General features: G+C 62.9%; 49 protein-coding genes and 1 pseudogene (1 of these 50 running past the window's edge). 18 read left to right on the top strand and 32 right to left on the bottom strand.

Features of this window, described 5'->3' with window-relative positions:
- The 3 genes in view from prpB to GXH28_RS05305 are tightly spaced (each overlapping or abutting the next) and all read right to left on the bottom strand, a layout consistent with a single transcriptional unit that may run on beyond the window.
- Positions 1-727 carry the 5' portion of a methylisocitrate lyase gene (gene prpB, locus GXH28_RS05315; protein WP_169237982.1) on the bottom strand. Its footprint begins 164 nt before the window's first position, so 727 of the gene's 891 nt are visible here — the first part of the coding sequence; it begins with the start codon at positions 725-727; the stop codon falls past the left edge of the window.
- The gene (locus GXH28_RS05310; RefSeq protein WP_169237981.1) at positions 724-1,920 is read right to left on the bottom strand and encodes an FAD-dependent oxidoreductase; all 1,197 of its coding nucleotides are present in this window, start codon (positions 1,918-1,920) and stop codon (positions 724-726) included. Before GXH28_RS05310 ends, prpB begins: the two co-directional genes overlap by 4 nt.
- The gene (locus GXH28_RS05305) at positions 1,907-3,004 is read right to left on the bottom strand and encodes an aromatic ring-hydroxylating oxygenase subunit alpha (RefSeq protein WP_169237980.1); all 1,098 of its coding nucleotides are present in this window, start codon (positions 3,002-3,004) and stop codon (positions 1,907-1,909) included. Before GXH28_RS05305 ends, GXH28_RS05310 begins: the two co-directional genes overlap by 14 nt.
- A gap of 81 nt (positions 3,005-3,085) precedes the next feature.
- On the opposite strand from GXH28_RS05305, the gene GXH28_RS05300 reads away from it, so the two are divergent.
- Positions 3,086-4,828, top strand: a complete 1,743-nt coding sequence (locus GXH28_RS05300) for a carbon-nitrogen hydrolase family protein (protein ID WP_169237979.1) — start codon at positions 3,086-3,088, stop codon at positions 4,826-4,828.
- On the opposite strand, the gene GXH28_RS05295 is transcribed toward GXH28_RS05300, so the two are convergent.
- Positions 4,796-5,089 carry an arginase family protein gene (locus GXH28_RS05295; protein ID WP_240550204.1) on the bottom strand — a complete coding sequence of 98 codons (294 nt, stop codon included), beginning with the start codon at positions 5,087-5,089 and terminating at the stop codon, positions 4,796-4,798. The genes GXH28_RS05300 and GXH28_RS05295 overlap by 33 nt on opposite strands.
- A 133-nt stretch (positions 5,090-5,222) precedes the next feature.
- Here GXH28_RS05295 and queA point away from each other — a divergent pair, with 133 nt between their 5' ends.
- On the top strand, positions 5,223-6,257 hold the full coding sequence (gene queA, locus GXH28_RS05290) for a tRNA preQ1(34) S-adenosylmethionine ribosyltransferase-isomerase QueA (protein ID WP_169237977.1): 1,035 nt from the start codon (positions 5,223-5,225) through the stop codon (positions 6,255-6,257).
- Positions 6,258-6,374: 117 nt separating this feature from the next.
- Here queA and GXH28_RS05285 read toward each other — a convergent pair whose 3' ends face one another.
- The gene (locus GXH28_RS05285; RefSeq protein ID WP_169237976.1) at positions 6,375-6,881 is read right to left on the bottom strand and encodes a hypothetical protein; all 507 of its coding nucleotides are present in this window, start codon (positions 6,879-6,881) and stop codon (positions 6,375-6,377) included.
- Positions 6,882-6,922: 41 nt separating this feature from the next.
- Here GXH28_RS05285 and GXH28_RS05280 point away from each other — a divergent pair, with 41 nt between their 5' ends.
- The gene (locus tag GXH28_RS05280; RefSeq protein ID WP_169237975.1) at positions 6,923-8,149 is read left to right on the top strand and encodes an SGNH/GDSL hydrolase family protein; all 1,227 of its coding nucleotides are present in this window, start codon (positions 6,923-6,925) and stop codon (positions 8,147-8,149) included.
- A gap of 4 nt (positions 8,150-8,153) precedes the next feature.
- Positions 8,154-9,245, top strand: a complete 1,092-nt coding sequence (locus GXH28_RS05275; RefSeq protein WP_169237974.1) for an SGNH/GDSL hydrolase family protein — start codon at positions 8,154-8,156, stop codon at positions 9,243-9,245.
- Between the two features lie 38 nt (positions 9,246-9,283).
- Here GXH28_RS05275 and GXH28_RS05270 read toward each other — a convergent pair whose 3' ends face one another.
- The 11 genes from GXH28_RS05270 to GXH28_RS05220 form a co-directional block, all read right to left on the bottom strand.
- On the bottom strand, positions 9,284-10,177 hold the full coding sequence (locus tag GXH28_RS05270; protein ID WP_169237973.1) for an ABC transporter permease: 894 nt from the start codon (positions 10,175-10,177) through the stop codon (positions 9,284-9,286).
- A 1-nt stretch (position 10,178) separates the two neighbouring features.
- Positions 10,179-11,198 carry an ABC transporter permease gene (locus GXH28_RS05265; protein ID WP_169237972.1) on the bottom strand — a complete coding sequence of 340 codons (1,020 nt, stop codon included), beginning with the start codon at positions 11,196-11,198 and terminating at the stop codon, positions 10,179-10,181.
- A 125-nt stretch (positions 11,199-11,323) separates the two neighbouring features.
- Positions 11,324-12,979 (bottom strand): ABC transporter substrate-binding protein, encoded by a 1,656-nt coding sequence (locus GXH28_RS05260; protein ID WP_169237971.1) that lies wholly within the window; start codon positions 12,977-12,979, stop codon positions 11,324-11,326.
- A gap of 350 nt (positions 12,980-13,329) precedes the next feature.
- Positions 13,330-14,274, bottom strand: coding sequence for a sugar ABC transporter substrate-binding protein (locus GXH28_RS05255; protein WP_169237970.1), 945 nt, complete (start codon positions 14,272-14,274; stop codon positions 13,330-13,332).
- A gap of 69 nt (positions 14,275-14,343) precedes the next feature.
- Complete coding sequence (locus GXH28_RS05250) at positions 14,344-15,858, bottom strand: xylulokinase (RefSeq protein ID WP_169237969.1); 1,515 nt, start codon at positions 15,856-15,858, stop codon at positions 14,344-14,346.
- Between the two features lie 36 nt (positions 15,859-15,894).
- Positions 15,895-16,833: an ABC transporter permease gene (locus tag GXH28_RS05245; RefSeq protein ID WP_320447919.1), complete on the bottom strand. Its 939-nt coding sequence runs from the start codon at positions 16,831-16,833 to the stop codon at positions 15,895-15,897.
- Between the two features lie 49 nt (positions 16,834-16,882).
- Positions 16,883-18,391, bottom strand: coding sequence for a sugar ABC transporter ATP-binding protein (locus GXH28_RS05240; protein ID WP_169237968.1), 1,509 nt, complete (start codon positions 18,389-18,391; stop codon positions 16,883-16,885).
- A gap of 223 nt (positions 18,392-18,614) precedes the next feature.
- Entirely contained in the window at positions 18,615-19,427 is an 813-nt protein-coding gene (locus GXH28_RS05235) for an SDR family NAD(P)-dependent oxidoreductase (RefSeq protein WP_169237967.1), read from the bottom strand.
- A gap of 111 nt (positions 19,428-19,538) precedes the next feature.
- The gene (gene dinB, locus GXH28_RS05230; protein ID WP_169237966.1) at positions 19,539-20,789 is read right to left on the bottom strand and encodes a DNA polymerase IV; all 1,251 of its coding nucleotides are present in this window, start codon (positions 20,787-20,789) and stop codon (positions 19,539-19,541) included.
- Complete coding sequence (locus GXH28_RS05225) at positions 20,720-21,232, bottom strand: hypothetical protein (protein ID WP_206156711.1); 513 nt, start codon at positions 21,230-21,232, stop codon at positions 20,720-20,722. The genes dinB and GXH28_RS05225 overlap by 70 nt, the downstream gene beginning before the upstream one ends.
- Positions 21,233-21,323: 91 nt before the next feature.
- A complete protein-coding gene (locus tag GXH28_RS05220) occupies positions 21,324-21,938 on the bottom strand; it encodes a class I SAM-dependent methyltransferase (protein WP_169237964.1) in 615 nt (204 codons plus the stop codon).
- 68 nt (positions 21,939-22,006) lie between these two features.
- On the opposite strand from GXH28_RS05220, the gene GXH28_RS05215 reads away from it, so the two are divergent.
- Both GXH28_RS05215 and GXH28_RS05210 read left to right on the top strand, forming a co-directional pair.
- Complete coding sequence (locus GXH28_RS05215) at positions 22,007-22,402, top strand: hypothetical protein (protein ID WP_169237963.1); 396 nt, start codon at positions 22,007-22,009, stop codon at positions 22,400-22,402.
- Entirely contained in the window at positions 22,399-23,010 is a 612-nt protein-coding gene (locus GXH28_RS05210) for an acyl carrier protein phosphodiesterase (protein WP_169237962.1), read from the top strand. The genes GXH28_RS05215 and GXH28_RS05210 overlap by 4 nt, the downstream gene beginning before the upstream one ends.
- Positions 23,011-23,217: 207 nt before the next feature.
- Here the strand turns inward: GXH28_RS05210 and GXH28_RS05205 are convergent, their stop codons facing one another.
- Genes GXH28_RS05205 through GXH28_RS05195 form a run of 3 tightly spaced genes read right to left on the bottom strand, consistent with a single transcriptional unit; the run spans position 23,218 to position 25,393 of the window.
- A complete protein-coding gene (locus GXH28_RS05205) occupies positions 23,218-23,853 on the bottom strand; it encodes a response regulator transcription factor (protein ID WP_169237961.1) in 636 nt (211 codons plus the stop codon).
- Positions 23,854-23,885: 32 nt separating this feature from the next.
- Entirely contained in the window at positions 23,886-24,503 is a 618-nt protein-coding gene (locus GXH28_RS05200) for a S1C family serine protease (protein ID WP_169237960.1), read from the bottom strand.
- An 8-nt stretch (positions 24,504-24,511) separates the two neighbouring features.
- Complete coding sequence (locus GXH28_RS05195) at positions 24,512-25,393, bottom strand: S1C family serine protease (protein ID WP_240550203.1); 882 nt, start codon at positions 25,391-25,393, stop codon at positions 24,512-24,514.
- Between the two features lie 190 nt (positions 25,394-25,583).
- Here GXH28_RS05195 and GXH28_RS05190 point away from each other — a divergent pair, with 190 nt between their 5' ends.
- From GXH28_RS05190 to GXH28_RS05180, 3 genes are all read left to right on the top strand, one after another.
- The gene (locus GXH28_RS05190; protein WP_169237958.1) at positions 25,584-25,763 is read left to right on the top strand and encodes a hypothetical protein; all 180 of its coding nucleotides are present in this window, start codon (positions 25,584-25,586) and stop codon (positions 25,761-25,763) included.
- A 65-nt stretch (positions 25,764-25,828) separates the two neighbouring features.
- On the top strand, positions 25,829-28,819 hold the full coding sequence (locus GXH28_RS16800; protein WP_169237957.1) for a fibronectin type III domain-containing protein: 2,991 nt from the start codon (positions 25,829-25,831) through the stop codon (positions 28,817-28,819).
- A 367-nt stretch (positions 28,820-29,186) separates the two neighbouring features.
- On the top strand, positions 29,187-30,740 hold the full coding sequence (locus GXH28_RS05180) for a nicotinate phosphoribosyltransferase (protein WP_169237956.1): 1,554 nt from the start codon (positions 29,187-29,189) through the stop codon (positions 30,738-30,740).
- On the opposite strand, the gene GXH28_RS05175 is transcribed toward GXH28_RS05180, so the two are convergent.
- Positions 30,737-31,429 carry a phosphoribosyltransferase gene (locus GXH28_RS05175; protein ID WP_169237955.1) on the bottom strand — a complete coding sequence of 231 codons (693 nt, stop codon included), beginning with the start codon at positions 31,427-31,429 and terminating at the stop codon, positions 30,737-30,739. The two genes, GXH28_RS05180 and GXH28_RS05175, sit on opposite strands and share 4 nt — an antisense overlap.
- A gap of 209 nt (positions 31,430-31,638) precedes the next feature.
- Here GXH28_RS05175 and phnD point away from each other — a divergent pair, with 209 nt between their 5' ends.
- From phnD to phnE (GXH28_RS05155), 4 genes are all read left to right on the top strand, one after another.
- The gene (phnD, locus tag GXH28_RS05170; protein ID WP_240550202.1) at positions 31,639-32,724 is read left to right on the top strand and encodes a phosphate/phosphite/phosphonate ABC transporter substrate-binding protein; all 1,086 of its coding nucleotides are present in this window, start codon (positions 31,639-31,641) and stop codon (positions 32,722-32,724) included.
- A gap of 84 nt (positions 32,725-32,808) precedes the next feature.
- Positions 32,809-33,642, top strand: coding sequence for a phosphonate ABC transporter ATP-binding protein (gene phnC / locus GXH28_RS05165; protein WP_169237954.1), 834 nt, complete (start codon positions 32,809-32,811; stop codon positions 33,640-33,642).
- Positions 33,642-34,463 carry a phosphonate ABC transporter, permease protein PhnE gene (phnE, locus tag GXH28_RS05160; protein WP_169237953.1) on the top strand — a complete coding sequence of 274 codons (822 nt, stop codon included), beginning with the start codon at positions 33,642-33,644 and terminating at the stop codon, positions 34,461-34,463. Before phnC ends, phnE (GXH28_RS05160) begins: the two co-directional genes overlap by 1 nt.
- A 19-nt stretch (positions 34,464-34,482) precedes the next feature.
- Positions 34,483-35,295 carry a phosphonate ABC transporter, permease protein PhnE gene (gene phnE / locus GXH28_RS05155; RefSeq protein ID WP_169237952.1) on the top strand — a complete coding sequence of 271 codons (813 nt, stop codon included), beginning with the start codon at positions 34,483-34,485 and terminating at the stop codon, positions 35,293-35,295.
- A gap of 32 nt (positions 35,296-35,327) precedes the next feature.
- Here the strand turns inward: phnE (GXH28_RS05155) and GXH28_RS05150 are convergent.
- From GXH28_RS05150 to GXH28_RS05120, 7 genes and pseudogenes are all read right to left on the bottom strand, one after another.
- A pseudogene (locus tag GXH28_RS05150) lies at positions 35,328-35,504 on the bottom strand (uridine phosphorylase); the annotation flags it as partial.
- Positions 35,505-35,674: 170 nt separating this feature from the next.
- Positions 35,675-36,865 carry a hypothetical protein gene (locus GXH28_RS05145; protein WP_169237951.1) on the bottom strand — a complete coding sequence of 397 codons (1,191 nt, stop codon included), beginning with the start codon at positions 36,863-36,865 and terminating at the stop codon, positions 35,675-35,677.
- A 190-nt stretch (positions 36,866-37,055) separates the two neighbouring features.
- Entirely contained in the window at positions 37,056-37,832 is a 777-nt protein-coding gene (locus GXH28_RS05140) for a nucleoside phosphorylase (RefSeq protein WP_169237950.1), read from the bottom strand.
- A 413-nt stretch (positions 37,833-38,245) separates the two neighbouring features.
- Entirely contained in the window at positions 38,246-41,398 is a 3,153-nt protein-coding gene (locus GXH28_RS05135; protein ID WP_169237949.1) for a molybdopterin-dependent oxidoreductase, read from the bottom strand.
- A 170-nt stretch (positions 41,399-41,568) separates the two neighbouring features.
- The gene (phoU, locus tag GXH28_RS05130; RefSeq protein ID WP_169237948.1) at positions 41,569-42,255 is read right to left on the bottom strand and encodes a phosphate signaling complex protein PhoU; all 687 of its coding nucleotides are present in this window, start codon (positions 42,253-42,255) and stop codon (positions 41,569-41,571) included.
- 85 nt (positions 42,256-42,340) lie between these two features.
- On the bottom strand, positions 42,341-42,691 hold the full coding sequence (locus GXH28_RS05125; protein WP_169237947.1) for an indolepyruvate ferredoxin oxidoreductase subunit alpha: 351 nt from the start codon (positions 42,689-42,691) through the stop codon (positions 42,341-42,343).
- Between the two features lie 168 nt (positions 42,692-42,859).
- Entirely contained in the window at positions 42,860-43,474 is a 615-nt protein-coding gene (locus tag GXH28_RS05120) for a superoxide dismutase (protein WP_169237946.1), read from the bottom strand.
- Between the two features lie 97 nt (positions 43,475-43,571).
- On the opposite strand from GXH28_RS05120, the gene GXH28_RS05115 reads away from it, so the two are divergent.
- The 4 genes from GXH28_RS05115 to GXH28_RS05100 all read left to right on the top strand — a co-directional run bounded on the left by GXH28_RS05115 (position 43,572) and on the right by GXH28_RS05100 (position 48,434).
- Positions 43,572-44,489 carry an EamA family transporter gene (locus tag GXH28_RS05115; RefSeq protein WP_169237945.1) on the top strand — a complete coding sequence of 306 codons (918 nt, stop codon included), beginning with the start codon at positions 43,572-43,574 and terminating at the stop codon, positions 44,487-44,489.
- 29 nt (positions 44,490-44,518) lie between these two features.
- Positions 44,519-46,468, top strand: a complete 1,950-nt coding sequence (locus GXH28_RS05110) for a glycosyltransferase family 39 protein (protein ID WP_169237944.1) — start codon at positions 44,519-44,521, stop codon at positions 46,466-46,468.
- A gap of 109 nt (positions 46,469-46,577) precedes the next feature.
- Positions 46,578-47,759, top strand: a complete 1,182-nt coding sequence (locus tag GXH28_RS05105; RefSeq protein ID WP_169237943.1) for a hypothetical protein — start codon at positions 46,578-46,580, stop codon at positions 47,757-47,759.
- Between the two features lie 3 nt (positions 47,760-47,762).
- Positions 47,763-48,434, top strand: coding sequence for an SOS response-associated peptidase (locus tag GXH28_RS05100; RefSeq protein ID WP_169237942.1), 672 nt, complete (start codon positions 47,763-47,765; stop codon positions 48,432-48,434).
- Positions 48,435-48,441: 7 nt separating this feature from the next.
- Here GXH28_RS05100 and GXH28_RS05095 read toward each other — a convergent pair whose 3' ends face one another.
- The 5 genes from GXH28_RS05095 to coxB form a co-directional block, all read right to left on the bottom strand.
- Positions 48,442-48,930, bottom strand: coding sequence for a hypothetical protein (locus GXH28_RS05095; RefSeq protein ID WP_169237941.1), 489 nt, complete (start codon positions 48,928-48,930; stop codon positions 48,442-48,444).
- 6 nt (positions 48,931-48,936) lie between these two features.
- Positions 48,937-49,551, bottom strand: a complete 615-nt coding sequence (locus GXH28_RS05090) for a cytochrome c oxidase subunit 3 (RefSeq protein ID WP_169237940.1) — start codon at positions 49,549-49,551, stop codon at positions 48,937-48,939.
- 18 nt (positions 49,552-49,569) lie between these two features.
- Positions 49,570-49,851: a hypothetical protein gene (locus GXH28_RS05085; protein WP_169237939.1), complete on the bottom strand. Its 282-nt coding sequence runs from the start codon at positions 49,849-49,851 to the stop codon at positions 49,570-49,572.
- 305 nt (positions 49,852-50,156) lie between these two features.
- The gene (gene ctaD, locus GXH28_RS05080; RefSeq protein WP_169237938.1) at positions 50,157-51,776 is read right to left on the bottom strand and encodes a cytochrome c oxidase subunit I; all 1,620 of its coding nucleotides are present in this window, start codon (positions 51,774-51,776) and stop codon (positions 50,157-50,159) included.
- Between the two features lie 58 nt (positions 51,777-51,834).
- Positions 51,835-52,833 (bottom strand): cytochrome c oxidase subunit II, encoded by a 999-nt coding sequence (gene coxB / locus GXH28_RS05075; protein ID WP_169237937.1) that lies wholly within the window; start codon positions 52,831-52,833, stop codon positions 51,835-51,837.
- Positions 52,834-53,136: 303 nt separating this feature from the next.
- Here coxB and rpoC point away from each other — a divergent pair, with 303 nt between their 5' ends.
- Entirely contained in the window at positions 53,137-57,492 is a 4,356-nt protein-coding gene (gene rpoC / locus GXH28_RS05070; protein ID WP_169237936.1) for a DNA-directed RNA polymerase subunit beta', read from the top strand.
- Positions 57,493-57,671: the final 179 nt, after the last annotated feature.

The following is a 57,671-nucleotide window of genomic DNA, read 5'->3' as shown; positions in this document are numbered from 1 at the left end:
CGCGAAAGGCGCTGATCGGATACAGCACCATGTCCACGCCATGCGCCGCAAACTGCTGCGCGGTGAACAATGGCGTCAGGCCGAATTCGTTCGCGTTGGCCAGCACCGGCACGGCAGCGGCTTCCTTGAAGCGCCGATACATGACCGGCTCGGTCATCGCTTCGGGGAAGATCATATCGGCGCCGGCTTCGATGTAAGTCACGGCGCGCTCGATGGCCGCCTCCAGCCCCTCGATGGCCAGCGCATCGGTGCGCGCCATGATGACGAAGCCGGCGTCCGTCCGCGCATCCACGGCGGCCTTGATGCGGTCCACCATCTCGGCCTTGGACACAATCGCTTTGCCGGGCCGATGGCCGCAGCGCTTGGCTTGCACCTGATCTTCGATGTGCAAGCCGGCGGCGCCGGCCTTGATCAGCGCTTTGACCGTGCGCGCGATGTTGAAGGCGCTGCCAAAGCCGGTGTCCACATCCACCAGCAACGGCAAGTCGCAGGCGTCGGTGATGCGACGCGCATCAATCAGCACATCTTCCAGGGCGATGATGCCCAGGTCGGGCGCGCCGAGCGAACTCATGCTCACACCGGCGCCGGAGAGGTGCAAGGCGCGAAAGCCGGCGCGCCGGGCCAGCAACGCATGGTAGGCGGTGCTTGCGCCGACGATTTGCAGCGGCTGCTCGGCCGCCAGCGCCGCCCACAGCGGGCCTTTCGGCCTGAGTGGTTCATGGGTCATTGGTTGGCTCCTATCCGCTCGTCCATCATCGAGGCGCGCAGCAAAAAGGCGCGCGCCTGGGCCGGGTCGGCGGCTGCGGCGCGCAAGCGCCGGTTGCGCTCGGCGCGATAGGCCGGATCGCGCGCGTTCATGTCGCGCGAGTTCTGGTCGGAGCGCATCTGCACCAACGCCAGCGCTGCCGCGCGCCGCTCCTCGGCATACTGTGTCAGCAGCGATTCTGATGCGCCGCGCATCACCTGCGTCAGCTTATCGGCCAGCTTGTGCGCATCGTGGATGCCGCTGTTCATGCCCATGCCGCCGGTCGGATTGTTGATGTGCGCCGCATCGCCCAACAACAGCACCCGACCCACGCGGAAGGACTCGGCGATGCGACGATGCACGCTGTAGAGCGAAGCGCCCCACACCGGCACGTCATCGGCCGGCCATGGATCGAGCAAACGCGCCAGCCGCTCGCGAATCGCCCCGGGGTGTAGCGCATCCTCCTCGCGCTCATCTTCAGACACGCGGAAGATCACCCGCACCCCCTCGCGCTGCTGCATGAGGATCACCCACTCCACTGGGTCGAAGAGGTAAGCCACCGGCCCGATGCCGGGGAAGACGCGCCCGAAATCGTAATCGGCGGTGATGAGCAGGAAGCGGTCGGCATAGGTCATGCCGTCGAAGCGCAGGGCAAGCTGCCGGCGCACAGTGCTATGCGCGCCATCCGCAGCGCACAGATAGGCGCCGCAAAAGGTGCGCGCGCCGGCCGGGGATTCAACGATGACCCTCACATGGTCGCCGCAATCGGCGAAGGCCGTCACGCGATGGCTGAAGTGCACCGCGGCGCAGCCGGTGGCCAGCAGCGCCGGCAGCAACGTCCGCGTCAAGAGCGATTGCGGACACTGCAGGCGAAATGGGAAAGGGGTATCGCCGGCGATGTGCGCATAGTCGAACTGCGCCACCCGCTCGCGCGAGGCGCGCTCCCAGTATTGCAAGACAACTACACGCAGGCCGCGTTCGATGAAGGCGCGCGCCACCCCCCACTCGTCGAGCATCTCCAGCGTCGGGGGGTGGAAGGTGCTGGCGCGCGCCTCGCTGCTCAGCTCAGGCTGCGCTTCGAAGACGCGCACCGACACGCCTCGCCGCGCCAGGGCAAGCGCCAGCGAAAGCCCTACCGGGCCCGCGCCGACAATCAAGACTTCATCCGCCATCATTCAAAAACTCATACAGCAAGCCGTGGAAGTGATGCACGCCGTTTTCGCGCTTCACGCAATAGCGGCCGGCGTCATACACCCCAACCAGCAAGTTGCGCCACACATACTCGCAGATCTCAATGTCTTCGCGCTGGATTTCATCGCTGAAGGCCATCGAATCTTGAAGGGTATTCCACGTCTCCGGCGTGCCGGGGTCGGAGAAATACCACTCGAAGATGGTCAATGTGCGGTCGTAGCTCAGCGGCACGATGATGTTGATCTGCAACATGCCGAGATAGATGTTCAGCATGAAGTTGGGGAAGATCCAGTAGTAGAAGGCTTTGTCGTCCCCTTGCAGCGCGGTATAGACGCGGCCGGCGGCGTCCTCGGCGCGCACTGGGCGGATGGGCGCATATTGCGAAGAGTAATAACGGAAGGTGTCTACGCGATACTGTGCGTAGTCCAGCTCCCGATATAGGCCGGGATGCGCCACCGGAACGTGATAGCCCTCAAGATAGTTGTCAATATAAACTTTCCAATTGGCGTTCACGTAGTAGTCGCGGCGTTCCACGCGGCGCATGCCCTCGAAGTTGAATCGCGCCGTTTCGGCGGGGATGTTGCCCAGCGTCTCCAGCAGGCTCGGGCCGTCATTGCTCATGTTGACAAAGGCGAACGGCCCCCACGTCTCGATGCGGATAGGGATCAGGCCATAGTCGCACTTGTCGAAGTCCCGCACGCCCTCGAATTCAGGGGCCGCGCGCAACGAGCCATCCAGGTCATACAGCCAGCCGTGGTAGCGGCATTGCAACGTTTTGCGGTTGCCGGCGCCTTGCGCCACCACGCCGGCGCGATGCCGGCACACGTTGTAATACGCGCGCAAATCGCCTTGCAGATCACGCACGACGACCACCGGAACGCCAACCACGTCCACAGCGACGTAGTTGCCGGGGAAGCGCAACTGGTCGAGCGATGCGGCAAACTGCCATGTCCGCCGGAAAATGCGTCGGTGTTCGAGTTCTAGCCGGGCGGGATCGGTGTACCAGTGCGCCGGAATAGTTTGCGCACGCGACAGATCGGGGTTGAATGTGAAAGATTGAGCTGCCATAGCGTGATTCATTCTCTCTCAGCGCAGCGCAGCCGGCGAACGGCCAGTTCTCAATTCATCGTAATGTTATAACATTATCACATGGCTGCCACCTGCCGCATCGCTGCGCTCCAGTTCGCCACGGGCGAAGATGTCGCGCGCAACCTGGCCACCTGCCTACGCATGATTGACACCGCCGCCGCGCACAAGCCCCACCTGATGGTGCTGCCGGAATTCTGCAACCACATGGCGTGGTATGCCGACCAGGAACACGCCTGGCGCGTCGCCGTGGCGCTCGACAGCGACTTCCTGGCCGCTATCGGCGAGCGCGCCCGACGCCATCATTGCTTCGTCAAAATCAACTGCACCGTCCGGCGCGCCGGCGACGGCGTCACCGGCACCAACATCCTCTTCGCGCCCAATGGCGAACCGATCGCCATCGGCGACAAACAGGTGCTGATGGGCAACGAAAACAACTTCCTGACGCCGGCCCGCGCGTGCACGCCGGTCGTTCAGACGCCGATTGGCCGGCTGGGGATGTATTGCTGCATGGACGGTGTGATTCCGGAGGTCGCGCGCGGGCTGGTATTGCGCGGCGCGCAAATCCTGCTCAACAGCCTGAACTCATTCGCGCTTGACGAGGCGTCGTTGCACGTTCCGGTGCGCGCCGCCGAAAACAAATGCTTCGTCGTCGCCGCCAACAAAGTCGGCTGGCTGGTGCCCGAAGCGCTCGCGCCGGCGATTGCGCAGCGCATCAAGCTACCGGCGGAGATGCTGCAAGGCGCGGGCGAATCGCAGATCGTCGCTCCGGACGGCAGCGTGTTGGCTAAGGGGCCGCGTCGTGGCGAGGCCGTCGTGATCGCTGAGGTGGATCCCGTTCGGGCCGACGACAAGCTGCGGCCCGATGGCACACACATCTTCGCCGCGCGCCGGCCGGCGCTTTATGCGCCCATCGCCGAGCCACCCCGTCCCCGCGCGCGCCTCACGCCGGTGCATGAGGCGCGCGTCGCCGCGTATGAACCGGCCGACGAATCGCTTGAGGCTGCTGCGCGCGCAGTCGGCCAGGCCATCGCCGCCAGCGCGAAGTTGATTGTTTTGCCTGAGTTGTTCGGCCTCGCCGATGGACGAGTGGTCGATCCGACGCAAGCGCAGGCGACCGGACAACGGGTCGTCGCGGCGATGCAATCGGCCATCGGCAGGAGCGACGCCCTGGTTGCCACAAGCGTCGCGCAAGGGGCGCGCCACCTCGGCGTACTCATCGGACGAGATGGGATCGTCATGACGCAGCCGCAGTTGCATCCATGCCGGCGACATGGCTGGTGCACTGAACTGGGCGACAACCTGCACACCTTCGACGCGCCGTTCGGTCGAATCGCGCTTGTGCTCGGTCCAGACGCAATCTACCCGGAGACCTTCCGGTTGGCGGCGCTGCAAGACGCCGAGATCGTCGCCGTGCCGACGCATCCCCTTGAAGCGTGGGAGATGACGCTGGGCCTGCCGGAGCGCGCCGCGGAGAATCGGCTGAACCTGGTGGTCGCCTCGCGCCGCACCCACGCCGGCGGCAGCGCAATCTTCGCCGCCAGCCCGGACTTCACCTTGTGGACGGAATGGAAGGCCCGTCCGTTTGACGGCAACATCAACACGCCGCTCGTTACCCGCGCCGAGCGCCCCGGCCTGACGCTGGCGACAGCCTACCCGGCGGCCTGCGCCAACCGGATGATTTCCCAGAAGACAAACCTGGTCGAAGGCCGGCCGTGGCGGCTGGCCGAAGTCATCGCCAATGCCACCGGCCAACACCATGGGCCGTCAGCTTCATCGCCCTCTGCGGGCGTCGTCCACATGTAGCCGGGGTGATCCTGGAACGTCCGGCGCGCATCCGCGAGCAGGCGAGTTTGCGCTGAACCCGCCCTGATCGCCGAACGCGCCCAGCAGGATGGGCACGGCAATGTTGCCGCTGTCGGTAATGGTATGGCCGAGCGCGCGCAACTGTTGATGCAAGCCGGCGTAACGAATGACGCTCGGCCCGATGTCCACACCGCGCCGGCGTTGGCCGAGGTCCATCGGCACGCCGATGAGGTGAACGTGATGCGCCATAATCTCGCCCAACGCAGGAACTATACACCGGTGGGGTACGACAAGACGCCCCGGCGTGAACGCCAGAGCTAAAGCACGGGCGACGCAGCTCATCGCTGCGCAGCCCGTAGTCAATGCACCTTTACACTTGCGCTACAAAGCGACCATGCACATCTCAGAACTCGACTACGAACTGCCGCCGGAGCTGATCGCACAACACCCAGTCGAGCCGCGGGATGCATCGCGCCTGTTGGTGTGCGACCGCGCAACGCAGACGCACCAGCACCGGCATTTCTATGACCTGCCGGAATTTCTGCGCCCCGGCGACCTGCTCGTCGCCAACGACACGAGTGTGATCAATGCCCGGTTGCACGGCCGCAAGCCAACCGGCGGCCAAGTAGAAGTGTTGCTCCTGCGCAAACTGGACGATGTGACGTGGGAGGCGCTGGTCGGCGGGCGCAACGTGCGACAGATCACCTTTCCAGCAGGCGAAGATGGGCAACAACTCAGCGCCGAGGTCGTCGCGCGATCCGGCGAGGCCGCTTTCGTCGTGCGCTTCAGCGCGCCGATCGAGCCACACCTCGACGCTTTGGGCGAGACGCCGCTGCCGCCCTACATCCGCGAGCAACTCCGCGACCCGGCACGCTACCAAACCGTCTACGCGCGCGTGGCCGGCTCGGCGGCTGCGCCGACGGCCGGCTTGCATTTCACGCCGCAATTGCTCGAACGCATACAGGCGATGGGTGTGCAGATTGCCTTCGTTACCCTACACGTCGGCCTGGACACGTTCAAGCCGATCGAAGAAGAGACGGTGGAAGCGCACAAGATTCACACCGAGTGGTGCGAGTTGCCGCCGGCCACGGCTGAGGCCATCAACGACACACGCGCGCGGGGCAGGCGGATCATCGCTGTGGGAACAACGAGCGCGCGTGTGTTGGAGAGCGGCAGCCAGACGCTCGCGCAAGCGAGCCATTCCCGCCTCGTTCAACCGTTCAGCGGGTTTACCTCGCTCTACATCACCCCCGGCTACAAATGGAAAGTCGTAGACGCGCTGATCACGAACTTCCACCTCCCCCGCAGCACCCTGCTGGCCATGATCGGCGCATTCATGGGGATGGACTTCATGCGCCGCACCTATGCGCGGGCGATTCGCGAGCGCTATCGGTTCTATTCGTTCGGCGACGCCATGCTAATCCTGTAGGCATCGCGCCGGCCTTTACGCCTGTGCGCGCACAGCGGCGGAAACCGTAGCACGCCGCTACGCGCGATTAGGTGGTCGGAAACTCGCCCCAGGCGAGCCAAACAAAGCATTGTCCCGTCAACGGAACCACTTGAACTCGCCGGTATATTCGTGGCGATAAGTGCAGCCCGGCGCCGCATTGGGTGTGAACTCGCGCACCATAGACAGCGAGTTCTCCCCCCAAAAAGTCACGGTCATCGTCACCACACCATCGTTGATGGCGCTCGGTCCGGCAAAACGATAAACTCCGGGAGCGACCCGCTTCATACGATACGGTTGCGGCTCTTGGTTGCGCCATTCAAGCCCATCCTCAAACGGGGTGATCTGCACGAGCCCATATACCGGCAATGGCGCGCTGCCAGCGCATTGGCCAAGCGCCTCGCCCGGGCTAACCTGGGTGTCCCACACCGAGCGCCGGCTGGGCGACGCGTCTCGCGTTTCCGCAGCGGTAGCCGAGGGGGTTGGCGTTGGGGCGGGGGTTGCGGTGGGCTCAGGCGTATCTGTTGCGGCCGGCATCGCAGCCGGCGCGGGGGAACATGACGCGAGGATGAGCGCAAGAACGCTTACAATCAACAGGCGCAGCATAGGCGCGATTCTACTTGTTGCACAGGAGTGGAACACCTGAGATGAGACCTGGCATTACAAACCGTGTCGTCGCAGTCATCGCGCTGATTGCGCTCAGCGTCGCTGGGAGCGTCGGCCCGGCACATGCGATTGATTTCGTGTGTGGCGACGCACAAACACCCCAGGTGATGATTGACATAGACGGCGCGTTTGCGCGTCGTGAAAACAGTTGGCAATCGCCTGCCGTGGGACGCATGTTGAAGTTCCAGTGCTTCGCGGCGATCGCCCGCGACGAGGCAAACGCCTGGGTGCTGGTGAACTATGGCTACACCCGTGCATGGGTCAGCCGCAGCGCGGTGCGCTTTGCCGATGGCATGGACATTACCCAGCTACCGCTGAGCCAAGAGATCCCTCCGCCGCCGCCGCCGCCGCGTCTACGCTTGCCCGGCGTGCCGACGATCAGCAGCGCGGCACAGCGCCGTTACCGTGACGCGGTCCAAGCCGGCCGCACGCCCGGTATGGTCGCTGTGCTCGGCGACTGCAACGCCGAGCATCCGGTGTTCTTCGGTCGCCTCGCTTCCGGCGCATTTGACCTGACCCCCTATCCGGAGCTCAAAACCACCGCGCGCGCCTTTGCTGCAGCATTTAATCGCGTGAGCGTTGCGACCAGCGGCAGTTTTAACGCGACGATGGCCTTTGACCCGATGTGGGCCGATCCTAAGCAGTGCCAGAGCGATGAAGGGCCACTGGCCTGTGAGTTGCGACTCTCCAACGCCAGCCTCCTGCTGATCGCGCTCGGCACAGGAGATACATTCACCTGGCGCGACTTTGAGCGGCACTATCGCGCCATCATTGAGTATGCGTTGGGCTTGAAGGTGCTGCCGCTGCTCATGACCAAAGCTGACGCGCTTGAGTCGCAACAGGGCGGCGCGCCGGCCGACTACATCAACGGGGTGGTGCGCAAGCTCGGCGCAGAGTATGGCTTGCCCGTCATTGACTTTGCGCTGGCTGCCCGACAGCTTCCCAATGGCGGCCTGGCCGCCGAGCGAAACGCCAGTCTGCAACTTATTGAGCCTTTTCATGTCAACGAAGTAGGCATGGACGCTCGCATTCTCCTGACCTTACAGGCGCTGGCCCAGTTCCCTCGTTTAAGCCCAACGCCGCAGGCAACCCCGCAACCGAGGAAGCCGCTAAGCCCAGCCTCCACCAAGCGGCCTCAGGCGACAGCGCGGGCACCCGCCACGCCACCGCCGACCCCGCCCGCGCCAAAACAACACCTAAAGGAGTGATGACATGAGTAATACACCACGTTATCATCGCCGCATCTTAGCGGCGTTGCTTGCGTGCAAACTGGCGGCACTGGTCAATTTACATCCTGCCCAATCACAAGCGCCACTGCCGCCCAAGATCACCATCACGGCAGAGCAGGCTTGGCTGCGTCGCACTCCCAGCTTAGTCGCCGGCAACACCTTGCCGGTGTTTAAGGGGCAGTTCTACGATGTGATCGGACGCACAGCGGACAGCACCTGGTGGCAACTGGCCGTGCCGGACGCCGGCAAATCCACAGGCACCTGGCTGTTGGCCGACCTCGGCGCACTTTATTCGGGCGATTTGAAAGCTGCCCCGGTGGTCAGCGCGCCCCTCAAGCCGTCCCCAACCGCGACGACGGCTCGGCGCAGCGCGCCCTTCCCAGCCTGGATCCCGCGCATCACGCCGAAGCAGCGCGCAATTTGGCAAAATAGCGTGCGCGCCGGTAAGGGCTTGAACCTGTTCACCGTAGCAGGCGACTGCAACTCACAGCCATCGGTGTATCTGCGGCGCCTGGCCAGCGGCCAATTCGACGCCAGCACACTCGAGCCACGACTGCAGGCAATCACGCAACGCTTCGCGCCATCGTTCGGTCGGGTCAGCCTGGCGGCGCAAGGCGGATTTGGCTCACACGCGATGATGGATCCGACCTGGGCCGACGGCGCGCTGTGCGGCACAACGATGGGCCCGTTCGAGTGCGAGCTGTGGGTGTCGCGCGCCAGCATCGTATTTATCTCGCTCGGCACGCAAGAGCAATATACCTGGCGGGACTTTGAGAAGCACTACCGGCCGATCATCGAGCATGCCCTGAGCGAAGGGGTCTTGCCGGTGCTGATGACCAAGGCCGACGACATCGAGACCCTCGCCGGCGCGCCATCCGGCTACATCAACAACGTCATCCGCCGGCTGGCGGGTGAGTACGACGTGCCACTGCTCGATTTTTGGGCTGCCACGCGCGATCTACCGAACAACGGCTTGATTGACGAAGGCGACAAGGACTTCCACTTAAGCTACGCCGGCCTAGACCGCAAGATCCTGGTCACGTTGCAGACACTGGCTGCCATTGCCGGCAAGTGACCGCCTGTTCGCTGCCCTCGGCAAGCCTGCGCCGCGCCCTACCCACGCCGGCTCATGCGCGGGTCGAGCAGGTCGCGCAGGCCGTCGCCTAGGAAGTTGAACCCGACGACCGCGGAGAAGATAGCCAGGCCAGGGAAGGCAGCCAACCACCATTCGAAGAACTTGTGCCGGCCAGCAGCGACCATCGCCCCCCATTCAGGTGTCGGCGGCACGGCGCCCAGCCCCACAAAGGAGAGCGAAGCGGTCAGCAAAATCGCGTTCCCCATGTCGAGGCTCGCCTTAACCAGCATGAGCGGAAGGGCGTTCGGCAGAATGTGTTTGAAGAGTGCGCGGCGACGCGTCGCCCCGAGCGCCGTCGCCGCGCTGACGAATTCCATCTCGCGGAGGGCGATCACCTGGCTGCGGATCAGCCGCGCGTACTCCGGCCACAACACCAGCGCAATGGCCAGCGCCGCATTCTGCAACCCTGGCCCGAGCGCAGCGGTGATCGCAATGGCCAGGATCAGCGATGGGAAGGCCAACACGGCGTCGGCGATACGCATGACGATCTCATCGAGCAATCCGCCGGTGTAGCCGGCGATAGCGCCCAGCAGCACCCCCAGCGCGCCGCTCATGGCCACGACAGCCAGTGCTACCGGCAGCGAGACGCGCGCGCCATACAGCACACGGCTGAAAATGTCGCGTCCCAGCTCGTCGGTGCCGAACACGTGCTGCGCGTTGGGCGGCTTCAGACGGTTGGCCACGCGCTGCGCCGTGGGCGAGTATGGCGCAAGGAATGGCGCCATCAGCGCCATGCAGAGCCAGAACAGCACAATTGCGCCGCCGATCGTCGCAGCGCGGTTGTGCAGCACACGACGCCAGTTGCGCCTGAGCACAGCCATGCGGTCGGTGATCATCGCCGGCGCGGCGGGATACGCGGAAGCACCGGTCATGTCACGACAATCGCACGCGCGGGTTGAGCAGCGCGTACGAGACGTCCACCACGAAGTTGATCCCGATGTAGATCACCGCGACCAGCAGCGTCACCCCCATGATCGGTGCGAAGTCGAGTTTGGCGGCCGATTCGACGGCGTAGCGCCCGATGCCGGGCCAGGCGAACACCGTCTCGGTCATCACTGCGCCGGCCATCAGGTTGCCGAAGGCCAGGCCAATGGCCGTCACCGCCGGCAGCGCCGCGTTGCGCAGTGCGTGGCGCATCACAACGACGCGCTCGACCAGCCCTTTGGCCCGCGCCGTGCGGATATAGTCCTGTTGCAGCACTTCGATCATGGCCGAGCGCACGATGCGCGTGATCAGGCTCATGCTGTATGCGCCGAGCACCAGCGCGGGTAGCATCAAGTGATGGAGCGCGCTGGCAAGCACATCGCCCCGCCCGGCCAGGATGCTGTCCACCGTTAGCAAACCGGTGACGACCGGTGGAAGATCCAAGCGTGCATTGACGCGCCCTGGACCCGGCATCCACTGCAAACGATAGTAGAACAGCGACAAGGCCAACAACCCCAGCCAGAACACCGGCACGCATACGCCGATCAACGAGGCGACCCGTGCCAAATGATCAATTAGCGTCTCGCGCTTCACGGCGGCGATCACGCCCAGCGGCACACCTAGCGCCACGGCGATGAGCGTCGCGGCGACCGCCAGCTCCACTGTGGCGGGGAAGTAGCGCGCAATGTCCGCCGAAACCGATTGCTGCGTGACGATGGATTCGCCCAGGTCGCCACGGATGAGGTTGCCGACGTAGGTCAGGTAGCGCTCGTGCGGCGGCTTATCCAGCCCCCAGCGCTCACGGTAGGCTTGTACGATCTGCGGATTGGCCATGGCGCGCTCGGAAAGCACCATCGCCAGCGGGTCGGCAGGGATCAAGTAGGTGATGACAAAGCCGAGTAACGTCACCAGGAGCAGAAGGGGAAAAGTGATCAGGAATCGGCGGATGAGATAAGCGAGCAGTGACATGCGGGGGTTGAGGCGATATCCATTTAGCGCGCATCGGCGCACGCCAGGCTGCAGCGAGCCGGATGCGGCTTCGAGAGAGGAGCCACTCACTGCCGAGGGCTCCCCTCTCTCTTCCCCAATCAGACTTACTGCGATATGAAGTAATAGTCCAGGAAGTACACCGGGTTGTAGATCACGTCCTTCAGCTTCGCCGAGGCGACGATCTGCACTTTGGGCTGGATCAGGCCGATGAATGCCGCATCGTCGAGCATGATTTCCTGCAGCTTGCGGTACATTTCGGCGCGCTTGGTCGAGTCGGTGATCTTGGCGGCATCCAAGGCAAGCGCTTCGGCCTCTTTGTTCACGTAGTACACGCGCTTAGCAGCCGACGCGCCTTCCACGGCAAAGGCCGGCGCCCAGCCGTGCGGGTCGAGAAAGTCCGGCGTCCAGTCGGCGATGGTGGCGGCCAGTTTGCCGGCGCGGTAGTCGGCGCGCCAAGTGCTGGCGTCGCGCGGCTCGACGTTGAGCTTGATGCCCACCTCGGCAAAGTCCTCTTGCAGTTTCGCCACCAGGGTGTCGGCCAGGATGATGTTGCTCATCTTGCGCTCGCCGGGATAGACCATCGTCAGCTCAAAGCCGTTCTCGTAACCGGCTTCTTTGAGCAGCGCCTTGGCTTGCGCCACATCCCGCTTCGGCGCCAAGGCCGGGTCGGTGCCCAACAACCCCAACGGAATGATGGTAGGCAGATGCAAGGCCGCGCCGCCAAGCAGGCCGTTGATGATGCCGTCATAGTCAATCGCCAGCTTGATCGCCTGGCGCACGCGCTTATCAGCCAACGGCTGGGATAGCTCCGCATTCATCGTCAGCGCCAGATAAGTCATGTCCAGCGTGTTGCCGACGATGAGTTGTAGATCAGGGTTGCCCTCCAGGCGCTTGATGGCATCCACGTCGAGGCCGACGGCGATGTCAATATCGCCGCGCTCCAGCGCTTGCTGGCGCGCCGCATCGTCGGGGATTTCGCGGAAGATGATGCGGTCGAATGGAACCGGCCCGCGCCAGTAGTTCGGGTTGCGCTCGATCACCACCTGCTCGCCGCGCTTCCACTCTTTAATCGTGTAAGGGCCGGTGCCAGCGGAGTTGTTGTCCAGCCAGTCGGTCGCTTTGTCGGTGTCTTTGGCGTCATCGGCATCCGTGCCGCCTTGCTCCTTGACCACCTTGGAATCCACCACAGCGAAGTTGGGCGACACTAACATGGACAGAAACGCCGCATTTGGCTCTTTCAGCGTGATCTTCACCGTTGAGGCGTCGGGGGCTTCAATGCTCGCAACATGGTCGTTATACAGCCAGGCCGGGTTGTCCTGCAGCGCGCCCATGCGCTTGAACGAGAACACGACATCCTCAGCAGTCATGGGGTTGCCGCTGGCGAACTTCACGTCGCTGCGCAGCTTGAAGGTATACACCAGCGCATCGTCAGAGATCGTATAAGACTCGGCCAGCAGCGGCTCAACACGGTCAATCGTTGCCCCCTTGTCGGGCAACGTGACGAGCGTCTCGTAGGCGGCGCGCATGATCTGCGGCGGCGTAATCTCGTACTGCCGGTGTGGGTCGAGCGTGCGTGTATCGGCTTTGGGCAAACCGACCACAAGCACTTTTGCTTCGGCAGGCGCCGACGGCGCCTCGGTGGGCGTCACCGGCGCAGTTGGCTGAGCTGGCGCCACTGGCTGCGCGCACGCTGCCAACGTCAGTCCCAAGGCAACGGTCAAACCGATCAGTAGCGTATTGTGTTTGGTCGTTTTCATCATGATCCCTCGTTAACTCACTGCTCGGAGAGTGTCTTAAAGGGCCAACATAAGTAAGCAGGTAGGGCTTTACGTCTAACCCATTGGCCCAATCGTCCGAATTATATTTTGTGCGCGATTACATCGCTGTTCGGAGGACGGTCTACGCCTACTGTTCCCACATCTGGCTAAACGACCGGAGAAAATCGTCCTCGACTTAGGACGCGTGCGCGGTAGGCCGAGATGTGGCTCAACGGCCAATACGTCGCGCGAAGTTCTGCATACCGTCACACTTTGACCTATCGCCAACGGCCCGGGCCGGCGAAAATGCGCTACCGGTGCGGGCCGCGGGTCGCGCCGCCTCGAACAGCCAATCACTTGGCGTTCTCGGCCGTCACCAGCTTGCCGGGGATTAGGATCGCCTCGCTCTCGGGCTTCTTGCCGTTGAAATAGGCCTCGATCAACTCAGCCGTCTTCGCGGCCATGGCGTCGAAGTCCTGGGCGACGCTGGCGATGAACGGGCCTTTCTTGGCGATCTCGGCTTTAGCGAAGTCGGTGCCGTCAACCCCGACCACCCTGATCTCAGCTCGGCCGGCTGCCAGGGCTGCCTGCACGGCGCCCAGCGCCGGCTCGTCCCAGCCGGCCCAAATGCCGGCGATCGCGCCATTATCTGGATAGGCGGTCAACAGGTCTTCGGTAATCTTGCGGGCGTTGTCCACCGGGCCCGGCACTTCGATGTGCTTCTTCTCGATGACCTTGATGTTCGGGTAAGCGGCGAAGGTCTCGGCTGCTGCAACAGCGCGGGCGCGCACGCCGGGATGTGGGTCGTGCGTGAACATAATCACGCTACCCCGCTCGCCGATCGCCTTGGCCAAAGTTTCGGCAGAGAGCTTGCCCAAGCTGGCGTTGTCCGAAGTGACATTGACCAGGACGCCCGGCGCGTTGCCGGCGTCAATGCCGAATACGGGGATATTGGCTTGACGGGCCGCCTCGAGGCCCTGCGTCATCTGCGCCGGATCGCCCATGCCGAGCACAATCGCGTCCACCTTCTGGGTCACGGCATCCTTGATGCGGCTGACCAGCAGGTTAAAGTCGCCGGCCGTATCGGTGACGGTTACTTGCCAGCCTTTGGCTTCAGCTTCTTTCTTGAACCGGTCAATCACGTATTTGGTGGTTTCATTCGCCATATAAGGCGTGACCACCGCGATGGTTTTCTTCGGCGCGCCGGGGGCGGCAGCCGGGGGCGGAGCAGCGCAAGCCGCCAGAAGCGCGGCCGCAGCCGCAAGCGTCGAAAAGGGCAATCGAAGTCCGATACGCATTACATCCTCCTCTATGGAAATTCAAAATTGAGCAATGGTCATCTCCGGCGGGCAAAGCCCTGCGCCGGTTCAATCACACTTTGTTGAAGCAAGCAGGCTAAAGCTATCCTTCAATGCAGGATACAAGCCACAGAAAACACGGTAGAGATTATCGTAACACCGCTGATTCTGCACCATCGGCCGGTAGATCCTTTCGACGGGGAAGTACTCCGGAGGATTAAGGTTGCTGTGCCAGCCAAGGGCTTTGGCAGCCAGCAGCACTGCGCCCCGGCCCCCTACGTCATCTGGCTGGGCTAACACGTGCACCGGCCGGCCGAAGACATCGGCGAAGATCTGCGGCCAGAGCACAGAACGCGCGCCTCCTCCCACCAAGCTGATGTGCCTGATCTGATCGGCCGACGGCATCGCATCACGGATCGTGCGCATGGCGAACGCCACCCCCTCCAGCACCGCGCGATACAGATCAACCCGGCCGGTCGCAGGTGACAAGCCAAAGAACACGCCGCGTGCCCGCCCATCGCGGAACGGCGCGCGCTCCCCGCTCAGATAGGGCAAGTAGAGCACGCCGCCACAGCCGGGCGAAGCCAATTCCGCCGCCCGGTTCAGCAGCGTGTGCGCGTCCTCGTCGGCGGATCGTCTCCGCTCCAGCGGCCCGAACTGGCGGACGAGCCACTCGAAATTACCTGCTGCCGTGAGCATTGGGCCGATCAGGATGAGGCGCCGCGCATCGGGATGGCGCAGATTGAAGATGCCGGTGCGCGGATCCACCGGCGGGGCGTCCACCGTGGCGGCCAGCCAGCCGCTCGTGCCCAGATAGACATACCAGCGGCCTTCTTCGCCGGCGCCCGCGCCCAGCGTCGTCGCCGCGGCATCCCCTACCCCATGGAAGACGGGAAGCCCTTCCGGCAGATCGGTGAGCTTGGCAGCGGTTCGGCTGACCCGGCCAATCGGCTTGTTCGCCAAGTCGAGCCGGGGCAACCAATCCGTGCGCAGGTTTAGCGCCTCCAGCAACTCGGTCGCCCAACGATTCTCCTGCAGGTGGAACAGGCCGGTCGTCGAAGCGGTGGTAACGTCGGTGACGCGCTCGCCGCACAGCCTTGCGGCGATGTAGTCGTGCGCGCCGATCAGCAGCGTCCGAGTATTTTGATACCATTCCGCCTTGTGGCGTTTGACCCACAACAGCTTGGCCAACAGGCCGGAAGCATCTTGCAGATTGCCGGTCGCCGCGATCAGCCGATCTTCGCCGATGGCGCGCAGCACTTCGTCGGCTTCAGCTTGGGCACGCGCATCCGAGTACAAAATGACCGGCGCAAGCGCCTCCTGCTCGTCCATGAGGATCATATCTTGCATCTGACCGCTCAGCGCCAGCGCCGCCGCCCAAACGCCGTCAGGCATTTGATGCATGATGGACTTCAGGCACAACCGAGCAGCCTCCCACCAGTCGGTTGCGTTTTGCTCGACTTCGGGGCCGCGCAAAACCGACCCATAGCCGGCCTGTGCGCGGGCTAAGACGCCCCCGTTGCGATCTACGCAGACCGCCTTGGCCGCCGTCGTGCCGATGTCCAATGCGATGATGGCTTCCATACGCCTATCTCTTTTCGCGATGCCTTCAATGAAGGACTAACGCCTCCGCGAGAGGCTGGAAATTAGCACCGCCAGCACGATGATCACGCCCGTCAGGATGGACTGGATATATGAGTTGATGCCCAGAATGTTTAGGCCGTTGCCCAGAACGCCCATAATCAGCACGCCTAGAACCGTCCCGAGGACGTGGGGCTCGCCCTCGCGAAAGGCAGTTGCGCCCAGAAATACCGCCGCCGCTGCGCCGAGCATGAACGGGTTGCCGGCCTGAGGGTGCGCGGAGAAGAGCCGGCTGGCGAGAATCACCCCCGAGAGCGCCGCGCCTAACCCGGAAAGCACGAAGGCGGCCAAGCGCAGGCGCTGAACGGCGATGCCTGCCAGATAAGAGGCTTCGGCGTTACCGCCGATCGCATACAGGCGCCGCCCGAACACCGTGTGTTCCATCAGCAGCCAGGCCAGGAAGACCACCACCAGCATCACGATCACCGGTGTGGGAATGCCGGCGACGTCCCCCTGCCCTAGCCACCGAAAGCCTTCCGGTATGCCGGAGAAGAGGGTGGCGCCATCGGTGTACAGCAGCGCCGCCCCACCATAGGCGGTCATCGTGGCCAGCGTGGCCACGAACGCCGACAAGCCACCGTAAGCCACCAATAACCCGTTCATCGCCCCGCCGACGACACCCACCAACAAGGCAATCAAGATCGCCGGCACGACCGGCACACCGTGGTTAGCCATCAGATCAACGGCGACCACGCCGGCCAGGCTGGCCAGCGCGCCAACCGAAAGGTCAAAGTCGCCGGTGACCATCACCGCGGTCACCATCACCGAGACGATGGCCAGCGTGGCCACCTGCTCGATGATGTTGCTCCAGTTCTGAACGGTGGGAAAGACGCTGGGTCTCAGCAGAGAGAAGAAGATCACCAGCGCCGCAAAGCCGACCAGCGTCCCCCATTTGCGTGCCCAGAGCAGGCTTTGCACCCGGGTCAGCCTTGTCCAAGGCGCAGCGATCGCTCGAAGCAGTCTTCCTTCACGCACGCGGCACCTCTCCGTAGCAATAATGCAAGAGCGTTTCCTGACTCATGCCTGCGGTGGGCAATTCTGCCAACTGCCGTCCCTCGCGCAGCACGATTAACCGGTCGGCCAGGCTAAGGAGCTCTGGCAGGTCGGATGACACCAGCACGATGCCGACGCCCGTCGCCGCCAGCTCACGGATGATGCGATAAATCTCAAAGCGCGCGGCCACGTCCACGCCGCGGGTCGGTTCGTCCAGCAACAACATGCGCGGGGGAGCGTGCAGCCAACGCGCGAACACCACTTTTTGTTGGTTGCCGCCGGACAGTTGATTGACCCGCTGATCGAGCGAGGCAGCTTTCAACTGCACGCGTTGGGCGAGCTTTTGTCCGGCGACGTGCTCGGCAGCGCGGTTGACGAAGCAGGTACGGCGCGTGAAGCGGTCGAGCGCCGGCAGGGTGATGTTGTGTAGCACCGAGCGATTCAAGACCAGGCCCTGCCGGTGGCGTTCCTCCGGAACCATTGCCAGGCCGGCGCGAATCGCCTCGGCCGGGCTGCGCGGCGCAAACAGCTTATCGTCCATCCACATCCGCCCGCCCTTCGGCCGGATCGAGCCGTATAGAAGATGAAGCACCTCGCTGCGGCCCGCGCCGACCAAGCCGGCCAAGCCGAGAATTTCGCCCTCCCGTAGGTCGAAACTCACGCCTTGAACCGGGCCGCCGGCCAGCGCCTCGGCGCGGAAGAACACGCGGCCACTCCGGTTCCGAGCCGACGGCATACCCTCGCCGAGGCTGCGACCGATCATCAGGCGGATCATCTCGCTCTGGCTCAACCCGCCGATCGGATAGCTGCCCACCACGCTGCCATCTCGCATCACGGTCACCCGGTCGCAGATCTCGAAGATCTCGCCCAGGCGATGAGAGACATACAACACCGTGCGGCCACGCGCCTTCAACGCGCGAATGACGCGGAACAGGCTGCGAATCTCTTCATCGGTGAGGGCGGCGGTAGGCTCATCCATGACGATGATGCGCGCATCGCCGACGAACGCCCGCCCCAGCGAGATCATCGCCTGTTCGCCGCGGGAGAGACGACCGACGGGCACGTCCACCCGGATGCGCATGCCCAGACCGCGCATGATCTCGTCGGCGCGCCGGTTGAGCACCTGCCAGTCAATCGTGCCGAAGCGCGTTTTAGGGTATGGCCTCCCGAGGAAGATGTTCTCCGCCCCACTGAGATATGGCACCAGATTTAGCTCCTGGTGGATGAAGGAGAGGCCATGGCGATAGGCGCCGCTGCCGTCGCGCAGATCGAGCCGCGCCCCGTCCAGCAGGATTTGCCCATGATCCGGGCGCACCACGCCGGCCATGATCTTGATCAGGGTGGACTTGCCGGCGCCGTTCCCCCCAACCAAGCCGTGGACTTCGCCGGGCAGCAGCGAGAGGCTAGCGTGGTTGACCGCCAGCACGCCGGAGTATTGCTTAACGATGTCCTGCATCACAAGCAGGGGCTTCTCGTCAACCATCGCGATAGCGTATATGCCGGGTTGCCTGATCTTGCAACGCAGCCAACACGCATGGAGGGGATTAGCGCAGATTTTCGGGGTGACTTTTCAGGGCGCATATGCCAACGAGGATTCGATGGATATCCAAAAATCCGCGCTGAACCCGGTCCAGAGCAGACGCCGGCGTCGTTCACTCCGTTCGCTTGGCGTAGCACAGTAAAAAAGAGATGCGGTCGAGGACGCGCTAATACGGATGCAGGGTCATGCCGCCGTCCACGGCCAACACCTGACCGGTGACGAAGCGCGCCAGGTTGCTGGCCAGGAACAACGTCGCGTCGGCGACCTCGGCCGGGTTGGCGTAGCGGTCGAGCGAGGGCTGCGTCTCGTCCATCTTGGCCGGATCCACGACGCGCGTAGCCAGGAAGCGCGCCGTTTTGGTCGGGCCAGGCGCAATCACATTGGCGCGCACCCCTGCGCGCCGGCACTCGATGGCCAAGCAGCGCGTGTAGTGGGTGATTCCGGCCTTGGCCACGGCATACGCGACCTCGCGCTCCACCCCGAACAACGCCGCCACCGACGCAATGTTGATGATCGCGCCGCGCTTGCGGGTAAGCATGCCCGGCACAACCAGCTTGCATACCTGGATCGTGCCGATCAGGTTGCGGTTGAAGATGGCCTGCAAATCCTCAGGGGAGATGCCGAGCGCATCATTCGGATCCGGCTTCCCCTTGCCACTTGCGCCGATGTCGCCGCCGGCGCAGTTGACCAGAATCGTGATCGGCCCGAGCGCTTCTTCGCCGGCCTGCACTGCGCGCTTCATCGCCTCGTAGTCGGCCACATCAGCCGTCACACCGACGACCTTTGCGCCGCGCTCGCGAAACTGGGCAACCACAGCGTCGAGGTTGGGCGCTTCGCCAAAGACCGCCGGCGACTCCGGCCGATGATCGTGAAGGATGATGGCAGCGCCGGCGTCGGCCAGCTTTTCGGCGATGGCTCGGCCAAGGCCGCGGCCTGAGCCGGTGACCAGTGCAACGCTGTTGGAAGGCAGGAGTGGCATGGGTTTATTCGCTCCGTAGCGAGAGTGGATCGGTGAGTTTGTATTTGCTGGATTTCCAAATCGTCATATACGGGCTGTATTTTGGCCAAGGCGCTGGATTTAGCAAATGGCTCATCGGCCAAGCCGCAGTAAGCCTGCGCGGCGCACGATGTGCTTGCCGTATTGCGCCCGCAGCTCGTCCAGCGCATGCGCCAGCGCCAGCCGGGCCTCGCGTTGCGGATCGCCGAACAAAGTGATCGGCAATCCTTCGCTCAGGCCGCTCACGCCAACGCCAATCAGACGAATCGGGTCGCCGCGCTGTCGGTTGCGGCTTTCGCCCCGACCCAGCCACGCTTGCCACCACAACGACTCGGCTGCGGCGAAGATCTCCTCGCCGAGCTGCGTCGGCACCAGGAGCGTCGTCTGACGGGTGACCGTGTAGAAATCGTACCAACGCAGCTTGAGATGGACGGTGTGGGCGAAGCGGTGGTGTGCGCGCAACCGCGCAGCCACTTCATCGCTGAGCGCCAGCAGCATCTGGCGCAGAGCCTCCGGATCGCGCACATCGCGGGCAAAGGTGCGCTCCTCGCTGATGGACTTGACCTCGCGTTCGGCATGCACCGGCGAACTGTCCAGGCCACGCGCACGTGCGACCATAGACGCGGCATGATCCCGAAAGATGGAGCGAAGCGACTGCGGCGCGGCGCGTTGCAGGTCGCCGATCGTCGCAATACCGATCCGTTCCAAACGCGCTGCAGTCGCCGGGCCGATGCCCCACAACTCGCCAACGGGCATTGGCGCGAGGAACTCGGCCTCTTGGCCGGGAGCGACGACCAGCACGCCGCTCGGCTTGGCACGCCCGCTGGCCATCTTCGCGACCAGCTTGCTCGTCGCGACGCCGATCGAGGCCGGCAAGCCCGCTTCATCGCGGATGCGGGATTGAATCTCCAACGCCAGCGCCCGCGGGTCTTGTGTCAGTCCGGTCGCGTCGAGGAAGGCTTCGTCAATCGAGATTTGCTGCAACGCGCCGCCATACTCCCGCAGCAGGCCCATCACGCGCCTCGAGTATTCGGCGTAATGTGCGCGCGAGCCGGATACGACGATCAAGCCAGGGCACAGGCGCATCGCCTGTGAGGTGGGCATCGCGCTGCGCACGCCGAAACGGCGCGCAGGATACGACGCCGATGACACCACACCGCGTTGGTCGGGGCGGCCGCCAACGACGAACGGCTTGCCGCGCAGCGAGGGATTGCGCAGCTCCTCGACGGCGCAGAAGAAGGCGTCGAGGTCGAGGTGAAGAATGATGCGCTCAGCTATGAGTAGTTGGGGGGTTGTGCAGCGCGGACTTCGCGGTAACTTTCGGCCAGGTTGTTCAGCCGGCAATTGGTCTCGCCCAACTCGGCAATGATGCGGTCGAGGTTGCGCTCGCCGCGAGCGACATCCACCTTCATCAGCGTCACCGGCACGGCCAGCAGCGTCTCGTGGGTGCGGCGCAATTCGCCGACGATGCCGCGCTCCATCACCTCGATCTCGCTAAGCACGTGAGCCGCCTCCTCTGAGCGCTTGGCGATCTTTTTGATGCGACGCAGGCGATTGAGCTTGCACACTGCGCGATTCACATTGCCGGGCACGTCGCGCACCTGGCGCAGCAGCGCGGTCTTCTGCTCGTAGGAAATCGGACAGGACTTGAGCGCGTCCTGGATTTCGTCTACCAGTCGGACGGCGTCGGCGGCATATTGCCCCTCCGGCGTCTTGGCCGGCAGGCGCTCGGATCGGCAGCGGCGGGCAAGCACAACGAAGGGGGCGGCCAGCCCGAGCAAAATCACGATCGCAATCAGCGACAAAAGTAGAAACAGAAGCAGCGGGATGAACACCTGGACCTCCGATAAGCGCCCACCCGGCGCTCGAACATTCACCCTAAGCGCGCGACTTTGCTATTGTAGCAACGCTGGATGCGCAGCGATACGCCAACCAGGCCGATGGCCGACCGCGCGCTGCATCCACGCCATCCGTACGGGCAACCAGCGCCAGTTCTGGCGCGAAGCGCGCCAGGTCCGTTGCCGGGATGCCGCCGCGCGGCGACTGCGCATCGGCTTTGAACATGACGTAGAGCAGGAACGTCCCATCTGGCGCGAGCAGGCGCTTGACATGGCGCGCATAGGCCGATCGGCCATCGGCCGGCAAGCCATGAAAGCAGCCGATGTCCAGGATCAAATCGAATGGTCCGGCCAGCGCGCTGAGCCGTGTCACATCGCCCAGGCGCAGGTCGGCCTGCACGCTGGCTTCGCGCGCTTTGCGCCCGGCTTCCATGATGTCCTTGACGGCAAAATCAACGCCGGTCACTTGCCAGCCATGCTGCGCCAGGGTGATGACATTCGTGCCCGTGCCGCAGCCTAGATCGAGCGCGCGTCCTGGCGGATGCGCCTCGATGAACGCAAGCAGCTCCGGCGGCGAGACGCCTGTATCCCAGGGCGGCGGTTCGCGGCGCAGATACCAGCGGTTGAATTCGAACCAGCGCTTGAGGCGATCCATCGCTCATCAGCCTCTCAGACGATTCATCTAAACTCACGGCCTGAATATACCCAAGGCAACCCATTCGCATGAGCCAAGCCAGCAACCCCTTCGCCTCGAGCGAAGCCTGCTTCAATATCGGCCCCAAGGAGCGGCAAAAGCGACTCATCATCGGGATCGCCGGGATTACTGTCGGTGTGATTGCATTCGCGCTGATGCGCGCGGCTATCGCGCCATGGTGGGCCAACCTAGCCCTGCTGCCGATTTTCTTCGCCGGCGCCACCGGCGTGATCCAGTGGCGCAAGAAGACGTGCGTGGCGTTTGCGCGTCGCGGCGTGCGCAACCTGGACAGCGGCATCGAGGCCATCGAGGACGAAGTTGAGAGACAGGCGCTGAACGAACGCGCTGCGAGGATCACCCTGGAGTCGTTTGTATTCAGCGCGCTGGCAACCGTCTTGGCCATCTTGCTATCTCTCATCGGATGAACTGGCTGGCTCACCTCTTTCTGTCCGATGACGACATCGAACATCGCATCGGCAACATCATCGCAGATTGGGTGAAGGGTGAAGCGCGCGCACAGTTCAGCCCGGGCATCCAGCGCGGATTCGCCAGCCACCGCCTGATTGACCTTTATACCGACGCCCATCCGGTCGTCGCGCGCAGCAAAGCGCGCATCGAATCGCCGTTCAGACGCTATGCGGCCATTTTGGTGGATGTGTTCTACGACCACTTCCTCGCCGTGGACTGGGAACATTACTGTAAGACGCCGCTGCGCGAATGGACGGCTTCGGTATATGCGCAGTTCGCCACACATGGGCACCGGCTTCCCGAACAAGCACGCGCTGGCTTGCAGCGCATGGCGGACGATGACTGGCTCGGATCATACGCCACGCTCGACGGCATCGAAGCAACGCTGCGCCGCATGTCGCGCCGGCTGAGCCGGCCCAACCACCTGGGTGAAACCGCGCCCCAACTGACCGCGCACTACGCCGAGTTGCGCGCCGACTTCCACGACTTCTTCCCCGAGTTGCAGGCTTACGCGCGAGCAGTTCGGACGGCCCGAAGCGAATTCATCATGGCCGTCATCCCCTGACCCGGGTGGGGACTACGCGCACTGCCGGCACACGCCGGACAAATGTCCCTAGACTCGGCGACCATGTGCGCAGCGACTCGGCGGGGTTGATGGACAACGCCCAACCTCTTCCAGATAACGCGCGGCTCGGCGGACGACGGAGTCAGACACGGGTAAGCTCGGGCAGCGCTTGCCCCTACCCTGCCCTTTACCGCGATGCCCTCTGATTCAGAGGGTGATCAGCCCGAGCTTCGCAGCCCGACTTATCGCTTCGGTGCGGCTGGCGACGCCGAGCTTGGCGTAAATCGAGGAGAGATGAAATTTGACCGTGGATTCGCTCACCCCCAGCTCGTGCGCGATCAACTTGCTCGGCAAGCCGCGGCTAACCTGCTCTAGGACCTCGATCTCGCGCGGGGTGAGCGTTGGCTTGGGTTCGGTCGCCTCTGCTGGGCCGATCTGCCGAGCGGCTGCCGGCGTCGTCGCCAATTGACCGGCCATATCTGTCGGCAACGCCACCATCCCTTGTAGCGCAGCCGCCGCTGCAGCGCGCAGCTCCTCTGCGGACGCGTCAGCGGGGGTAATACTCCACCCGCGCAGCGGTAGCGCGCGCAACACATTCACAGCCGCGTCGTCGTTGGTCAACACAACCGCACTCTGCTCGCGTTCGTCGGATAACACGCCGGCAAGCGGCAGGAGCTGATCGGGATCGGTCAGCAAGAAAAGGTCGGCGTTCGCCGGCGTTAGCGCTCGTCCAAGCGCAGGCGCCTCGCCAACGATCTCCCAAGTCGGCTCGGCCTGCGCGAGCAAGGCACGCAAGCCAGCCCGCAACGTGGGCGTCGGGGCAACGATGAAGACGCGCGGCATGCCAGTCGGCGAATGGTCTTTCGCAGTCTACCTCACCGCCAGTCGCCGTCCGCAATCCATTCGGCGACGACGTGGCTGGGAATGGCCACGCTCAGATCGCCGCCGAAGATCATGGCATTGACACCGATAACTGCGCCGGCGGCATTCAGCAACGGGCCGCCGCTGTTGCCCGGCGCCAGCAGCACGTCCGAACGGATATAGGGCGCGGTCCCTCCCTTCCTGCGAACCGCCATGCAGCCAAGGCCGCTGATGACGCCAGCGGTGACGACGCCGGCCTGTCCCCACGGGTTGCCAACGGCAAAAACAAGCTCGCCTACCCGCAGAGAAGCCGAATCGCCGATCCGCGCGGTTGGCAACCCGCCCACAGCCAGACCGAGCAGCGCCAGGTCAAGTTGCGAATCGCTGGCAAGGCGTTGGGCGGCAAAGCGGCGATTGTCCGCCGTGACTATGCACAGGCCGGTGCCGTTGTGGTGCGTTATTCCGGCTACCACGTGCGCATTGGTGACGACCTGGCTATGCGCAGCATCGCTGCGCCAGATGATGCCTGTGCCTACGCCCCGGCCGCCCCCATCAATCCGAACGATGCTCGCCTGGGCAGCCTCGACCATATCGGCAAACGCTTGATCCACCGCCAACGGAGATCGCTTCATCGCTCTGTTCAGCTCTTTTGACCGACAACGACGGTGAGCGTCTGAGCAATGCCGCCGCGACTGACGCGGACAGCCACCGGCTTGCCAACCCGATCACCATGCAGCACCGCCATCAGATCGTCGGCATCATTGATGGGCTGGCCTTCGACGGCAAGCAAGATGTCGCCGATCAGCAGCCCCCCCCTCTCCGCCGGGCTGTTCTCTTCTACGCGCACGATGAGCAGGCCATACTCCTGCGCATCGCTGCGCTGGGCCGGCGGCAGCCTCACCTGCTGGCTCACGATGCCAAGATAGCCGCGCTTAACGTAGCCTTGCTTAGTCAACGCGCTGGCCACTTTCAGCGCAATGTCCATCGGAATGACCATCGCGGCGCCACGCACCAAACCCGTGGTCAGCAACCCGAACACCGCTCCGGTCACATCCACTAAAGCGCCGCCGCTGAAGCCGGGATAGGGGATCGCGTCGGTCTGAATATAGCGCTCCAGGATCGCGCTGCTGCGACCGATGCGCAGTGAGCTGCCGACCTTGCTCACAACTCCCAAGCTGGCCATCACCCCATCGGGCGATGGGCGACCGACGGCCAGCGCAAGCTGTCCCGCTCGCGCCCCGGCGGCCGCAGTTGCCAGCGGCACACCCAGTCCCTGCACACGCAACACAGCAAGATCGGTCGAGGCATCGCGCCCGATAATCTGCGCGCCGAGCACGCGATCGTCATGTGTCTGCACGGTTAGATTGTTTTCACGTTCCAGCACATGATCGGCGGTCAGCACAATATCATCGGCGTAGGCGATGCCAGTTGCGGGCTGGCGCGCCCGCCCGTTCACCATAACAAGCGACTTGGCGACGCGCTCGACGGCGTCGGCCATCTGGTTAGAAAACGCGCTAAGCATACTGATATCCATTGATACTCCTCTCATCTGTTAAGCATCGGTTGGATTCAAGAGATCGCGCGACGTCAAGCATAGATCCGCAGCATTCACCGGAGCTACTCCACGTAGGTATAGTTCGGGCTAGCCGTTCGTTTAGGGAGAGGGGGCGATCATTATTCTTGCGTGTACATCCATCATTACTGAATCCAAGATGAAGGGCTGCTCGATCCATTTCTTCAGAGGTTGTCCCGCTTACGGCAAGCACCAAGCCGGCTACTGTGTGAACGCCGGCCTGGGCACGCTGATCGAATGGATGCAGCGCGCGCGATCCCGCGACGAAGACCCGGCTTACCTGAAGGCGCAGCAGACGTGCGCGGGCAAGCCCCGATAGTGATAGCCAAGCCATACAATCCAGGTCAACACACGGACGCACCGGGTCCATCTTGAGGGAACGAAGTGAAGACCAACTTTAAGGTATACGTCACGCTGGGATTGCATGTCAACTTTTATCACTCGTGGCGTGGGGATACGCCGGACGAGGCCGGCTTCGGCACGGACATGCGCGTGATCCGCGGAATACTGGACATTCTTGACCGCGCTCAAGCCACCGGCATGACGGCGCGCGTCTATTGGGATGTAGACGCCTACTGGACCCTCCAAACGATCATCCCCGAACACTGCCCGGACATTCTGGAGCGGATTCGCGCGCGGGTATCGGCCGGCATGGACGAGGTCATCCTAGGGCCGTTCAACAACGGCGCTAACCACGCCGCCACGCCCGACGAGTTCAGGGCGGCGGTGACGTGGGCCATTGAAAATCCCTGGGGGAGCGGGCTGAAACAGCAGTTTGGCCGCGTCGCACCGTTCTATCGCCCGCAAGAGTGCATGTTCACCACCGGCCACGAGGCGCTCCTCAAAGCCTGCGGGATCGAAGGGGTGCTGCTCTACTACAGCCTGACGCCGTTCAACACGCTGGGCGCCTTCCTTCCACCGCTACCTCTGGAGGATCGCTTTAATCCCTTGTGGTTCCGCACACGAGAGGACCAGCCGCCGCTCGTGCTCTTTCCCTGCTTGGGGTTGACCGATTTGTTCGAGTTCGTCTCCCTGGAAGACCTGATGCTCGATCTGCACGCGCGGCAGCAGCGCGGCGAGATTCGTTCCGATGTGCTGGTGCATCTCAACGCCGATGCCGACCTAGAGACCTGGCTTCCGGTTCGCCTGCCCAGATTCTTGCGCTGGTTCCCCAACACCGGCGGGATCGAGGAATACCTGCGCGTCGTCCACAAATACCCGTGGGCGGAACTGACAGTCCCCTCAGCCTACCTGGCCGATCACCCGCCGCGGCGCGAAGTGCTCGTTCGTCAAGATTTAGCCGATGGCGGCTTTGACGGGAATTACTCGTGGGCGGAGAAATTCTCCAGCCTGCTCGCCTGGACCGCCCTAGAACGCTCACGCCTTGCCTCATTGCGCGCCGAAGTGTTGGCCCAACGCAGCGGCCTCGACTTGAGCGACATGTTGTGGGAAGGCAGCGATTCTGTTTTCTTCCAGCGGCTCATCGGCCTCTCAACCACCCATTTCGGCATGTCCACACCCATCATCAACGAGGAACGCCAAGCGCGCGCCTTGGCGTTACTCAATAACGCTGCGGCGCGCGCCGAAGCTGCTGAGCGTCGCGCGGCCCACGCCCGAAAAGCCACATCCCCCCTCCCTAAGACGACCGCGCTCTATGCCTTCGAGTTGGTGCCTGCGCCACCGCGACGCCATCAGCCGATCCCAGAGGGGCATGTCGCCGTGTCCTTGCCCATCGTGTTGCCCAGCGACATCGCGACGGTTCGGCTGGAGCGCGCAAGCGGCGCGCCTGTCCCAGCATCGCTGACGGATGTGCGCGTGTTGCCTGACGGAAGAAAGCAATGCCATGTGCGCTTTGTGGCTGCGATAGGTGGTCAGGCCGATTACGACTACCGCCTGTTGCCATCGGCTGCTCCCCTTACGCCACCCCCCACGCTCACACAACTGCGCAATCGGTGGCTCGAAATCCTCTTCTCAACCCAAAGCGGCATTGCGTCCTTCCGCTATCTTGAGCGTGAAATTGGCGGCCCAGACTTTCTCAAGCCATTTATCACTTACAAGGACGGTTCACGCGGGGTGACTTATCTGACAGCAGGGTTTAGCTTTCGCCCGCTGAGCGATGAAACCTGGGACGGCCTACAGCGCGTATGTCTGCGCGCCACGATCCCGATGCGGACACACAGGGGAAACTACGAGAGCGAACTGCTCTTCGTCTTCACCCTGTTTGACGCCTTGCCCTATCTCTACGTGGATGCGACGGTACGCTACGCTTACACGCCGCCGACCGATGTCATTCACAACATGCTCCAAAAGCTGCGCCGATTGATGGACCTCAACTGGATCGAGACAGCGCCCTTTCAGATCACGCCATGCCTCGACCCGCCACAGGGACGGCCGCTGCGCATATGGAAGCATAACCACCTGGGAATCACCGCTTACTACGATTTGAACTACGGGGCGATCAACCCTCGCAACCGCCAGCTCGACGCCTTCAACCATCAAGTCACCAATGGATGGGTCGCCGTCTCCGATGGCCAGATGGGGTTATTAGTTGGACAAGATGCCAGCACGCTTGCTTCCATGGCCTTTTGCCCGATGCGCCTGCGCCAAGTGCAACATCAGCAGGTGCTCTCGCTCAACCCGTTCGGCTCTTACTATGGCCGAATGTTGGATTACCAACACTTAGGCGGTAACGGCATCGGCGCACGCTTGCTGACTGCCTTTAGCGGTGCGCTCAGGCCTAACGGTCCGTCCTACAATGGACAGACGTTACGCTTCTCGCTCATGCTCGCCCCTTATGCGGGCGACGCGCCACCCGATAGGATCCAGACAGACGCCGGCTTGCATTTCTACCCCCCCGGAGCAGTGATCCATCACGCACCTGCAGGGATCGAAGCAGACCTCGCTGAATCCCTCCGTGCTTCGTGTGAGGCTGAGGCGCGTCGGCAACGGCTGATTGATCCGCTTCCCCTCTCACCTCCAACCGCGTTTTTGTGCAACCCTGTGTCAGGTGGCGTGGTGTTGGTGTGGGACGCACCCCCAGGTAATTTGGCGACCGGTTATGAAGTCGCCTTTCGGCGAGAAGACGAAACCGCCTGGCAAACGCGACAGGTGGAGGCAACAACGCGTCTTTTCATCCCAGGGTTGAAGGACGGCGTCATCTATCACTTCAAGGTGCGCGCTTTGTGTGAAGCGCCTGAGCAAGGGCGAGTGCGCTGCTCGGCCTGGACGGCCGAACAGATCGGCATCCCCGGCGCCACCCAACCGACAACGCGGTGGAAGGGCATGGGAAGGCTGCCCGTCGGGGCTCTCGCGCATCTGGTGCTGCTCAGCCTGTGGACGGTGATTCGCCGTCGGATCAAGCGAGAAATATCGTAACACGCGCCCAGATCGCATAGTAACGCAGGAACGCCTCACACATCGAGGCGCATGGCCTAGGAGGCCTGGCGCTTAGGATAAGCAGCCCTAGCCTTGCCACGCGACTCACTGCTTCGGTGCGGCTGGTGGCGCCCAGCCTGGCATAGATGAAGAAAGGCGGCGACCAGCGCCTCCTCGCTGCCGATGCCGTCCTGCGATCTCCGCAAGCCAGGACGCGATGGTCATGCGTGTGCACAGTCAGGTTATCTTCTCGCTCTAACGCGGGATCGGCGGTCAACGCCAGATCGGCGGCATACGCGACATTCGTAGAGGATGAGACCATGCGTCATTAAAAACGCGGTGAAAGATGGCTATGATTAAACGCGCCATGAAATCTAATTCCGTTGCCGACGGCATTCTGTTCACCGATCAATATCAGCTCACCATGGCGCAACTGTATTTCCGCGCCGGCATCCACGAACGCCCCGCGCAGTTCGATCACTTCTTCCGCAGCTACCCCGACTACGGCAAACACCAAGCCGGCTACTGTGTGAACGCCGGCCTAGGCACGCTGATCGAATGGATGCAGCGCGCGCGATTCCGCGACGACGACCTGGCTTATCTCAAAGCGCAAAAGACACGCGCCGGTCAGCCCTTATTCGGCACAGACTTTCTGGATTGGTTGAAGCGCTATGGCAATTTCGACGCGATCACGTTGCGTGCCATCCCCGAGGGCCACGTGGTGCATCCCCTAGCGCCGCTTACGGTGGTCGAGGGTCCGCTGGCAATCGCTCAACTCCTTGAGAGTGCGCTCCTCAACCAGCTCAACTTTCAAACGCTGATCGCGACCAAAGCCGCGCGCATCCGCGAGAGCAGCCAGGGGCGAACGGTGCTGGAGTTCGGCCTGCGGCGCGCGCAAGATCGCGGCGCAAACGCCGGAACGCGCGCTGCGCTGATCGGCGGCGCCGACTTCTCGTCGAACGTTGGCATGTCGCACGTGTTGGGCTTCCCGCCCAAAGGCACTCACGCCCACAGCATGGTGCAAGCCTTCATCGCCATGGGCGGCAGCGAGCTGGATGCCTTTCGTGCTTATGCCGAGGTCTATCCAGACGATTGCCTGCTGCTGGTGGACACGATCAACACGCTGGAGAGCGGCCTGCCGAACGCTATCAAGGTGTTCGAGGAGCTGCGGCGCAAAGGGCACACGCCAATCGGCGTCCGCCTCGACTCCGGCGACCTGGCCTACTTGAGCATTCAGGCGGCCAAGATGTTGGACCAAGCCGGCTTTCCCAATACGTCCATCGTGCTGTCCAACCAGCTCGATGAGTTGGTGATCTGGCAAATCACGGCGCAGATCCGCGACGAGGCGCCGCGCTATGGCATGGATCCCGAAAGCGTGATCGCGCGTTTGGTCTACGGCGTCGGCACGAACTTGATCACGTCGCACGGTCACCCTGCCCTGGACGGCGTTTATAAGCTGGTCTCGGTCGAGCATGATGGCAGGTGGGTTCCGGCGATCAAAATTTCAGAAACGCCGGCGAAGACGCTGAATCCGGGCAATAAGGCTGTTTGGCGGCTGTATGACCATCGCGGTTTAGCGATTGCCGATCTCTTGTGCCTATACGAAGAAAATCCGCGCCAGCTCGAATGGCTTACCCTGCGCCACCCGACCGACCATACCAAATTCCGCAGCTTGCGCAGCAATGAAATTTCGAGCTTCGAGCCGCTCCTGGTCGAAGTGCTGCGAGAGGGCCGATTGGTCTGCGAGTTGCCGACAATCGAGGAGATGCGCGCGATCCGGCAACGCGACATCGAACGGCTGGACGCCGGCGTGCGCCGCTTGATCAATCCTCACACCTATCACGTCTCGCTCAGCCAAAAGTTGTGGGATCTCAAGCAGGCGTTGATCGAAGAAGCGCGGACGCAACACGCCATCCACTAACGCAAAGCAGTCGGCTGCGCCCATCCGTCCGCGCTCATCGCATGCGCGCCGGTGTGGGACCGCCGCAGGTAAGCCATAACTTCGGCGTCGGACAGTTGGCTAAAGTCCTGATACCATGCGCCGATGCCCATCAGCACTTCGGGAGAAAGCAGGCAGATCAGCTCATCGGCCTCATCCCGGAGCGATTTCAAAGCCTGCGGCGCACCGACCGGCACGGCAACAGTCACCCGCGCTGGCCGATGCGCCCGCACAGCGCGGATGGCGGCGCGCATCGTTGCGCCGGTAGCAATGCCGTCATCCACCAGGATTACGGTCTTCCCTTCTAAGCTGGGGAAGGGATGATCACCGCGAAAGACGCGCTCACGCCGCTGCAGCTCGGCCAACTCGCGTTCGGTAACACGCTCGACGTCCTCGTCGGTCACCCCCAACTCTTGGATCAGCTCTCGCGAGAGCACACGCACACCACCCGAAGCGATGGCTCCCATCGCCAGCTCCTCTTCACCTGGCACGCCCAGCTTGCGCACCACGAAGACATCAAGCGGCACGTTCAACGCGCTAGCGATCGCGTAGGCCACGGGCACACCACCACGCGGCAGCGCCAACACGATAACATCGTCGCGCCCGGCGTAGCGCTGCAACCGCCGCGCCAGCAACTGGCCGGCCTGGGAACGATCTCGAAAGCGATGCATGTTCACTCAACGAGTCAAGCTTAAGCCAGAGAGGTTAAATCGCTATAAGACCTGAAAGGATGATCATCCGCGCAAACCCACTCGCTGGTATTGCCCGGAGCATTGCTTATCTTAACCTTAAGATAACATACCCTTTGCTTGGAGATAATCTTAATGGCTATCCTAATCCCTCGGCAAGTGACTAAACCATAAGGAGGCTACACTTCAATATGATTCAACATAAGACCCGTCTTGGGTTGTTAAGCATGCTCGTTGCAGCGCTCATCGCGGCCTGTGCGGTGCCAGCACAACCTGTGCAACCGGCGCAGCCTGCTCAGCCTGCTCAGCCGGCCGAGCAAAGCGCCAAGCCCACCGAAGCGCCAGCGCCGACTAGCGCCGCCAGCGCGCCGGCCACCACCGACTGCCCGCGCCCCGAAGAGATGGACAAGCGCTTCTGCGACGAAGATGGCGACCTCGTCCCTGACGCGCCCAAGGACTCCGCGCAGTGGGTGAACCCTGACACACTGATCTTCGCCTACACCCCTGTCGAAGACCCGTCGGTGTATCGCGTGGCCTGGGCCGACTTCCTGGCGCACATGGAGAAGGTGACCGGCAAGAAGGTGGAGTTCTTCGCCGTGGACTCCAACGCGGCTCAACTTGAGGCAATGCGCGCAGGCCGGCTGCACATCTCCGGCTTCAACAGCGGTAGCGTGCCGGTGGCCGTCAACTTTGCCGGGTTTGTCCCCTTCGCGATGATGGCCAAGGCCGATGGCTCGTTCGGCTACGAGATGGAGATCATCGTGCCGGCCGACAGCGACATCCAGAAGGTTGAGGACCTGCGCGGTCGCACCATCGCCTTCACCGAGCCAACCTCTAACTCCGGCTACAAGGCGCCCTCGGCGCTGCTGGCCTCGCAGTTCAACATGGTGGCCGACAGAGACTACAAGACGACCTTCTCCGGCGGCCACGACAACTCGATTATGGGTGTGGCCAACAAGGACTACGAGGCTGCTTCCATTGCCAACTCGGTGATGAAGCGCATGATCGCGCGCGACGTGATCAAGGCCGACCAAGTGCGCACGATCTACCGCTCGCAGACCTTCCCCACCACCGGCTACGGCTACGTCTACAACCTGGACCCTAAGCTGGCCGAGAAAGTGCGCGAGGCCTTCTTCAGCTTCAACTGGGAAGGCAGCTCGCTGCAGAAGGAGTTCAGCCGCTCCGGCGAAGCGCAGTTCATCCCGATCACCTACAAGGAGTACTGGGCGGTCGTCCGCGAAATTGACAAGCAGATGGGCGTGAAATACGTCCCGTAAACCGACGCGACAAGCACTTCACGCACGAGGCGAGGTGTGTCACAGCCCTCGCCTTGTACTTTCCACCGCAAACTCAATTAGCTTATGCTTCGCATCGAAAAGCTCGTTAAGCAGTATCCCACCGGCGACCGCGCGCTCCGGGGGGTAGATCTCATGGTCCCAGAAGGCGAAGTCGTCGCTTTGATCGGCCCATCCGGCGCCGGCAAGAGCACACTGATTCGCTGCGTCAATCGGCTGGTGGAGCCGACCTCCGGCAAAATCTGGCTGCGCGATACCGAAATCACCGCCCTGAGCGCTCGACGACTCCGCCAGGTGCGGCGCCGCATCGGGATGATCTTCCAGGAGTATGCGCTGGTCGAGCGGCTGACGGTGATGGAGAACGTCCTCTCCGGCCGGCTCGGCTACGTCAACTTCTGGCAGAGCTGGTTCCGGCGCTTTCCACAGCACGACGTTGACCAGGCGTTTGCCTTGCTGGAGCGCGTCGGGTTGAGCGATTTCGTAGATAAGCGCGCGGATGAGTTGTCCGGCGGCCAGCGCCAGCGCGTGGGGATCGCCCGCGCGTTGATCCAATCGCCGGATATGCTGCTGGTAGATGAACCGACGGCCAGCCTGGACCCCAAGACCTCGCGCCAGATCATGCGGCTGATCACCGAACTGGCGCGTGAGCGCGGCCTGGCTGTCATCATCAACATTCACGACGTGCCTCTTGCCCAGCTATTCGTCAAGCGCATCGTCGGCTTGCGCGCCGGTGAAATCGTCTACGACGGCCCACCGGAGGGCCTGACGCCGGAACGGCTGACCGACATCTACGGCGAAGAGGACTGGGGTGCCGGCCAAGCTGTCGCCGGAGCGGATTCCGCCCAGGAGATGGACCCTGAGCCTTCGCCGATCTTCGCTGCTTCCACCTCAAACGCGTGATGCCTATGGCTGAGCTTACTGCTTCGCCCGTCACTTCCCGCCGTTGGCGTAAGCCGCCGCTGATCCGCAACCCCTGGCTGCGTTGGGGGTTGCTCATCGGGGCGCTGATCTACCTGGCAGTGGCCATCAGCTCGGTGCCGGTGGACGACGCGCGTATTGCGCGCGGCCTAGAGCGCGGCGGACGGATGATCTCCAGCTTCCTGCGACCCGATTTCGCCTCCCGCTGGTACGACATTCAAATCGGCGTGCTGGAGAGTCTGACTATGACCGTCGTTTCGACCGTGGCCGGCGTATTGCTGTCGGTGCCGGTCGGCCTCGGCGCGGCGCGCAACCTCGTGTCGGCGCCGATCTATTTGGCCTGCCGCAGCATCATCACCATCTCGCGCACCTTTCAAGAGGTCGTGATTGCCATCGTCTTCGTGGTGATGTTTGGCTTTGGGCCGCTGGCGGGCGTGTGCACGCTGGCCTTCGCCACGATCGGCTTCATGGCCAAGCTGTTGGCCGAAGACATCGAAGAAATTGACCCGGCGCCGCTGGAGGCAATCCGCGCAACCGGCGCCGGCTGGCTGAAAACAGTCACTTACGCCGTCATGCCCCAGGTGAGCGCGCGCTTGGTGGGACTGAGCGTTTATCGTTTCGACATCAACCTGCGCGAATCGGCGATTGTCGGCATCGTCGGCGCGGGCGGCATCGGCTCGACTCTGCAGACCACGTTCAACCGCTACGATTACGACGTTGCCGCCGCGATCTTGCTCATCATCATTGTGCTGGTAATGACCACCGAGCTGGTCTCCGGCCACATCCGCCGCAGGCTGCAATAGCCCCCTTTGAGGAACATCCATGCCGGTTACCGTTGTAAACAACACCAAAGTTTGGCAACGCTACGACACGGCCACCCGCATGAAGATATGGCTGGGGTGGATCATAGGCACGGCGATTACGCTTCTGTGCTGGCAGTTGATCTCCAATAACACCCGCTGGGAGTTCGTCGCCGATGCTTCGCAGCAACTCAGCGCGTTTCTCCAGCGCATGTTCCCGCCCGATTGGGCATACGCCGAACAGCTTTGGAAACCGCTGTGGGACACGATCACCATCGCGACGCTGGGCACGCTGCTCGCGATGAGCATCGCCCTACCGCTGAGCTTTGTGGCGGCGCGCAACACCACGCCCCACCCCATCCTGCGCTATGTCGCCTTGCTGATCATCGTCATCTCGCGTTCGGTCAATTCGCTGATTTGGGCCTTAATCCTGGTAGCAATCACCGGCCCGGGCGTGCTGGCGGGCATCCTGGCCATCGCGCTGCGCTCGATCGGCTTCATCGGCAAGCTGGCCTACGAGTCCATCGAGGAGACGAGCTACGAGCCCATTGAGGCGATCACCGCCACCGGCGCGAACCGCTTGCAAGTTCTGGACTACGCCTACCTGCCGCAGGTGCTGCCGAGCTTCGCCGGCATCAGCATCTTCCGCTGGGACATCAACATCCGCGAAGCCACGGTGCTCGGGCTGGTGGGTGCCGGCGGCATCGGCCTCAACTTGAACGCTTCGGTGGACCTGCTGCGCTGGGACCGCGTGGGGATGATCTTCATCTTGATCTTCGCGCTAGTGCTGATCAGCGAGACGCTCTCGGCGCGCGTGCGCAAGGCAATTATCTGAGAGCGGACAGCGCGAGCCAGACCGTGCAACACCTAGGCGAACCGCATCGCCGCCTCCACTGCAACCCGGATCGCGTTCTCGACGGCGATCGCTTTGGCCTCCAGCACAACGCGCTCGTCCTCGGTGCGCTGGGCGATCACGCCGCACACGCAACCCGCGGCGAAGCCATACACGCCGCCCATCTTGAACAGCGTGCCGCTCTCCATCTGCTACAGGACACCACCCGCTCTGCCGGAAAGAAGTCCTCCAGTGCGAAGTGGTCGGCGTGCGGCAAGTGTTGAATAATCAGGCTGGGCATGGCTTGCGCTCCGACTTAAGTCTATAGGCGCAGCCATGCCTTTTTGCCATGTCCAGCCTGTTACTCCAGTCACAAACGCAGCTATTCGCCTCTTTTCTCGGTAATGAGCACGCTAACACCATCTTTGCCGGGCGTGATCATGATGTCGAGCGTGCGATCCTCTTTGGTAAAGCGAAGCATGCGCATGTCGCCCAACTCGGCAACTTCGCCCTCCATCCACCCGAGTTTGGGCAACTCGGCGCGGTAGAACTCGACGACCTGATCAGGAGTGTCAGCAGTATTGAAGGTGATCAATCCGCCAAACCGATTCTTGCCAGTTGCAGTGCCCGGCACAGGGATGTCATCCGCCGGCTTCTGCGCCAGACACTCCTGCGGCAGCTCAATGGCGGTAAGCGTGTTGATCGCTTCGAGTTGATACTCCCAAGTTGCCGTGCCTTCGCTGTTGTCACTGAACAGCGGTATCTTTCCGGTAGCCGTGCCGGTGTACTTCACCACGAAATTGCCGTCCTGAGCAACCCAGATGTCGCCACTGGCTTTGCTAAACATGCCAAATCCAATGCCCGATTCATCAACGACATAGCGGTTGGCCTTGACACCGTTCACAGTGACGCCGCGCTCCACCAGGCGGGCCTTGTTCAGACCACCCAGCATATCGCCTGGCTTGAGTATGGCCGTCGGGTCAGGCGCCGGGTCACTACCAGAGAAGCTGACGCACTTTGCCCCCCCGTCGTCCATAGCGTAGGTGTAGCTCACACCACCGACGTTGAAGAACTCTAACACGCTGGTGCTTGGAGCAGTGTTGCTAATGCCAACGCCGGCGACGCGGACATACTGATCTTTGCTCTCGGTGATGGCCTCCTGTATGAACTCCAGCGAGACTTTTCTTTCCTTGCCCTCATCATCCTTGCCTTCAAACGAGAAGGTGTAGCGGACGCGATAGCTGGCAAGCGACTCCAGACCGGTTTCGATGCTTGGAATGCTGCCAGTCTCGTCAGCGACCGCCGTCGGAGCCGACCGCGGAGATTCCACCGTGGCAGCCGGCCGGGTCGGCGTACTGCTAGTCTCGCTGACAACCGTCGCCGGAGCCGACCGCGGAGATTCCACTGTGGCAGCCGGCTGGGTTGGTTTGCTGCGGGATACCCCAGTCGCCGACTGAGGCTGGGCAGTCGGGACACTCTGCCCTGCGCCCTCGCTCCCACCCCCGCCACAGGCTGCCAGGATAGCGGCCGCGACACCGGAGACGAATATCCATGTATATTGCTTTTTGTGCATGACTATCCTCCTCACCTGAATGGTAATCCAAAAGCGCGAATTGGTATAGTATGGGTGAGGAGTGTCCTTTACTTTTACTGGACGTTGATCTCGACGCACATCACGTCGTTTGGGCAAGGATCCGCCGTGTCTAACTACTTCCCGGTTGTCTTTGCACCGACATCACTGCATGGGCGATCGAGAAAGAGGACTACTCCAACCGCATCGCCGCCTCCACTGCCACCCAGATCGCGTTCTCGACGGCGATCGCTTTGGCCTCCAGCACGACGCGCTCGGCCTCGGTGCGCTGGGCGATCACGCCGCACACGCAACCCGCGGCGAAGCCATACACGCCGCCCATCTTGAACAGCGTGCCGCTCTCCATCTCGTAGTTCAGCACATTCAGGCGACGATACTCCTCGGTGACGCCGCGTAAGGCGCGCAGCAGATGCGGATTGGCCGAGCCGGTGCGCTCCTGGCCCTCGTAGAAGGTGTCCACGCTGGCCGTGATGCCCACGTGGTGCTCTACCCCCAGCGCACGCGCCGCTTCGGCCAGCGCCACCGTCAGAAAGGGGTCGGCTGCCGCCGGGTATTCAACGGGCGCGATGTCGTTGGCCGCACCCTGTCGGCATAACGCGGCGCTTGTAATTACAATGCTGCCGGGCTTGACATAGGGTTGAATTGACCCGCAAGTGCCTATGCGTATTATCACGCGCACACCGACCTGAACCAGTTCGTTCACCACGATGCTCAACGACGGCGCGCCCATCCCGCTGGTCGCCGAAAGCACCGGCCGACCGTTCCGCAACCGACCCAGGTAGCTGTTCAGCCCTCGATTCTCCGACAGCTTCTTGACGCCCGTGAGGTAGCGCTCGGCTATGTAGCGCGCGCGATCCGGGTCGCCGCTCAAGAACGCCAACACAGGCGGCTGCGGGCCTAAATCGCCCCGCCCAAATCCAACGTGATAGAGCGCGTCACTCGATGCCATGACCCTCCCGCTTCGCTGCGCTTTTCGGCAAACTACACGATCATCTCGCGTATGGCCACCATCCTCGCGCTTTCAACGTGAGCAAGCGCTTCGGCAAAACCCTCGCGCCGTCGCTGCGCGAACAGCAGCGGCAGGCGCGCATGACCGGACGACAAGCCGCCCGAGGACGGCGCACTTGCAGCGGAGATTGACAAGTGCGTGCGCCAAACATCGCAGATCATGGGGCCGGGCTTCGAGGCGTTGCTAGGACACATGCCGAGCACGCTCCAACACTTTCGCGGTCGGCTTCCTCGGCGCCCCACCGATGAACCCGTTCGACGGCGTATGCTGCACGCCACGGTGGACGACGCACCCTGGATCACACACCGGCATACGCATGCGAGCATCCGCACGATCGCCTGGGGCCGCGCCCTTCATGTGTCCGCAATCAGCCAACGCTTGTCCTCAATGCCCTTCAACCTGCGCCACACGCGCTCCGGCGTAAGCGGAATTTGGTAAAAGCGCACACCCGTAGCATGATATACCGCGTTGGCCACTGCCGGGGCTACGCCATCCATGGGTATCTCGGCCACCGCCTTGGCGCCGTACGGGCCAGACGGCTCATAGGTCTGAACGAGGATAGATTGTAACTCCGGCGCCTCATCGGCGCTGTAGATGCGATAGAGGCCAAAGCGCGGGTTATGCAGCCGGCCCTGCGCGTCATACACCATCTCCTCGCAGTGCGCGTAGCCACACGCCTGAAGGTTGCCGCCCTCGATCTGGCCGCTGGCAGTGGCCGGGTTGATCGCCACGCCGCAATCCACCGCCATCACCAGCTTGGTCACGGTCACCTCGCCGGTCTCGGTGTCCACCTCCACCTCGGCCATCTGGCAGCCGAACGGTGGCGGCGATTCATAGCTCATGTGCGAGGCGACGGCGATGATCTGGTGCTGCTCCTCGGTATGCGTGGCGAACAGGGCGACTTGCTGCAAGGTGATCGCACGACCATCCGGCGCCCAAGCGCAGCGATTGCGCAACCGCACGTCCTCCGGCTTCACCTCACCGCGCGCCGCCGACGGTTCCGGCATGGCTGGGCGGTGCTTGAGATACTCCACGGTGTCTATCTGCTCCGGCGGCACAACGACGCCGTAGCCCTTATTGAACATCTTGGCAGCGACTTCCTGAATTTGCGCGCGCACTTTCTCAGCGGCCTTCTTGGCCGCGCCGCCGGTAATAAACGTGGTCGAGGACGCATACGCGCCGGTATCGAAGGGTGTCATGTCGGTGTCGCTGGAATACATGATCACATCCTCCAGCGGCACGCCCAGCGTCTCGGCCACAATCTGGCCGACGACGGTATCGCTGCCGGTGCCGATGTCGGTGCCGCCCACCAGACAGTTGAATGAGCCGTCGTCGTTCATCTTCACCGAGGCCGCGCCCATGTCCAAGCCGGCAATGGCCGTGCCGTGCATGCAGGCCGCCACGCCGATCCCACGCCGCACGCTAGGCCGTTGCGGGTCAACGATTAAGTCTTTGCCGGCGAATTCGCTGCGCCGCTCCCAGTCGATGGCCGCCATGGCCTGCTGGAAGCACTCCTCCAGGCCGCTGGTCTTCACCACCTGCTCGAAGCCCTCGCGCGCCTCGCCGAGCGCCGCCGCCAAGGGCAACGGATCACCCACGCGCACCCAGTTCTTGCGGCGCAGCTCGATCGCGTCCACACCCATCAACTGCGCCGCCTCGTCCATCAGGCACTCCAGGCCGAATTCGGCCTGCGGCGCGCCGTAGCCGCGGAAGGCACCCGGCGTGGGGATGTTGGTATAGACGATGTGGCAGTGGAACTTGAGGTTGGGGCAGCGATAGGTGCTCAGCCCGCGCATGCCGCTCACCGTCTGCACGGTGATGCCGTGTGTGCCATAGGCGCCGGTGTTGCCAATGACGTAGTGGCTGAGCGCGTGCAGGATCGGGGCGCCGCCGTTTGGGTCCTTCTTGAAGCCCGCTTTGAACACCATGCGCTGCGGATGGCGCGAGCGGGCGCTGGTGAACTCCTGCGCGCGGGTGTATTCAAAACGCACCGGCCGGCCGGTGGCGATCGTCAAATGCGCGCACAAGTCCTCGATCAGCATCTCCTGCTTGCCGCCGAAGCCTCCGCCGACGCGCGGCTTGATCACGCGGATCTTCTTCACCGGCAGACCGATCAGCGGGGCGATCATGCGGCGCACGTGGAAGGGCACCTGGGTGCTGGTGCGGATGATCAGCCGGTCGTCCTCATCCCACCACGTCATGCAGATATGCGGCTCGATGCTGGCCTGCTGCACCTGCGGGACGCGATATTCGCGCTCGATCACGAAGTCGCATTCGGCGAAGCCCTGCTCCACGTTGCCGTGCTCGGCGATGATCTCGGCGACCAGGTTGCGCTTGGCGTCTTTGATGCCGATGGCGTCCGGCTCGTCGTGAATGACCGGCGCGCCCTCGCGCATCGCCTCGTCGGGGTCGAAGACCGCCGGCAGCACGTCGTACTCCACTTCGATCAGCTCCAGCGCGCGCTGGGCGATCTCCGGCGTCTCCGCAGCGACCACGGCCACGCGATCGCCGACGTGGCGCACCTTGCTGTCCAAGCTGACCTGATCGTAAGGGAAGGGGTTGGGATACGACTGGCCGCCGGAGGCGTAGACCACGCGCGGCACATCCTTGTAGGTGAGCACGGCGTGCACGCCGGGCAGCGCCTTGGCCTTGCTCGTATCAATGTGTTTGATGCGCGCATGCGCATGGGGGCTGGTGAGCATGGCCGCGTAGAGCATGCCGGGCAACGGCGCATCGTCCACGAAGGCCGGCTTGCCCTGCACCAGCTTGGCCGCATCCACCTTCTTTTCGGCCTTGCCGACGACGGACGTCTGTGGTTCGGGCGCGACCATGAACGGCGCCAGGATGGCCGTGAGCGTCTGTGTCTGGGTTTGCGCCTGAGCCTGCGTCATCCTACCGCCGGCGCTCGGCCCCTCGCCGCCCCAGCGCACATCACCGATGTCCTGGCGGAACGCGCCCGGGCTGCCTATGCCTGTGCCCTCCGGCGCAATCACGCGCCGGAAAGGCGGGGGCAGGTTGTCGCGTGCCTCGCCACGCAAGATGGCCGCCGCGTTCAACACTGCCTGGACCGGCTTGACGTAGCCGGTGCAACGACACAGCACACCGCCGATGGCATCGCGCACCTCGGCCTCACTGGGATGGGAGTTGCGGTCAAGCAGGGCCTTGGCCGCCAGGATTTGTGCCGGCGTGCAATAACCGCACTGGATCGCGCCGTTCTCGGTGAAGCACTGCTGGATCACGCTCAGCCCGCGCCGGTCGCCCAGCGATTCGACGGTAATGATCTCCGCGTCTTGCGCCTGGGCTGCTAACATGACGCAGGTGTTGACGATGGCCGGCGTCTCGCCCCCACGCATGCGCATGATCACGCTACAAGCGCCGCATTCGCCGGTCTCGCAGCCATGCTTGACGCTGAAGTAACCTTCACGCCGCAGCGCAGTCAACAGCGTCTCATAGGGCTGAACGGCGATGTCTTTGAACTGGCCGTTGATTTTCAAGTGGACAATCATGGGCTTTGCCTCGTACGGTGGTGCGCGGATTATACGAAGACAACTCGGCGACTCAATGGCGCGAGCAACGCAGCGCGAAGTCAGCCGCCGTCGCATGAGCGACCACGCGCTGAAAAGCGGCGTCGCTTCGCCTTGCATGGCGATTTGGAAATCGCCACACGACATGCGCCCTATTGCAGAGAGCGCACCTGGCCAGGATCGTGCACGTTCAGGTCGCCGGTGATGTCGCCGGTCGCCACGAAGATCACGCGCTCAGCGATGTTGGTGGCGCGGTCGCCGATGCGTTCTAGGTTATGGCCGGCGTGCAGCAGCCACGTGCCGCACTCAATATGCTGGGGATGATTCGCCATGACATCCATGGCTTGCGACAATAGCGCGTTGTACATCTGATCGAGGCGGTCATCGTCCGCAAGCACCTGGCGGGCTGCTTGCACGTCGCCTTCGAGGAAGGCGCGCGTGCTGCGCCCGAGCATGTCGCGCGCGAGCCGGTCCATGTCGGCTAGGTTGAAGGTGGGAATGCCGCTATCGCAGCGAGCGATTCGGCGCGCTGCTTTGGCGACGCCTTTGGCGTAATCGCCGCAGCGCTCCAGCTCCACGGCGACGATGCTGGCAGCGATCAACTCTCGCAGGTCGCGTGCGACCGGCTGCTGCGTCGCCATCACGGCCAGGCAGGCGCGCTCGACCTCGTAGCGCAAGACATCCATCGCCTTGTCGTCTCGCTTCACCCCGCGGGCCTCGTCGAAGTTGCGATGAATCAGCGCATCTACCGCGCGTGCCGTGGCGTCTATAGCCTGCGCGCTGAGCGCAGCAATGCCATCGCGGACGCTTTGCAGTTCTCCTTCCAGTATGCTCCTCATGCCTCAATCATCCCACAAAAAACGAATCAGCCAAACGACAGGCGCGTTTGGCTGATTCGCCCGATGGGATTGTCGCGCGAGGACGTCACATGTTGCGCGCAGCGTAACCGGGGCCTTCTTTATAGAAGGCATAGTTGTATTGGATGTCCTCGCGGAGGTTGATCACCTCGCCACCAGCGGCTGTGTAGCGCTCGCCGCGGAAGGGCTGCACTTCCTGACCCGGCTTCAGCTCATACGCCTCGGGGACTTCATCCTCCGGGAAGATCGCTTCGTACGGGCACTCGGGCACGCACGCGCCGCAGTCAATGCAGGTCGCCGGATCAATGAAGAACCACGGCCATTCATCCTCGGGCTTGCCGCCGACAATGCACTCCACCGGACATACGTCCACACATGCGCCGTCGCGCAAGCACAAGCTGGTGATAATGTGCGTCATTTAGAAACTACTCCTTTCAGCGATCTGAAATTTCATTTGGTTCAACGTTGCGGTTAACCGCAGTCAACTTTCCAACGGCATCGGTTATACACGATATCGCACACGTTGTCTAGCGCGTTTTGTCACAGGAACACAGGACGTTTTGCGCGAACGCAGGCTCGCGAGTTGCTACGCGCCGAAGCGCTTCGCCACGTCCTCCCAGTTCACGACGTTCCAGAAGGCTTTCAGGTAATCCGGCCGGCGGTTCTGGTATTTCAGGTAGTAAGCGTGCTCCCACACGTCCACGCCGAGGATCGGCTTTAGGCCGCCGTACTCGGCCATCATCGGGTTGTCTTGGTTAGGCGTAGACATGACCTCCAGCTTGCCGTCTTTGTTGACCACCAGCCAGGCCCAGCCCGAACCGAAGCGAGCGATGCCGGCTTTCTCGAACGCCTCCTTAAAGGCTGCCATCGAACCGAACGCAGCGTTGATCGCATCGGCCAGCGGGCCGCTCATCGGCTCCGGAACGCCCACCTTGAGTTGCTCCCAGAACATGGTGTGGTTGACGTGACCGCCGCCGTTGTTGCGCACCGCCGTGCGGATGCTCTCAGGCAAGGCGCTCAGGTTCTGAATCAGCTCCTCGACCGTCTTACTTTGAAGGTCAGGATAATCCTTGATCGCGTTATTCAGGTTGTTCACGTAAGCCGCATGGTGCTTATCGTGATGGATCTGCATCGTCAGCGTGTCAATGTGCGGCTCCAGCGAGTCGTAAGGATAGGGAAGTGGGGGAAGTTCAAAGGCCATGTGTGTCTCCTCTGCAGGCGTTGTTTTGTCGCGACATTCTCGATCGCGTTTTTTATTATAAAACCCTCGCCGACGGCGTTTTGTGATAATTGCCAATGTGACAACTCCAACCACGACGCTGCTCGAACGACCGTCTCTCTCTCCGGCCCTCGGCATCATCATCGGTGTGATGGCGGTCTCCACAGCCTCTATCTTCATCCGATTTGCGCAGCAGGCCGGCGTCAATTCTTTGGCGATTGCCGCGCTACGACTGACGATCGCCGCGCTGGCGCTGCTGCCATTCGCCCTGATTCGTTGTAGCGACGAATTCCATGCCTTGTCCGGGCGCGATGCGCTCACTGCCGCCATCAGCGGCATCTTCTTAGGCGGGCACTTTGCGACCTGGATCTTGTCGCTGGAATTCACCAGCGTAGTCAGCTCTGTGGTGCTGGTGTCGCTCTCGCCGTTGTTCATCGCCGCCGCGTCGGCGCTGTTTCTGAAAGAGCCGCTGACAACGCGCATTATCGCCGGCATGGTCATCGCCATCGCCGGCGGTGTGCTGATCGGCCTCTCCGACGGCGGCGGGGCAGCGCCCGGCCAGAACCCAATGCTGGGCAACGCCCTGGCGCTCGTCGGCGCGTTGTGCATGGCGCCCTACCTGATCATCGCGCGCGCGTTGCGCAACAAATTCTCGCTGCTGGCCTACCTCACTCTGGTCTACAGCGCCGCAGCGGTCGTGTTGATGATCGGGGTGCTGCTCAGCGGAACGTCGCTCGCGGCCGATAGCCCACTCGCCTATCTCTGGATTGCGCTGACAGCGCTGGTGCCGCAACTGATCGGCCACGGGTCGTTCAACTGGTCGGTGCGCCGCCTGCCGGCGGTGTACGGCGCCATCCCCGTGATGGGCGAACCGGTCGGCTCCGCTATCCTGGCAATGCTCGTGCTGGGTGAAACCTTGCAGCTACTCACGCTGATGGGCGCAGCGCTGGCGTTGGCAGGCATCGCGCTGATGAGCCTGAAACGCAACGGCGCATAAAACACAGTCACGCTGCACCGGAGCACAACATGAAGTCCATCGGCCACAACTCAACGTGGGTCGCGTGGGCGACGCTGCTAGGCTTTGCGCTGCGCCTGCCGCTCAACGACGTGATCCCGCCCCGCTGGGACGAGGGCTGGTCTATCGCCCATGCATCGCTGCCGGTCGCCGAGCTGCTCTTCATCACCGCCGCCGATGTCCATCCCCCGCTGTACTACCTGATGCTGAGCGCATGGCAGCACGTGACCGGCCATGAACTGTTTGCAGCGCGATACCTCTCCGTGTTGCTGAGCACAACGGCCATCCCGCTGACGTATGTCGCTATGCGCGCCTGGTCGCGCTCACAGCGCACCGCCGTGCTGGGCGCGTTCTTCATGGCCTGGCTGCCGCTGGCCGTGTATTACGGCGCTGTGGTGCGCATGTATGCGCTCGCGCCATCGCTCGTGCTGTTGGCCGCGTATGGTGCATGCCGCAAATTAGAGAGCGGAGATTGGAGATTGGGACGCAATTCCAATCTCCAATCTCCAATCTCCAATCTCCAATCTCCGATCATCCTTGTAGTCGGCGCTGCCGGCGCGATGCTGACGCTCTACCACGCGGTCTGGGCATTGGCAGCTATCGCGATTTATGCGTTGGGTTGGGCTATCGTGCACCACAACCAGCGCGCCGCGCGCAACATCGCGTTATCCGTTGGCGCTGCAGCGCTCATCTTTGCGCCATGGGGTCGGTATGCCGTGCCGCAGTTGCTGAGCCGCGCCGCGGCTGAGGCCAAGACCAATATCGGACAACAATTCCCGGTGAGCTACTTCGCACGTCAGGGCATATTCGATCTCACGATGGCTCAGCAGGTCGGCGTGGCAGGCCCGCTCGCCATCGGGTTGATCATCGTTGCGGGCATCGTCGCGACCGTGGCGCGAAAGCGCCGGCCAAGCCGGTTAGCGCTGCCGCTGATGATCATCGCGTTCACACTGCTGGGCGTGGCGTTCGCCGCGCGGCAGTGGGCGTTCAACGCGCGGATGCTGATCTGCGCGACGCCGGCACTGGCCATGCTGCTGGGCTGGTCGTTCGACCAGCTCCTCACAGAAACCGCGCACACCGTGGAGAGCCAGGTGCGAGATAGGATGCGCCGCATCGCGCCCGCGCTGGCCGGTTTGGCGTTGCTCGTTGTTTACTGGCCAACCAGCACATCGTTCGTCTATGCGAAGACGCTCGAGGTGTTCGACCCCTACGACCCACACACCTACCGCGCGCACATCGCGCCGCTCGCGCGGTCCGATGATCTGGTCTTCTTCAACGTGCTCAGCCCAGCCGGGTTCTATGCGTTGGATCGGCAAGCCGGAGACCCGGGCTGGTCTTACGCGCTGACGTGGGACCCGGTGATCGAACCGCGCGAGCGCTGGGAAGCGCGCATCACCCAAGCAGCACAACAGCACGACCGGCTGTGGATCGTGCTGTATCGCGGACTGGCCGGCCAAAACGGCCACCTGCGCGGCTGGATGGACTCGAACTTTTATCCGGCGCACGCGCAATGGGGCGAAGAAGCCGTGTTCTATGGGCTGTACGGCGTAGCCCGCGATCCCCTGCTGCCCAGTGATGCCGCCGGCGCGCGTTGGGGTGACCTCATCCTAGAGGATGCGCGCCTGCCGCAGGCAGCGTCGCCCGGCGCCATTGTGCCGGTAGCGCTCACCTGGCGCGCCGAGGCGCCAGTCCTCAGAAACTACAAGGTTTTTGTGCATGCCATTCGGCCCGATGGCAGCTTGGCTGCCCAGCACGACGCGCAACCGCTCAACGACCTGCGTCCGATGACGACGTGGACGATCGGCGAGGCTGTGCGCGACAATCATGGGCTAGCATTGCCGGCGGACTACCGCGGGCCGCTGCGGATTGTCGCCGGCCTATACGACCCGGACACCGGCGAGCGCTTGCGCGCCGACAGCGGAACCGATGCCGTGACGCTTGCCACTATCATCGTGAGCTAACCCAAAATCATCTTTGCTGCGCCAACGCATCCCTTTCGTGTGCGACGGGATACCGCAAACAGGACAGAGCATCAAGAGAGCAGATCGAGAATATGGTAGGCTTGTCGCGGTGAGTCAGCGAACGCGCTTAATATGCGCCGGTTGGATTGCCGGCGTGTTTGCCCTCAGCGCTTGCGCACAGTCCTCATCCGAGCTACCCACCACAATGCCCGGCGACATGCCGGTGACTGTTTACGCCCCACCGCGCCCGGCTTCCGGCGTTCCGCCGACGGCTTCGCCCACTTCCGTACCGTCTGCACAAATCACACAGGCGACGCCTGCCGCAACGATGCCCACACCCACCGAGACACCCTACCCACTGCCGAAAATCTCGTTGTCCGGCGAAGGCATCAACGTGGTGGACTACCGCAATGACAACCTGCGCGCACTCGAGCCACTCGGCTTCGGATGGATCCAAGTCTTCAACCCGCCGGAGCATCCGATCCTGAACTACAAAGTGCTGTATCGCGTACCCCTTGGCGACGCCATTAGCGGCAACCCGGCAGCGGTCAATGCTTGGGCCGATCAACTAGAGAGTCTGGCCCGCGAACGGCGCGGCGTGATCCACGCCTACTCGATCGGCAACGAGGTCAATCTATCCCGCGAGTGGGGGGGGCGTCCGCCCGATCCATCCCTCTACGCCCGGCTGCTCGCCATCGCCTATGCGCGCATCAAGACCGCCGACCCGGACGCGCTGGTGATCTCGGCCGGCATTGCGCCCACCGGCGGCGACGGTGACGGCGCTATGGACGATCTGGCTTACGCCCGCGCTTTGTTCGAGGCCGGCATGGCCGGCTACATCGATGGCTACGGCTTTCACCCGTATGGCTTCGCGTACGAGCCGGAACACGACCCGGACGATCCGCAGGCGCGCGGCTTGCTCTTCCGCCGCGCCGAGGCGCACCGCCGACTGATGGAAGAATACGGCGCGGGCGACAAGCCGATGTGGGCAACCGAGTTCGGCTGGCTCATGGACCCGCGCGAGGAAGGGTTGAGCTGCACATGGCCAGAACTGGATTGGCAGCGGGTCTCGCGCAAACGTCAAGCGGAATACGTCGTGCGCGCCTTCGATTTCGCCCGGAAGAACTGGCCGTGGATGGGTCCGATGTTTCTATGGAACTACGATTTCAGCCGCTCGGCGCAGTATCCCGACCCCTGCGAGCAGATGAAGTTCTTCTCGCTGCTCGATGCGCAGGGCAACGAGCGACCGGTGATGCAAGCGTTGCGCGCGGCAACGCGCAAGGAGCGATGAGCCATGTGCGGTCGTTACACTTTGACCGTTGACCCAGAACAGCTCATGGCGCGGTTCCAGTTGACCCACGCAGATTTCGTCGCCAGGCCACGCTACAACATCGCGCCGACGCAGACCGTCGCCGTCGTATACGACTCGTCACCACGCACCCTATCGGCCGCGCGCTGGGGGCTGATCCCCTCGTGGGCAACAGATCCGAGCATCGGCGCGCGCATGATTAACGCACGCGCCGAGACGCTGGCGGAGAAGCCCGCCTTCCGCAGCTTGCTCACAAGGCGGCGCTGTCTGGTGTTGGCCGATAGCTTCTATGAGTGGCGCAAAAACCCAGACGGCTCGAAGACGCCGGTGCGCGTGATGCTCGCCTCCGAAGAACCGTTTGCGCTGGCCGGGCTGTGGGATACCTGGAAGACGCCGGCAGGCGAGTGGCTGAGCACGTGTACGATCGTGACCACGGCACCGAACGCCCTGGTCGCGCCGCTCCACGATCGCATGGCGGCTATTCTGTTGCCGGAAGACGAGGCTGCCTGGCTCAGCCATGATTGCGACGATACCGCTTTTCTCCAATCGTTGCTCCAACCCTTCCCGGCAGAGCGCATGAAGTGCTATCCGGTTTCATCTCGGGTGAACAGCGTTAAACACGACGACCCGGCGCTGATCCAACCGGCGGGAGCGTGACTGCCGATCACTGCGCCTCGACAAGCGCCAGCATACGGTATGGCTCGGCTACGCCGAAGTCAATATGCGCGCGTAGGCGCCACACACCCGGCCTGGGGAAGAACACGCCGGAGGCGACGTATGCGCCGTTGCCCTGCGGCACCATGGGGTAGTCGCGCCCCTCGACGTCCGTCGGCTCCGCAACGCTAAGCGTTGGGGTGATCGTCATGACGCGTCCCGCCGCGCGATCCAACGCCACCAACGTCACGGTGGCCGGCGCGCCGGCGCGCGGCGGATACGGATCGAGCTTGATGCCCAGTGCGGCCAGCTCAATCACCTGAGCGCCCACCCCATCCGCGTTCAACGGCACAACCATGTTGTCTAGGGGAACCGACAACTGGACCGCGCGCGCAACCCCGCGTTGCACTTGCATGCGAGTAAGCGCAATGCCCGCAACCAGCAGAAGCGAGGCCGCAATCAGCGCGACGATCACCCAGCGCAGGGCGATTCTGGCCACGTCATCTCACCCGATCAAGTAAAGCACGGCAAACACGACCAGCCACACGCCGGTGATGAAATACCAATACATCGCCGTCGCCTGCACCAGCAAACGACGGCTGCTGGAAAAGTGGCCCAGCAGCGCGCGCACCAGCACGACACCCATCAAGACCACGCCAGCAAACACGCGCACAACATGGAAGAAGAGCAGGAAGGTGAACATCGAGCCGTAGGCGCTGCCCTGGGCCAGCGCCGCCAGATCGGTAAACTCCGCCGCCTGCACCGCCACGAAGATCACGCCTAGTGCGCCGGCGAGTGCGATTCCCCTCACCAGCCCTTGGCGATCATCGCGGATGAGGGCGCGATGGGCGAAGAAAACAGCGACCGTGCTGAGCAGCGCAACTACGGTGTTCAAGATGGCCGGCGCGATCGGCGGCGGCGCGACGCCGGCCGGCGGCCACACGTCGCTTGTGTTGCGCGTAAAAAACCAGGCCAGAAACAGGCCGAGGAAGAACGTCGTTTCCGAGACGATAAAGATACCGACGCCCAGCAGCCCCACGTCCTTGCGCTGAGAGCGCGCTGGGCCGACAACGCGGCTTGCTGCGCGCGCATCGCGGTCACGCCAAGACACCTGCGTCATCGGACTTCACCTCGCGCATCACTCGTGATCCGAAGTCGCCGAGCTGGCGTTGACGATTTCATCGTATAGCCAGGTGCCCAGCCCGACGAGGATGCCGACGATGCCCAGGACGAGCATCACCGGGTGCAGCACAATGCCGAAGGCTGCCAACGTCATGCCCCCGCCTAGGATGATGGGAGACAGGCTGGGCGATGGCATGTGCGGCTCGTGCGCCTGGGCATGGTCGTGGCTGGCGGCGTCGGTGAAAGGTTCGCGCTCTCCCTTCGCGTCGCCGGTCGAGACAGCAACGGCAGAGGACATGTTCCGAGTCGTTTCTTGCGTGGTCATCTGGGTCGGGTGATATTGAGAGGCTCGTCACTTCACGCTGTAGGCGCTCACCCAGAGCAGGCCGAGGGTGATGCCAATCGCCAACAGCCCAAAGCCGATCAGGGTCATCGCGATCGCTTGTCGTTTTGCGCGCTTGGGAATCATCGTTGGGTTGCTAGTGGGTGGTTGTGAGTCGCCGAAGGCCTGTGGGGCAACGGGCGACGCGCATCATCCATCATCGTCGCGAACGCCGATGCACAGTGCGTTCATCTGCCCGGCGGATCATCTCAGACACGCACTCAGATATGCGGTGTGCGCATCCGCGCGTCGAACAGCGGGCGATCGCTCTCCACAGTCGGAATCTCGAGGAAGTTATATTCCGGCGGCGGGGATGCGACGCTCCATTCCAGCGTGTTACCCTCCCAGGGGTCATCGCCGGCGCGTTCCCCTTGGCGCAGCTTGAGGGCATTGATGATGAAAATCAGCACCGAGAACGCAATCAGAAAGGCACCGATCGTGGACACCAGGTTGCCCAGCTCCCAACCGCGGCCAGGGTCGTAGGTGGCGATGCGCCGCGGCATCCCCTGGAGGCCCAGGAAATGCATCGGGAAGAAGGTGACGTTGAAGCCGATCATCATGAGCCAGAAGTGCAGCTTGCCCAGCTTCTCGTCGAACATGCGGCCGGTGATCTTCGGCCCCCAGTAATACAGGGCGGCGAAGATGCCGAACACGCTGCCGCCGAACAAGACGTAGTGAAAGTGCGCGACGACGAAGTACGAGTTGTGCACGTACTGGTCGAGTGGGATTGAGGCTTGCATCACCCCGCTGATGCCGCCGATCACGAACGTCGCCAAGAAGCCGATGCACATCAGCAATGGCGTTTTGAGGTTCAGCGAGCCGCCCCACAAGGTCGCAAGCCAGTTAAACACCTTCACGCCGGTCGGCACGGCGATCACCATGGTGGTGAACATGAAGAAGCGCTCGATGGCCGGATCCACGCCGCTGACGAACATGTGATGCACCCACGTCGTGAAACCCAGCAAACCGATGAGGACGGTGCTAATCACGACTGCGCGCAGGCCAAAGAGCGGCTTGCGCGAGAACACGGGGATGATCTCAGAGATGATGCCCATGGCGGGCAAGATCATGATGTAGACCGCCGGATGCGAGTAGAACCAGAACATGTGCTGCCACAACTGCACGCGGTTGGCAGTGAAGAACTGCGTGTTGAAGTTTCGGTCAGCCACCAACATGATCAGCGCGGCGGTGAGCACCGGCGTGGCCAGCAACACCATGACCGCAGTAGTTGCCATCGCCCACACGAACATCGGGATGCGCCAGGCGGTCATGCCCGGTGCGCGCATGCTGTAAACGGTGACCAGGAAGTTCACCGCGCCCAGCGTCGAGCCGATGCCGAGCAGGATGATGCCGATGAGCCAGATGTCCATGCCGACGGTCGGCGAGAACGACTTGGTCGAATAGGGCACGTAGGCGGTCCACGCTGCGTCGGAACGCGCGCCGAACACAAAGCCGATCAACATCACCAGCCCGGCGCCCAGCGTGATCCAGAAGCTAAACGCGTTCAGGCGTGGAAAGGCGACGTCGCGCGCGCCGATCATCAACGGCACAAAGTAGTTGCCGAACCCACCTACCAGCATCGGGATGGTGAACAAGAAGATCATCACCGAGCCGTGCATGGTGAACAGTTGGTTGTACGTGTTCGGGTCCACAACTTGCATGTTGGGCGCAGCCAACTGCAGCCGGATGAGCAGGGCCATCAGGCCGGCAGCGATGAAGAACGAGAACGACATCACCATATACATGATGCCGATCTTCTTGTGATCAACGGTCGCCAGCCAGCCAAGCACGCCATTCTTGGCGTAGTCGCGAAGGGGAATCGGAATGCTGATGCTTGCCATAGGGTTTCACATTTCAAGAGCGGCCATTCGGGTTGAACCAGCCGCTCGACAACACAGCTTATTTCAGGGTCAGTAAGTAGGCCACGAGATCCTCGATCTCCTGCGCTTTCAAATTCAGGTTGGGCATGGCGGTGCCGGGTTTGATCGCCTGCGGGTCGCGCAGCCACTTTGCCAGATTCTCGGCGTTGTTCTCGAACCCGTCGAGCTGAGCAATGGTGGGATAGCTGGCGAAGCGCGTCAATTCGCGGGGAGCAACACGCCCCTGGGCTTTGGTGCCTTCAATGTAGTGACAGGCAATGCACGAACCGTTTAGGAAGATGTTCTTGCCGATCTCCGGATCGCCCGGGCGCGTCGCAGCCGAGTTGGCCGCGGCTTGCTTGGCATACCATTCGTCGTATTCGGCCTGCGGCAGCGCCTTCACCCTGGAGATCATTCGAGCATGGGCCACACCGCAATACACGTTGCACTGGCCGATGTAGTCCCCGGGCGGCACGTTGAACCACACATAGGACATCTCGCCGGGGTTGACGTAGATCATCGGCCCCAGCTCCGGCATCCACCACGCATGAATGACGTCGGCAGCCGTCATATCCAGGCGAATGTTCTTGTTCGCCGGGACGACCAACTGCTCGCTGGTCGTCACGCCGTCGCCGCCGGGATACTTGTATTGCCATACCCACTGGCGACCGATCACTTCGATCACCAAGTCCACCGGTTGCGCGCGCTCGACGCGTTGGCGCGCCGCCACATCGTTGATGGCATGCACGTGAGCGACCGGATTGGACAACGTGCCGCGCGCCGTCATGCGACCTAGGGTGTCCACCGAAAGCCCGAAGATCACGGCAACCAAAATGGCCGGGATAATCGTCCAGGCCAACTCGAGCGTGCGGTTGCCATGGACCTGCCGCGGCATTTCATCGGCGCTGCGCCGGCGGAATTTGATGACGGAGTAGATGAGCAGCCCTTCGACCAGCACAAAGACAATCGCAGCCAAGATTAGGATGACGTTGTACAGATCGCTGATGAGTTCTGCGTCACGCGTTACAGGAGGGACCATGAACACCTCATCCGATGAACGACTAAGGATTCTAGCATGAGCGCGTGCCTCGTCAGGTGATTTTCAACACTAATGCCAGAATGACGTTCGACCAGATTGGGCGCTCGGCTGGCATCGTCTCAGGCTTGTCCCCGCTCCTGCGCTACACCCCAACCCTTCAGCCCCCCTTGACGAATCCCGCAATCGTTATACAATTCCCCTGCCGATCGAAAAAATCAACCGTTTCTGTCACGAACTTGGGTGCTAGCGCGAGCGACGACATCGTTCGCGCCATTTTGTCTTATTCAGGGGCGTAGATCACATATGGAGTTGAAAGACTTTAAGGCACTGCGCATCAGCCTGGCTTCCCCCGAGCAAATCCTCTCCTGGTCATATGGCGAGGTCACCAAGCCGGAGACGATCAATTACCGGCGCTTGCGGCCCGAGAAAGACGGCCTCTTCGACGAGGCGATCTTCGGCCCGACCCGCGATTATCAGTGCTATTGCGGCAAATACAAGAACATCCGCTACAAGGGAATCAAATGTGAAAAGTGCGGCGTCGAGGTGACCAAGGCAAGCGTGCGACGTGAGCGCATGGGCCACATCAGCCTGGCCGCGCCGGTGGCGCACATCTGGTACACCCGCCGCGTGCCGAGCTTCCTGGGCACCTTGCTGGACATCAGCCGGCGCAACTTAGATCGCGTGCTGTATTTTGCCCAGTATGTCGTCACCTACGTGGACGAGGACGCGCGTCAGAAAGCGCTGAAGCGATTGCAAGAAGAGCATGAGAAGCGCATCGCCGAACTTGAGGCCAAGACCCGCGCCCAAGAAGACAGCGCCGGCGGCAAGCTGCTCAAGCAACTGGTCAAGCTACAGCAGATGCTGGACGAGACCCACCAGAAATACGACGACTTGCTGCAGGATGAGACCGAAGCCTTGATGAGAGCGGCGCAGCGCGTGCAGCGGGAGATCGAGGCGAAGACCAACAAGACGATCCGCGCGCCGATCATCTTCGAGCCGACCCACACCGTGATCGCGCAGGAAGGTGAGACGATCGGCCGCGTCCACCTCACCGCCCTCAACCGCGTCGTCAAGGAACAGCTCAACACCATCGAGCAACGCATCAACGCAGAGCGCGAGATCAGCACAAGCAAGATCAAAGGCGAGATCGAAATCCTGCAGGGCAAGGTGGACGACGATGCGCGCCGGCTCGGCGAACGCCTGGCCGAGGAGATCCAGCAACTCAACGCCCGCTACGCGGCCGACAAGGAAGACCTGGAGCATCTGGCCGTTTGCCAATTCATGCCGGAGAGCCGCGTGCGCGACCTGCGCGCCCGGTTCGGCAACGTCTTCAAGGCGGACATGGGCGCCGAGGCGTTCTACGAGATCCTGCGCCGCATCGACCTCGACCAACTGGCCAAGGAACTGTGGCGCGAGGTGCGCCATTCGCTCAGCAAGGTCAAGAAGAAGAAGGCGATCAAGCGCTTGCGCGTCGTCGAAGCGCTGCGCAAGAGCGGCAACCGACCGGAGTGGATCATCCTCACCGTGCTGCCGGTCATCCCGCCTGAGTTGCGCCCGATGGTGCAACTTGACGGCGGCCGCTTTGCCACATCCGACTTGAACGACCTGTATCGCCGCGTGATCAACCGCAACAACCGCCTGAAGCGTCTGCTGGAGCTGGGCGCGCCGGACGTGATCGTGCGCAACGAAAAACGCATGTTGCAGGAGGCGGTCGATTCGCTGATTGATAACAGCCAGCGCAGCAAGGTGCTCAGCCGGCGCGGCCGCCGCGAGCTGAAGTCGCTGAGCGATATGTTGAAGGGCAAAAAAGGCCGCTTCCGCCGCAACCTGTTGGGCAAACGCGTGGACTACTCCGGACGCTCGGTGATCGTCGTCGGCCCCACGCTCAAGTTGCACCAGTGCGGCCTGCCGAAGACGATGGCGTTGGAGCTGTTCAAGCCCTTCGTCGTGCAAAAGTTGGTGGAGCTGAACTACGCCAACAACGTCAAGGGCGCCAAGCGCATCATCGAACGCGAGCGGCCCGAGGTGTGGGAGGTGCTGGAGGACGTGATCAAGACGCGGCCGGTGTTGCTCAATCGCGCGCCGACGCTGCACCGCCTCGGCATCCAGGCGTTTGAGCCGATCCTCGTCGAGGGCAAGGCGATCCAGTTGCACCCGCTGGTCTGCCAGGCGTTCAACGCCGACTTCGACGGCGACCAGATGGCCGTGCATGTGCCCTTGAGCCGCAAGGCCGTAGAGGAAGCGCGCGTGCTCATGATCAGCACCAACAACCTGCTGAAGCCCAGCGACGGCGAGCCCATCGTCGGCCCCACCAAGGACATGGTGCTCGGCGTCTACTACCTCACCCTGTTCGACCCCAGGCCGCTCCGAGGCGACGGACGCGCGTTCTTCAGCCTCGATGAGGTCGAGATGGCATACGAACTGGGGCAGGTGGACATCCACGCCAAAATTAAGTTGGCCGTAGAGACGCACTTCGACGAAAATCACGTCCGCTACGCCGACGGGAAGCCGCGGCGCCACCTGATCGAAACCACGGTCGGCCGCGCGCTGTTCAACCGCATCGTCCCCGCCGAGATGCGCTTCGTCAACCGCGTGCTGGACAAAGGCGACGTTCAGCGCCTGGTGAACCAGACGTATCAGGTGCTCGGCAACGATCGCCAGCACGAGGTCGTGGCGTTCGTGGATGACATCAAAGATATCGGTTTCAAATACGCCACGCGCTCCGGCGTCAGCATCGCCGTCAGCGACATCATCGTGCCGAAGGAGAAATTCGACATCCTGGCCGACGCCGACGCCAAGGCGCAAGAGGTGGAGCGCCAATACCGTCGCGGGTTGCTGACCGAGGACGAGCGCGAAGCGCGCACCATCGCCATCTGGTCCGAGGCGAAGGACGCCATCGCCAACGCGGTGAAGCAGTCCTTGAACCCGGTGGACAACCTCAGCCTGATGGCCACCTCGGGCGCGACCAAGGGCGGCTTTATCCCGATCACCCAGCTCGCCGGCATGCGCGGCATGATGGCCGACCCGTCGGGGCGCATCATCGCCCTGCCGATCCGCTCCAACTTCCGCGAAGGGCTGGATACGCTCGAGTTCTTCATCAGCACCCACGGCCAGCGCAAAGGCCTGGCCGATACCGCCATGCGCACCGCCGACGCCGGTTACCTGACCCGCCGCCTGGTGGATGTCGCTCAGGATGTGATCATCAACGCGCACGACTGCGGCACACAGGCCGGCATCTGGATCCGCGCCACCGACGACGTGGGCGGCCAAAAGATGAAGGATCGCGTCGTCGGGCGCGTCGCGGCCTCGGACGTGGTGCATCCCAAGACGGGCGACGTCATCTGCCCGCGCAACCAGATGATCGACGAGTCGGTCATGGCCGCCATCGAAGCCGCCGGCATCCAGGAGGTGCACGTGCGCTCGCCGCTCACTTGCGAGCTGGAGCATGGCCTCTGCCAGTTGTGCTACGGCCGCGATCTCGGTCGCGGCAAGATGGTCGCCATCGGCGCCGCGGTCGGCATCATCGCCTCCCAGTCCATCGGCGAGCCCGGCACGCAGCTCACCCTGCGCACCTTCCACACCGGCGGCGTCGCCTCCGGCAGCGACATCACCCAAGGCTTGCCGCGCGTCGAAGAGCTGCTCGAAGCGCGCAAGAAGCCCAAGGCCGAAGCGCTCATCGCCGACATCGCCGGCCGCGTGCACATCGAACGCTTGGAGGGCGGGGTGCGCCGGGTCATCATCACCCATCAGCAACTCCAGCGCGACGTGTATCACGTGCCCGGCAACTGGTCCATCAAGGTCGAGGATGGAGACCAGATCAAGGACAACGCCGTCATCGCGACGCGCGGCGACCAGGAAATGCGCGCCGAACACGGCGGGCGCGTGGTGCGCGACGGCATGACCCTCACCGTCGTCTACGAGAAAAAAGACGAGGTCGAATACGACGTGCCGCCCGCCGCCCGTCTGCTCGTCACCGAAGGGCAAGAGATCAACCCCGGCGACCCGATCACCGAGGGCACCAAGAACCCGCACATGCTGCTCAAAGTGCTCGGCCGCGAGGCGTGCCAGATGTATCTGCTCAGCGAGGTGCAAAAGGTCTATCACTTGCAGGGGGTGAAGATCAACGACAAGCACTTCGAGATCATCATCCGCAAGATGACCAATCGGGTGCAGATCACCACCCCCGGCGACAGCGACTACCTGCCCGGCGACCTGATCAACCGCCTGGAATTGGCGCGGGTCAACGAGAAGCTGATCGCAGAAGGCAAACGCCCGGCCATCGGCGTGCCCATCCTGCTCGGCATCTCAAAGGCCGCGCTGGCGACGGAGTCGTTCCTCTCGGCGTCGTCGTTCCAGCACACCATCAAGGTGTTGGCCAGCGCCGCGATCGAGGGCAAACGCGACGACTTGATCGGCCTGAAGGAAAACGTCATCCTGGGCAAACTCATCCCGGCCGGCACCGGCTTCAACCCCAAACTCATCCAGAGCTACGAAGGGGTGACGCTGCTGGCCGCCGAAGCGCCGCCGAAACCATCGCTGACGCAGCGCGCCGAAATGGCATTGCTTGGGCTGGGCGACAACGAAACGTTGCCTGCCGAAAACCTGCCTTCGCTGGAGGACTTCCTCCCCGGCGACGCCAACGGCCAAGACGCAGCGTGAACGCCACACCATCGCGTAACGCCCCCTCACACAACACAGGGCAGCCGTAATGGGCTGCCCTGTGTCGCATACCGCGGCGGCCCAGGCCCAGGTCAGCCTCATCAGCGGCAACATGGCCGGCGCTTGACCCGCCTGCGCCGCAGGTCAAGCGGTTGCTGCTGCGCTTGCGCAGCTCTGCC

Origin of the sequence: Candidatus Roseilinea sp. NK_OTU-006 (assembly GCF_012931985.1) — a bacterium.
GTDB lineage: Bacteria > Chloroflexota > Anaerolineae > J036 > Brachytrichaceae > JAAFGM01.
The sequence above is the reverse complement of the archived record's forward strand: the minus strand, read 5'-3'. Positions and strand labels throughout refer to the sequence as shown.

What these genes read in the sequence shown, in the direction of transcription:
- GXH28_RS05310 (WP_169237981.1), bottom strand. Translation starts at nt 1,920, where the DNA reads ATGATGGCGGATGAAGTCTTGATTGTCGGCGCGGGCCCGGTAGGGCTT.
- GXH28_RS05305 (WP_169237980.1), bottom strand. Translation starts at nt 3,004, where the DNA reads ATGGCAGCTCAATCTTTCACATTCAACCCCGATCTGTCGCGTGCGCAA.
- GXH28_RS05300 (WP_169237979.1), top strand. Translation starts at nt 3,086, where the DNA reads ATGGCTGCCACCTGCCGCATCGCTGCGCTCCAGTTCGCCACGGGCGAA.
- queA (WP_169237977.1), top strand. Translation starts at nt 5,223, where the DNA reads ATGCACATCTCAGAACTCGACTACGAACTGCCGCCGGAGCTGATCGCA.
- GXH28_RS05285 (WP_169237976.1), bottom strand. Translation starts at nt 6,881, where the DNA reads ATGCTGCGCCTGTTGATTGTAAGCGTTCTTGCGCTCATCCTCGCGTCA.
- GXH28_RS05280 (WP_169237975.1), top strand. Translation starts at nt 6,923, where the DNA reads ATGAGACCTGGCATTACAAACCGTGTCGTCGCAGTCATCGCGCTGATT.
- GXH28_RS05275 (WP_169237974.1), top strand. Translation starts at nt 8,154, where the DNA reads ATGAGTAATACACCACGTTATCATCGCCGCATCTTAGCGGCGTTGCTT.
- GXH28_RS05270 (WP_169237973.1), bottom strand. Translation starts at nt 10,177, where the DNA reads ATGACCGGTGCTTCCGCGTATCCCGCCGCGCCGGCGATGATCACCGAC.
- GXH28_RS05265 (WP_169237972.1), bottom strand. Translation starts at nt 11,198, where the DNA reads ATGTCACTGCTCGCTTATCTCATCCGCCGATTCCTGATCACTTTTCCC.
- GXH28_RS05260 (WP_169237971.1), bottom strand. Translation starts at nt 12,979, where the DNA reads ATGATGAAAACGACCAAACACAATACGCTACTGATCGGTTTGACCGTT.
- GXH28_RS05255 (WP_169237970.1), bottom strand. Translation starts at nt 14,274, where the DNA reads ATGCGTATCGGACTTCGATTGCCCTTTTCGACGCTTGCGGCTGCGGCC.
- GXH28_RS05250 (WP_169237969.1), bottom strand. Translation starts at nt 15,858, where the DNA reads ATGGAAGCCATCATCGCATTGGACATCGGCACGACGGCGGCCAAGGCG.
- GXH28_RS05240 (WP_169237968.1), bottom strand. Translation starts at nt 18,391, where the DNA reads ATGGTTGACGAGAAGCCCCTGCTTGTGATGCAGGACATCGTTAAGCAA.
- GXH28_RS05235 (WP_169237967.1), bottom strand. Translation starts at nt 19,427, where the DNA reads ATGCCACTCCTGCCTTCCAACAGCGTTGCACTGGTCACCGGCTCAGGC.
- GXH28_RS05220 (WP_169237964.1), bottom strand. Translation starts at nt 21,938, where the DNA reads ATGGATCGCCTCAAGCGCTGGTTCGAATTCAACCGCTGGTATCTGCGC.
- GXH28_RS05215 (WP_169237963.1), top strand. Translation starts at nt 22,007, where the DNA reads ATGAGCCAAGCCAGCAACCCCTTCGCCTCGAGCGAAGCCTGCTTCAAT.
- GXH28_RS05210 (WP_169237962.1), top strand. Translation starts at nt 22,399, where the DNA reads ATGAACTGGCTGGCTCACCTCTTTCTGTCCGATGACGACATCGAACAT.
- GXH28_RS05205 (WP_169237961.1), bottom strand. Translation starts at nt 23,853, where the DNA reads ATGCCGCGCGTCTTCATCGTTGCCCCGACGCCCACGTTGCGGGCTGGC.
- GXH28_RS05200 (WP_169237960.1), bottom strand. Translation starts at nt 24,503, where the DNA reads ATGAAGCGATCTCCGTTGGCGGTGGATCAAGCGTTTGCCGATATGGTC.
- GXH28_RS05195 (WP_240550203.1), bottom strand. Translation starts at nt 25,393, where the DNA reads ATGCTTAGCGCGTTTTCTAACCAGATGGCCGACGCCGTCGAGCGCGTC.
- GXH28_RS05190 (WP_169237958.1), top strand. Translation starts at nt 25,584, where the DNA reads ATGAAGGGCTGCTCGATCCATTTCTTCAGAGGTTGTCCCGCTTACGGC.
- GXH28_RS05180 (WP_169237956.1), top strand. Translation starts at nt 29,187, where the DNA reads ATGAAATCTAATTCCGTTGCCGACGGCATTCTGTTCACCGATCAATAT.
- GXH28_RS05175 (WP_169237955.1), bottom strand. Translation starts at nt 31,429, where the DNA reads ATGCATCGCTTTCGAGATCGTTCCCAGGCCGGCCAGTTGCTGGCGCGG.
- phnD (WP_240550202.1), top strand. Translation starts at nt 31,639, where the DNA reads ATGATTCAACATAAGACCCGTCTTGGGTTGTTAAGCATGCTCGTTGCA.
- phnC (WP_169237954.1), top strand. Translation starts at nt 32,809, where the DNA reads ATGCTTCGCATCGAAAAGCTCGTTAAGCAGTATCCCACCGGCGACCGC.
- phnE (WP_169237953.1), top strand. Translation starts at nt 33,642, where the DNA reads ATGCCTATGGCTGAGCTTACTGCTTCGCCCGTCACTTCCCGCCGTTGG.
- phnE (WP_169237952.1), top strand. Translation starts at nt 34,483, where the DNA reads ATGCCGGTTACCGTTGTAAACAACACCAAAGTTTGGCAACGCTACGAC.
- GXH28_RS05145 (WP_169237951.1), bottom strand. Translation starts at nt 36,865, where the DNA reads ATGCACAAAAAGCAATATACATGGATATTCGTCTCCGGTGTCGCGGCC.
- GXH28_RS05140 (WP_169237950.1), bottom strand. Translation starts at nt 37,832, where the DNA reads ATGGCATCGAGTGACGCGCTCTATCACGTTGGATTTGGGCGGGGCGAT.
- GXH28_RS05135 (WP_169237949.1), bottom strand. Translation starts at nt 41,398, where the DNA reads ATGATTGTCCACTTGAAAATCAACGGCCAGTTCAAAGACATCGCCGTT.
- phoU (WP_169237948.1), bottom strand. Translation starts at nt 42,255, where the DNA reads ATGAGGAGCATACTGGAAGGAGAACTGCAAAGCGTCCGCGATGGCATT.
- GXH28_RS05125 (WP_169237947.1), bottom strand. Translation starts at nt 42,691, where the DNA reads ATGACGCACATTATCACCAGCTTGTGCTTGCGCGACGGCGCATGTGTG.
- GXH28_RS05120 (WP_169237946.1), bottom strand. Translation starts at nt 43,474, where the DNA reads ATGGCCTTTGAACTTCCCCCACTTCCCTATCCTTACGACTCGCTGGAG.
- GXH28_RS05110 (WP_169237944.1), top strand. Translation starts at nt 44,519, where the DNA reads ATGAAGTCCATCGGCCACAACTCAACGTGGGTCGCGTGGGCGACGCTG.
- GXH28_RS05100 (WP_169237942.1), top strand. Translation starts at nt 47,763, where the DNA reads ATGTGCGGTCGTTACACTTTGACCGTTGACCCAGAACAGCTCATGGCG.
- GXH28_RS05090 (WP_169237940.1), bottom strand. Translation starts at nt 49,551, where the DNA reads ATGACGCAGGTGTCTTGGCGTGACCGCGATGCGCGCGCAGCAAGCCGC.
- GXH28_RS05085 (WP_169237939.1), bottom strand. Translation starts at nt 49,851, where the DNA reads ATGTCCTCTGCCGTTGCTGTCTCGACCGGCGACGCGAAGGGAGAGCGC.
- ctaD (WP_169237938.1), bottom strand. Translation starts at nt 51,776, where the DNA reads ATGGCAAGCATCAGCATTCCGATTCCCCTTCGCGACTACGCCAAGAAT.
- coxB (WP_169237937.1), bottom strand. Translation starts at nt 52,833, where the DNA reads ATGGTCCCTCCTGTAACGCGTGACGCAGAACTCATCAGCGATCTGTAC.
- rpoC (WP_169237936.1), top strand. Translation starts at nt 53,137, where the DNA reads ATGGAGTTGAAAGACTTTAAGGCACTGCGCATCAGCCTGGCTTCCCCC.